Origin of the sequence: Chryseobacterium sp. PET-29, assembly GCF_025736815.1 — a bacterium.
In the GTDB taxonomy this organism is placed as follows: domain Bacteria; phylum Bacteroidota; class Bacteroidia; order Flavobacteriales; family Weeksellaceae; genus Chryseobacterium; species Chryseobacterium nepalense.
The window spans coordinates 1,672,472-1,730,142 of record NZ_CP107053.1 but is presented as its reverse complement, the minus strand read 5'-3'; the positions used below and the strand labels follow the sequence as shown (position 1 = coordinate 1,730,142).

Here is a 57,671-nt window from a genome sequence, read left to right as displayed (position 1 = left end):
TCCCAATCTTCTCTGAAATCTTGCATATACATCTGCAGGAATATACACACCTGCCAAATGTCCTATATGAACCGGGCCGTTTGCGTAAGGCAAGGCTGCCGTAATCATCTTTCTGTTCGACATTTATAGTAAGTTTTAGTCTGCAAAGATAACGAATATCTGCGGAATAGTATAAGGTGTCTTTTTTAAAGTGTTTTATAGTCTATTAATACGATCGGATATTACATTTAGTTAAACTCATGTTTAACTTTTTGTTAATTTTAATGTTGTGCTATGCGATGCATATTTTGTATTAATATATTGATAATTAGCGGATTAATATTAATTCATCGTTTAATTTACATAATTTTAACAAATTTTTTTAAAAATTTAAGATAATTATGTTTTTTTTTTAAATTGCAGCAGGCTCAGGCCGGTATGATGAAAAAAGTAACTATATAAAAAATAATATTGTGAGAAATTTTACAACGGTATTAAAAATTGCACCTGCATTTCTATTGGCAAGTGCAATGGTTCATGCACAAACCAGTGACACTGCAACTAAAGAAAAAAAAATTGAAGAAGTAGTGCTCATTGGTTATGGAAAGCAAAAGAAAACTGATCTTACGGGATCGATATCTTCTATTACTTCAAAAGATTTTAACGCAGGTGCTTCAACTGCAGATCAGTTGATTATCGGAAAAACACCGGGAGTACAAATTACCGGAAACAGTGGTGCTCCGGGAGCTGGTTCAACCATTAGAGTACGGGGAGGGTCATCATTTATAAATAATGATCCTTTAATTGTAATTGATGGTGTTCCTATTGATTTCAACAGTTTAAGTGGAGCAACAAATCCATTATCCTTAATTAACCCTAATGATATCGAAACTTTTGATATTCTTAAGGATGCATCTTCTGCAGCCATCTATGGAAACAGGGCTTCAAACGGGGTAATTTTAATTACTACTAAAAAAGGAACAACAGGAAAGTTTAAGGTGAATTTTAATACCAACTTTTCGGTTTCGACGAAAATGGGCAATGTTGATGTTCTGACTGCAGATCAATTCAGAAGTTTTGTAGACGCTTACGGAACTGCTGCACAAAAATCTTATTTAGGTAATGCAGATACAAACTGGCAGGATCAAATTTATCAGCAAGCTTGGGGAACGGATAATAATGTCGCTTTTTCAGGCGGTGTGAAAGGTTTACCATACAGAGTTTCGTTAGGATATAATGAACAAAACGGGATTGTAAAAACAAATGAATTTAGAAGAACATCTTTAGGATTAAATTTTTCACCTAAATTTTTTGATAATCATTTAACGATTAATGGTAATTTTAAAGGGACTTTCTCTGAAAACAGGTTTCCTGATGGTGGTGCTATCGGAGCTTCCATTTATTTTGATCCCACACAGCCTGTTTATTCAGGAAATTCTAACTATGGAGGGTATTATGAATGGCTAGATCCTGCTAACACAGCAACAGGACTGAATGTGAACGGAACCAAGAACCCACTTGGTTTATTGTATAGTAAAAGAGATCTTTCTTCGGTATTCAGAATTATTCCAAGTTTGCAGTTGGATTATAAATTCCACTTCTTACCTGATTTACGTTTGAATTTAAATGGATCTTATGATTATGCAAAAAGTGACGGTTCTGTAAATGTCTCTAAAGATTTTGCTCAGGGAATAGGAACGCTGGGATCTTACAGATCTTATTCTCAAGAGATTAAAAGTAAACTATTTGAATCATATTTGAATTATGTAAAAAAAATTCAGGCAATTAATACTACTGTAGATGTAATTGGTGGTTATTCTTATCAGGATACTAATACAATCACTCCGGAGGCGCCCACTTACTATGGAAACGGAAGGAAAACGGATTTCTCGACTCCTGGCGATACACGAAGAACATTAGTTTCTTTTTATGCAAGAGGTATCTTTACTATTGCAGATAGATACGTTATTAATGGTTCGGTAAGAAGAGACGGATCTTCAACATTCTGGAATGGAAACAGAGATAATGTATGGGGTAATTTCCCGGCTGTTTCGGTTGCCTGGAAAGTTAATGAAGAAAGCTTTTTGAGAGATATTTCAACAATTAATTCATTAAAGGTTAGAGCAGGTTGGGGTAAAACCGGGCAGCAGGAAACGGGAACTTTCTATCCCGCCTTTGGTTCTTATTCTTATAGTAACAGTAGTACTGCACAATATCAGTTTGGGAATAATTTTTATACACTATTACGACCTGATGTTTATAATCCCAATCTTGTCTGGGAAACCACAACTACAAAAAATTTAGGATTAGACTTTGCCATTTTCAATAACAGAATCAGCGGTTCTTTTGACTATTTTGATAAAAAATCAGAAAATCTTATTTCCAAAGTACCTACTTGGGCAGGCGATCTAAGTAATTTCAATGTTAAAAATGTCGGAATTATTGCAAACAAAGGTTTTGAAGTAAATTTAAATATAGTTCCTGTCAGGAAAGATAATATAACCTGGGGTGTTAATCTTAATGCAACCAGATTTAATCCAAAAGTGACAAGTTTATCTCAATATGTAGATGAATCATATAAAATTGTTGCGGGGAGTATTTCAGGAATTAATAACTATATTCAGGCTATAACAGTGGGCCAACCCTTAAATGCATTTTATGTGTATCAACAGGTTTATGACAATAATGGGAAACCGTTGGAAGGTATTTATGTAGACCGAAATGGCGATGGAAAATCTACTGAAGATGATAAATATTTTTATAAATCTCCGAATCCTGATGTAATATTAGGTTTTTCTACAAAAGTTAGTGTTAAAAAATGGGAATTTAGTACTGCTTTGAGAGCGGTTTTAGGAAATTATGTTTACAACAATTCGGCTTCTAACAGCTCCATTGCAAATATTCAGGCAAACAACTTTTTAAGTAATACGAATGTAAGCGTTCTAAATACTCAGTTTGCAACAACACAACTTTTCTCTGATATGTTTATTGAAGATGCTTCGTTTTTAAGAATGGATAATTTCTCAATTGCTTACAATGTAGGAGAATTTATGGGCAAAGGAACGAATTTAAGAGTAAATGCAATGGCACAAAACGTATTTGTCATTACGAAATATAAAGGAATAGATCCTGAAGTTTTCGGAGGTGTTGATAACGGATTTTATCAAAGACCTAAAGTGTATTCAGTTGGCTTTAACTTTCAATTTTAATTTATCATGAACAATAAATATTTATATAAAAAGATTATTTTAGGATCTATTACATTAGGAACTCTGTTTTTCACAGGTTCATGTACACAAGATCTTGAAAGAGAACCTACCTTAGGATTAACTTCTTCTGTGTTATACAAAGATTTTAGTAATTATAAACCAGCTTTGGCTAAAATTTATGCCGGTCTTGCAATCGGGGGACAGGGAGACCAGAATAATGGTGATGCAAATACCGATATTGGAGGTATTGATGGAGGGTTTTCAAACTATCTTCGTCAGATGTACAGTATGCAGGTTTTAACTACTGATGAAGCAGTTATAGCATGGGCAGACGCTGGTCTTCCGGAAATGCATAGCATGACTTGGAACGCTTCCAATCCTTTTGTGGCTGCAATTTATTATAGAATATTCAATGTAATTGCTGTGAGTAATGAATTTATTAAGAATACCACAGACGAAAAACTTTCTTCAAATGGTATTGCAGGTAATGATCTTACAGAAGCAAAATATATGCGTGCCGAAGCTCGTTTTTTAAGAGCACAATCATATTATCACGCATTGGATCTATTTGGAAATGTCCCTTATGTAACAGAAACTACCGATATTATTAATACACCGCCTCCAAGAATTGTGAGAGCAGAGTTATTCAAATATGTAGAATCAGAACTCTTAGCATGTGCTAATGAATTAAAAGATGCCAGAACAAATGAATATGGCAGGGCGGATAAAGCCGCAGCATGGGCATTATTAGCAAGATTATATCTTAATGCTCAGGTGTATACAGGTACTGCAAGATATACAGACTGTATTACTTATTGTAATAAAGTTATCAGTGCAGGATATGCATTAAAAACAAACTACGCATCACTATTTATGGCTGATAACAATGTAAGCAATCCTGAAGTTATTCTATCTGTAAATTATGATGGTACAAGTACCAGAACGTATGGAGGATCAACCTTCATGGTGCATGCTGCAGTTGGAGGGTCAATGCCTGCTTCGCAGTTTGGAATCAACGGAGGATGGGGTGGTTTAAGAACAACAAAAGCATTTGTTAATTTGTTTACTCCTAATGACCAAAGGGGTAATTTTTACACCAGCGGACAGAATTTAGAAATAAATAATGTAAGTACGTTTACAGATGGATACGCATTCATAAAGTATAAAAATATTAAATTCTCAAACGGAGCTCCTGGTTCAGATGCTTCCGGTGATTTTGTAGATGCAGATATTCCTTTATACCGTTTAGCAGATATATATTTAATGTATGGTGAGGCAGTTGCAAGAGGGGGCTCCGGTGGTAGTACAGCTACGGCCTTGGGTTATGTGAATGCTTTGAGAACAAGAGCAGGGGCAAATACAGTTGGATCTATTAACACAGATTTATTTTTGGATGAAAGAGCCAGAGAATTATCGTGGGAAGCAACTAGAAGAACAGATTTAATCCGTTACGGCAAGTTTACGTCTTCATCATATTTATGGCCATGGAAAGGAGGGGTGAAAGATGGAAAAGCAGTTGAGGATTATAGAAATCTATTTCCAATTCCTGCAAATGATATCGTGGCAAATCCTAATTTGATTCAAAATCCTGGATACTAATATTAAACACTTTAAAAATGAAAAATATATTTAAATTTTTAGTTTTTGGGCTGATTGCAGTTATGCTTTTTTCATGTGAGAAAGATGAGGATCAGGCTGTTTTGCAAAAACCTTCTGCATCTACCCTTAAAGCAGATAAAGCTACTTTAGTTTTAATAAAAGATAATGCATCTCAAACAGGTATTACATTCGATTGGACAAATCCTGATTATAGTGTTGCAGTAGCACAAAAAAATCAACTCCAGATTGCAGTTAAAGGAACAAACTTTGCAACCCCAAAAAATGTTGATTTGGTAGACGGAACAAAAAAAGTTTCTTATACAGTTGCTGAATTTAATAATGTATTATTGGACGCAGGATTAGCACCTGGTGTTGCCACTGATATAGAAGTGAGATTATCTTCAAAGCTGGGAAGTTTTGATGCTGTCAAGTCTAATGTTGTTGCTATTAAAGTGACACCTTATATTACGGAGTACCCATCTTTCTACATTGTTGGTGATGCTTCAGCTGTAGGATGGAATGCGGGAGGATCTCAAATGCTTTATAAGAAAGATAATTTGTCAACTATTTACACTTATCTGGAGAATGGTAAATACTTTAGATTTTTAGGACAGCAGGATTGGGGACCGTTAAATTATAGTATGGATGTTGCGGGAATGAATGCCGGAAACAGATACTTTAAAACATGGTCTACTAATTTATCGCCTTCAACCCCTGAAAATATGCAATTTACGGGTGCTTCCGGAATGTATAAAATCGTTATAGATGCAGACGCTACTGTAAAGTCAATTACTGTTTCAGCTTCGCCGATCAATAATTGGAATCCTGCTAATTTGTATCTTGTAGGAACAGTGAACGGATGGAATTCCGGAACAGCTATTCCAATGACAAATTTAGGAAACGGGAAATTTGAGCATACTATCGCTCTTCCGGCTGCTTCAGAATTTAAATTTTTAGGGCAGCAAAGCTGGGGAGATCTTGACTGGGGAAATATTTCTGCTGATGGAAATACCGGCTATTTGGGTCCGAAAGGAAGTAATGGAAATATTAAATTTGACGGAACAGGAGGTAGTTATAAGATTTCTGTAGATATAAAATTAGGAACTTATAAAATACAGCCTTTGTAGGGTGAAATTATATTAAATTTACATAGCAAAGTGTTGCTGAAAAGCAGCACTTTCTTTATTTTTAAAAGTTTATAAATAATCATTATGAAGAAAATTACAGTGGGAGCGTTATTGTTCTCAACAATGTTTGTTGGTATTAATGCCCAATCCTTACAATCTCCTGACGGAAAGTTTGAGATGAACTTTCAGTTGAAGCAGGGAATTCCGTATTACAATCTGAAATATAACGGAAATGTAGTAGTGGAGGATTCTAAATTGGGGCTGAGATTATTTAAAGATACCGCCATTAAATTTGCCTCGGAGATTGCAAAACCCGAAGATGCCAAATTTGACCTCAATAACGGCTTTACCAAAACAGAAGAAAAAAAGGATTCTAAAAACGAAACCTGGCAGCCTGTGTTGGGAGAGAAAAAAAATTATGTCAATCAATACAATGAATTGGCGGTAACCCTTCATCAGGACGCTACCGATAGAAATATTGTAGTTAAGTTCAGATTGTTCAATGACGGATTGGGTTTCAGGTATGAATTTCCACAGCAGAAAAACCTGAATTATTTTGTGATCCGTGAAGAAGACTCGGAAATTGATTTTCCAACGGATATGAAAGCATGGTGGATTGCAGCGGATTACGACTCCCAGGAATACCAGCCGCAGACAACAAAAATCTCTGAAATTCCGGCGAGATGGCCGAATTCATTCGACAGTAATGCGTCGCAGCAAATGGTGCCAAATGCCGTTCAGTCTCCTTTAATGCTGAAAAAAGAAGGTAAAAATCCTTTATATGTAAATGTTGGAGAGGCAGCGGTGTTAAATTATCCTGCTTCACATCTTGAAGTAGATCCGGTTAATTTTAAATTTAAAACACACTTAACTCCCGACAGACAGGGTGCAAAAGGATATATCCAAACCTCTTCCGTTTCCCCGTGGAGAACCATTATTGTTTCCCCGAAAGCTGAAGAAGTTTTAGCATCTAAAATGATGTTTAACCTGAATGAACCTACAAAATATACCGATACCTCGTACATTCATCCTACAAAATACATGGGTGTCTGGTGGGAAATGATCATCGGAAAATCACAGTGGGCATATTCCACAGCTGAAAACGTTCATATCGGAGTGACGGATTTTTCCAAATTAACACCTAACGGAAAACATGCCGCCAACAATACGAAAGTAAAAGAATACATCGATTTTGCGGCAGCCAACGGTTTTGGCGGATTACTTATCGAAGGATGGAATGCCGGCTGGGAAGATTGGTTTGGACACTCAAAAGAATTTGTTTTCGATTTCATCACACCTTATCCTGATTTTGATATCAAAATGCTGAATGAATATGCACATTCAAAAGGAATAAAGCTTATCATGCACCATGAAACTTCAGGTTCGGCCACGAACTATGAAAGATGGGCAGACAAAGCCTTCAAATTAATGAATGACTATGGTTATGATGCCGTGAAAACGGGTTATGTAGGAGACATCATACCAAGAGGTGAACACCACTATTCCCAGTGGACGATCAACCATTTCTACAGAATTGCAGAAAAAGCGAATGAATATAAAATCATGGTGAATTCTCACGAATCGGTAAGACCGGGAGGAGAGAGCAGAACGTACCCGAACTGGATTTCAGCAGAAGCAGCAAGAGGAACAGAATTTGAAGCCTTTGCAGGAAACAATCCGGATCACCAGACGATTCTACCATTCACGAGATGGATGGGAGGACCAATGGATTATACACCGGGAATTTTCCAGACGAAACTGGATTATTACTTCCCAGGAGACAATCGTTTTGTAAAAACAACACTGGTAAAACAACTCGCTTTGTATGTGGTGATGTACATGCCGCTTCAGATGGCTGCAGATTTACCGGAGAATTACCAGAAACATATGGATGCTTTCCAGTTTATTAAAGATGTCGCTGCAGACTGGGATGATACGAAGATTTTATCGGCAGAACCGGGAGATTATATTATCACGGCCAGAAAAGCAAAAGGCACAGAAAACTGGTTCGTAGGAGGAATCACCGACGAAAACAAACGTGAATACACGGTAGATTTTTCATTTTTAGATAAAGGAAAAAAATACGAAGCCACGATTTATGAAGATGGGAAAGATGCGGATTACATCAACAATCCACAGAGTTACAATATCTACAAAAAACAGATCACAAGTAAGTCTAAAATCAATTTTAAAATGGTGAGAAGTGGCGGTTTCGCAATCTCTATCAAGACTGTAAAATAATTTTAAATAATTAAAACCTTACAGATTATTCTGTAGGGTTTTTTTAACACAAACTCCTATGATAAAAAGAATTATAAATCCCATTCAAATGCCGTTTTGGTGGCAGGATTTTCTGTTTACTATTCCCAGAATAGTGTGTGGATATTTACTGACTAGCGACTTTGGAGCTGCAAAATTTGGCTTGCCATGGTCTCCGGAAGATAACAATTTGAAATTTTTTGAGGTAGCATTCTGGTTTCCAAATGATGTTTCTGAATACGGAGGAATTTTTGCAATGTTTCCCGCATTCTTTGCGTGGATGGGAGCATTCAGTGAAGGAGTAGGAGGGATCTTTTTGTTATTGGGACTGTTTACCAGACCTTTCGCAGTTCTTATTTTCATTACCATGTTCGTAGCTGCATTTTTTCAGCAGGCCAGTCAGGGTGTCTGGAATATGTTGCCGGCAATGGGAATTATGTGGTTGAGCTTATTTTATATCATTTTAGGCTCAGGAAGATTGGGATTAGATTATCTAATTGCTGAAAAAATGAGCAGATGAATAAAATAGTACTTCTTATAATCTCTTGTTTTATAATGAGTGGCTGCGTTCAGAAGGCATATAAGCAGACTGTAATTTACACCCTCAAAGTTCCCGCCCAGACAGAAGTTAAATCCATTGGGATAAGAGGAAACGATAAACCCTTGAGCTGGGAGCAGGACACCAGACTCGAAAAAATAAATGGCGATAATGTATATCAGGCGAAAGTAACCTATTTAACGGGTTATAAATTCACGGAAGTAAAATTTACATTGAATGGAGAATATGAACTTCAAAATATGCCGAATCGGAGGGTGGAATTTAAAAATTCGGGGATAACATATTACAATGCAGTTTTTAATCAGCCGGTAAAATAATATTTAAAATCACTCATGTAATTTTTAATAAATAATTATGTATCAGAAATTTATATATACAGCTTCACTTTTTGCTTCATCTTTATTTTTTTCACAAATTCAAAAAGTAGAACCTGCTTTTTGGTGGAAAGGGATGAAAAACCCTGAACTTCAGATTTTGGTTTATGGAAAAAACATTGCCAATGATCAGATTGAGCTTTCAGACGGAGTTCAGATTAAGGATATTCAAAAGGTTGAAAATCCGAACTATGTATTTGTAACAGTAAATACTGCTGAAATAAACGTTCCGAAATTCAATATTAATATTAAGAAAGGAAAAAAGAACATCAGTACCTACACTTATGAACTAAAACAAAGACAGTCTAATTCCGCAACAAGGGAATCCTTTACCTCGAAAGATGTAATGTACCTGATTATGCCCGACCGTTTTGCCAACGGTGATGAGAAAAACGATTCGAATCCTCAATTAACGGAAAAAGTAAACCGAAGTCTTCCCGGCGGACGTCACGGTGGAGATTTGCGCGGAATCATCAATAACCTCGACTATATTCAAAACCTGGGAGCAACGGCAGTATGGCTCACCCCTGTGAATGAAGATAACGAAAAAGTGTATTCTTACCATGGTTATGCACAAACCGATTTATATAAAATCGATGCAAGGTATGGCACCAATGAAGAATATCGAGAACTTTCACAAAAATTAAATAAAAGGAATATGAAACTGGTGATGGATTACGTCACTAATCATTGGGGAGTTTCGCATTGGATGATCAAAGATTTGCCGACAAAGGATTGGATTCACTGGTTTGAAGATGGTGAAAACGGATTTAAACGGTCCAATTACAAAACGACTACCCAGTTTGATACCAATGCTTCTGATATTGACAAAAAAATTGCTCTCGACGGCTGGTTTGATACCACAATGCCGGACATCAATCAAAAGAATCCGTTGGTTCTGAAGTATCTCACACAAAACGCAATTTGGTGGATAGAATACGCCGAACTGGGAGGTTTTCGTGTAGATACCTATCCTTACAATGATAAAGAAGCCATGGCCAAATGGGCAAAAGCCATTACCGATGAATATCCCAATTTTAATATCGTAGGAGAAACATGGCTAAGTACGGCTGGTCATATTTCAGCATGGCAAAAAAATTCTAAAACAGGTGAGGCCGCAAATTACAATTCATATCTCCCGTCTGTTATGGATTTTATGCTGTATGGAGATCTGCCGAAAGCACTTAAAGAAAAAGACGGCTGGGACAGCGGAATGAACAGGATTTACAATACGTTATCCAGCGATTTCCTGTATCCCGATATCAATAATGTGATGGTGTTCTTTGAAAATCATGATACCGAAAGATGGAACGAAATATTTAACGAGGATCCGAAAGCATATCAATTGGGATTAACCCTGCTTTCAACCGTTCGCGGAATTCCGCAGATTTATTACGGTTCGGAAGTAGGAATGAGGGGTGACAAAAACAAAGGCGGTGATGCAGATATTAGAAGAGACTTTCCCGGCGGCTGGAAGTCTGATAAGCAAAATGCATTTAATCCTTCGTCGCAGACGCCCGGGCAAAAAGAATTTTATCAGTTTACCCAAAAGCTCCTGAACTGGAGAAAAGGAAAAGAAGTCATCCATACTGGAAAAACCAAAAATTTCGTTCCGCAGAATAATGTTTTTGTATATTTTAGATATAATGAAAAAGAAAGTGTGATGGTTATTTTAAATAATAATGAAACAGAGCAGACATTGGATTTGAAGCATTTTGCTGAATCATTAAAAGGATTTTCAAAAGGAAAAGATATCATCTCCGACAAAGACTTTTCATTGCAAAACAACTTGGCCATACCCGCTAAAACATCTATGATTATTGAATTAAAGTAACTTAAAAATATATTCATTCACTTTGCTGAGTGAAACGCCTTTGCGAACGAAAATATTAAGTAAAATTACAAAAATGCTTAGCGCTCTTGCGTTAAAAACAAAAATTATATATGAAAAAAACAACAATATTCTTTACATTAATCATATGTATATTGAGCTTTACGACCATTTCGGCTCAAGCCAAATTTGAAAAAGAAAAAACAGAAATCGGGACAATGTTAGACGGATTCAACGTCGCTGCAGCAAAAGCTGATTTTAACACTTATTTCAATTATTTTGCTGAAGAATCAAAATTTATAGGAACCGATGCTACCGAAGTCTGGGATAAAAAAGCCTTTATGAATTGGGCCAAACCTTATTTTGATAAAAACAAAACCTGGAACTTCACTTCACTAAAAAGAAATATCTATTTTAGTAAAGACGGAAAAATCGCTTGGTTTGATGAACTTTTGGAAACTCAAATGAAGATCTGCCGGGGTTCAGGAGTTGTTGAAAAAATAAACGGACAGTGGAAAGTAAAACAGTATGTACTTTCCGTAACAGTTCCAAATGATGTTGTAGATAAAGTGGTGGAAATAAAAGCTCCGATAGAAGATATATTAATTCAAAAAATGAAGCAATAATGGCAGAAATGACAGGAAAATACAATAAGGGTGAATTTGGCAAAATGAAAAAGCCGAACTTATCAATGCTTCAGATCATCAATATGAGCATGGGATTCTTAGGAATCCAGATGGCATTTGGATTACAGAACGGAAATGCAAGCCGGATTTTGGCAAATTTTGGAGCAGATGTTCACGAGTTGTCATGGTTTTGGCTGGTGGCTCCTATAACGGGATTGATTGTACAGCCAATTATTGGTCACATGGGAGACAATACCTGGAGTCCGCTGGGAAGAAGAAAACCTTATTTTTTAATAGGAGCGGTTTTATGTGCAATCGGACTGGTAATGCTTCCTAATGCTGCTTCTGCAACGCAGATGATGGCGGCAAATGTCCTGCTGATGGCTGTAATTTTTCTTGCCATGATGGATGCGTCCATTAATGTGGCTATGGAACCTTTCCGTGCTTTAGTGGGAGATATGCTGCCGAAACATCAGGCAACCATTGGATTTTCAGTTCAGACAATTCTAATTGGAATCGGAGCGGTTATTGGGTCAGATCTGCCGGGATGGCTTACTAAATTGGGCGTTTCCAATGAGGCACCCAAAGGATTCGTAGCAGATAATGTGATTTATTCTTTCTACATTGGAGCAGTTGTTCTTTTGATATCAATTTTATACACCATTATTTCAACCAAAGAATACTCACCGGAGGAGTTTGCCTCTTTTGAAGGCGGAAAAGAAATTGTAGAAGAAAAATCTAAACTTTCGGATATCTTTAAAGATTTTGCTAATGTACCTTCCCAAATGAAAAAATTAGGAATTGTACAGTTCTTTTCATGGTTTGCTTTGTTTACCATGTGGGTTTTTACAACAAGTGCTTTGGCAACCCATCATTTCGGGCTTTCACCGGACGATACCCATTCTGCGGAATTTAACAAAGCCGGAGATTTAACGGGAAGCTTATTCGGAAGCTATAATTTCTATGCCATTTTCTTTGCTTTTGCTTTAACACCGATTGCAAAATTTATAGGTAAAAAACAGACTCATGCGTTAGCCCTGACTTGTGGAGGACTGGGACTGATTGCCATGTATTTTATTAAAGACATTCATTATCTGTGGATTTCAATGGTTGGACTGGGATTTGCCTGGGCAAGTATTTTAGCCATGCCTTACGCGATGCTGATCGATTCAATTCCACAAAAGAAAATGGGGGTTTATATGGGAATTTTCAACTTCTTTATCGTGATTCCTCAGATCATCAACGGGATTTTCGGGGGACCGATTGTAAGCGGTGTTTTCGGCAAAATGGCCATTGATTATATCGTAGTCGGTGGAATTTGTATGTTGCTAGGAGCTGTTTTAACTATGGTTTTTATTAAATCTGAACATGATTCGCCAAAGGAAATTGAAGAAGAAATTAAGCAGGTACATTTTTAAAGTTAATAACTTTTAATTTCAGTTTAATCAATTAAAAATCAAACAAAAAATAACGGAACGGGTTCATAAGAATCCGTTTTTTATCTATTAATATCTTTCTTACCTTACATCAACATTTCCGCACGTAAGACTTCCGACATTTGTACCATAAGTAATCACAATATGAAAACAGTATATCATAAAGCAGATACAAGAGGCCACGCGAATCATGGATGGCTTAATTCTTACCATACTTTCAGTTTTGCAAATTATCAAAACCATGAAAGAACGCATTTCGGAGTTCTCAGGGTGTTGAATGACGACACCGTTTCCCAGGGGATGGGATTCGGAACACATCCGCACAAAAACATGGAAATTATTTCAATCCCGCTGGAAGGTGATCTGGAACACAAGGATTCAATGGGGACAACAGCCGTTATCAGAAAAGGAGAAATTCAGGTGATGAGTGCCGGAACCGGTGTAATGCACAGCGAATACAACAAAAATAAGGATGAAGAAGTAAAATTTTTACAGATCTGGGTATTTCCAAGAGAGGTTGATGTTGAGCCGAGGTATGATCAGAAAAGTATCAAAGAAGGTGAGAAAATAAACGGATTTCAGCAGATTTTATCGCCGGATAAAAACGACGATGGGGTCTGGATTCATCAGGATGCCTGGTTTAATCTGGCAAACTTTACCAAAGGAAACGGTAAAAACTATATGCTTCATAAAAAAGGAAACGGGGTCTATGCATTTGTTTTAAAAGGAAACGCAAAAATCGGCGACAGAGTTTTAAACGAAAGAGACGGTCTGGGAATCTGGGATACCCAAAGTTTCAACATTGAAGCCATTGAAGATGCCGAAATTCTTCTAATGGAAGTTCCCATGGACTTGCCATCTTACCTTAAATAATATTAAATTTGTAAACTTAAATATAAACAATGAAAATTTTAGCCATAGCCGGAAGCAATTCCGAGACATCAATCAATAAACTTTTAGTTTCTTACGCAGCTTCACTTATTCAGAATGCAGAAGTGGAAGTGGTAGATATGAACGAATTTGAAATGCCAATCTACAAACACCAGCGCGAAGTGGAAAGCGGACTTCCGCAGGAAGCAAAAAATTTCGCTGCGAAAATTGATGCGGCAGATATACTTATCGTTTCTTTATCCGAACACAATGGAACGTATTCTTCAGCTTTCAAAAATGTATTCGACTGGACTTCAAGAATCAAGGACAGAGCAGTGTGGAATGAAAAACCAATGCTGTTAATGGCAACAGCTCCGGGAGCAAGAGGCGGATTAGGCGTTTTAGAAGCGGCAACCAAACGTTTCCCACTTCACGGCGGAAATATTGTGGATACCTTTACACTTCCTTTCTTCAATGACAATTTTGATAAATCGGCTCAGACAATTTCTAATGAAGAGAAAGACAGCGAATTGAAGGAAAAGATTGCAAAAATTTCGGCAGTAGAGATTATCCTTGAAAAATAGATTTGAATATTAATTTAAAATTAATATCTTTGCAAAAAGAAAAAAAGATGAATATTCAGACCACTTTTAAAGAATGTTTCTCCAAGAAAGGGAATATTGTGGGCTCTGAAATTCTGAGATAATACAACGGCCGATAATCTACTAAGATTGTCGGCTTTTTTATTTTAGAAATTGAAACTTAAACATAGAAATAAATTGTGCCAATTTAGCACATTAACAATTAAAATCATTGTTAAATTGTTAAACTGATACACTCTTACATTAATAATATGAGCAACACGTACAAATCCGCAGGAGTAGACAAAGAAGAAGGATACAAAACCGTTGACAAGATCAAGAAAGCGGTTGGCGAAACCCATAATTCCAACGTACTGAATCATTTGGGAAGTTTTGGTGCTTTTTATGAAATCGGAGGATACAAAAATCCTGTCTTGGTTTCGGGAACCGATGGGGTGGGAACAAAGCTTAAAGTAGCTTTAGATTCAAAAAAATATGACTCTATTGGGGTAGACTGCTTCGCAATGTGTGCCAATGATATCCTTTGTCATGGTGCAAAACCTTTGTTTTTCCTGGATTACTTGGCTTGCGGAAAACTTGATTCCGAAATTGCTGCGGAAATTGTTTTAGGAATGGTGGAAGCATGCAAAGATAACAACTGTGCACTGATTGGCGGAGAAACTGCCGAAATGCCGGGAATGTATCAGCCTGGAGATTACGATGTTGCCGGTTTTTGTGTAGGTATTGTTGAAAAAGACCAGATCATTGACGGATCCGATATAAAACCAGGAAACAAAATTATTGCTCTGCCAAGTTCGGGATTTCATTCAAATGGATTCTCCCTTGTTAGAAAAGTATTCCCTGATTTCAACGAAGAATTCGAAGGAAAACCTTTGTACGAAACACTTTTGGTGCCTACAAGATTGTATTATAAAGACATTCATAAAGTTCTTGAAGAAGTAAAAGTATGCGGAATTGCCCACATCACCGGAGGTGGATTATATGAAAACATTCCGAGAATTATTGGTGAAGGATTATGTGCTTCCATCGATGCTTCAAAAATCAAGATTCCAAGCATCATGCTGGAACTGGAAAAAAGAGGCGGTGTAGCCCGTGAAGAAATGTTCGGAACCTTCAATATGGGAGTAGGAATGATCGTTGTAGTAGATGCGGAACACGCAGAAAAAGTACTGCACCTTTTGGATGATGCTTACGAAATCGGAGAAATTACGGAAGGAAGCGAAAAGATTAATTTGAAAATTTGAAAATTGATCAATTAGATAATGTTTCTATTTCATTTTCAAATTAACTCATTTTCAAATTGACTTATTAATGAAAAATATTGTTATACTCGTTTCAGGGTCAGGAACCAATCTTCAGCGAATCATCGATACTATTGATAATGGAGAAATCCAAAATGCAAAAATATCTTTGGTTGTTGCCGACAGAGAATGTTACGGACTGGAAAGAGCGAAAAATCATAATATAGACAACGTTCTGATTCCGAGAGGAAAAAATTTCAGCGGTGAATTGGCTAAAATTATTCCTGAAAATACGGACTTAATCGTTTTAGCAGGGTTTTTATCCATTCTTAAACCTGAATTTTGTGAAGCCTGGAGGGGAAAAATAATCAATATTCATCCGGCACTGCTTCCTAAATTCGGAGGAAAAGGAATGTGGGGGCATCATGTTCATCATGCTGTGATTAAAGCTAAAGAAAAAGAAAGCGGCGCAACCGTACATTTTGTAACCTCGGGAATTGATGAAGGAGAAGCGATTCTTCAGAAGTCATTTGAAATCACTGAGAATGACACACCCGAAACCGTAGCGGAAAAAGTTCATCAGATTGAGTATGAAATCTTCCCGATAGCGATAAATAAAGTATTGAATAATAATTAAAAAGCAATTATTAGCAATACAAAAATTCCCCTCCTCTGGAGGGATGGTAAAAATTCAGAATGAATTTTTGACGGGGTGTTAATATAAAATATTAAAAAACATCCACCCTTTGCTGAGTGAAACGCCTTTGCGAACGAAAAATATTCAGCAAAAAATAAAAAAACTTAGCGTCCTTTGCGTTAAAAAAATAAACAAAACACATTTAGATTTTATTATTTCGAAAAACAAGAAAAATCTAAGTAAAAATAAATAAGATCGGAGGTGAAAGAACCGGTCGACAGTTTGAAATAACTGTAAAAAGTAAAATTGAAAGTAAAGTTCTTTAAGTGTTGGAGTCCTGAAAGGACGACCTACATCAGGATAGGATGAAGTCCTATCAGATTTACATAAGAATTATTACAAAGAAAAAATCGAAAGTAAAATGAGCAAAAAAAGAGTTTTAATCAGTGTTTCTGACAAAAGCGGGTTGATCGAATTTGCACAGTTTCTGGAAGCCCAAAATTATGAGCTGATCTCTACGGGAGGAACGTTCAAACATTTGAAAGATGCTGGTTTAAATCCGATTCAGATTGATGAAGTTACCAATTTTCCTGAGATGTTGGACGGAAGAGTGAAAACATTACACCCGAAAGTTCACGGAGGATTGTTGGCGGTTCGTTCCAACGAAGAACACATGAGTACTGTTCAGGAACATGGAATTGGTCTGATTGACATGGTAATTGTAAATCTTTATCCTTTTTTCGAAAATGTAAACAAAAACATTTCTCTTCACGAAAAGGTGGAATTCATCGATATCGGAGGACCTTCGATGCTTCGCTCTGCGGCTAAAAACTTTGATTCCGTTACGGTAATTACTGATGTTGAAGATTATGCTGCGGTAAAAATTGAGATGGAGCAAAACGGTGATACCTATATTGAAACCCGTAAGAAATTGGCAGGAAAAGTATTCAATCTTACTTCTGCTTACGATGCAGCGATTTCAAGAATGCTTTTAGAAGAAGATTATCCTACTTATTTAAATGCCTCTTACAAGAAAGTTTCTGATCTGAGATATGGTGAAAATCCTCATCAGACAGCAGCTTACTACGTTTCTACTTTCGAAAACGGCGCGATGAAAGATTTTGAACAGCTGGGAGGTAAAGAATTGTCTTTCAACAACCTTCGTGATATGGATCTTTGCTGGAAAGTAGTGACTGAATTTAAAGAAGAAATGGCTTGTTGTGCCGTAAAACACTCTACACCTTGTGGAGTAGCAATCGGAACTTCAGCCTTGGAAACCTACCAGAAAACTTTCGAATGTGATCCTGTTTCTATTTTTGGCGGAATTGTTGCTATGAACTACAAAATCGACGCGGCAACCGCGGAAGAATTAAATAAAACATTCCTTGAAATTGTAATGGCTCCTGAATTTGATGAGGAAGCGATTGAAATTTTGAGAAAGAAAAAAAATCTGAGAATTATTAAAATTGTAAATCCTGTATCCGACAAACAGACGTGGGTAAAGATCGACGGGGGTATTTTGGTTCAGGATAACGACAGCATCTTCTCGGATGACATCAAAGTCGTAACTGAAACTCAGCCTACGGAAGAGCAGAAAAAAGCGTTATTGTTCTCCCAGAGAGTAGTAAAATATGTAAAATCAAATGCAATTGTAGTTTCCAATGGAATCCAGGCTTTTGGAATCGGAGGCGGACAGGTAAACAGAATATGGGCAACTCAACAGGCAATTGAAAGAGCCAAAGAAAAATTCTCCGGGGAATTGGTATTGGCTTCAGATGCCTTTTTCCCTTTCCGTGACGTGGTAGATTTCTGCGCTCAGGAAGGTATCACAGCGATCATCCAGCCGGGTGGAAGTGTGAAAGATCAGGACAGTATTGATGCTGCCAATGAGCACAAAATACCGATGATGTTTACGGGAATAAGACATTTTTTACATTAATTAAAATTAGATTAAAATTACAGATGAAAATCTGTAATTTAGGATAGATTGCTTTCCGGTCTTTGCTGAGTGTTAGTTTATGCTGAGCTCGTCGAAGTACCTTTGCGAACTTAAAAAGCAGTCAGTTATTAAAGATATCTTAGCGGACTTTGCGTTAAAAATTTTTATTGAGATTAAATGCATACATCCGGAAATTATATTTTGAGATTGTATTTATAGCATCCAAAATTATATATTTGTAAATTATAGACTAGTTAATTAAATAAAGTATGAGAATATTAATCATAGGTGAAGGTGGAAGAGAATCTGCTTTGGCAGCCAAGCTTCAGAACGATTCAAGAATTACGAAGATGTTTTTCGCCAACGGAAATGCTACCACTGATGTAATAGGAAAAAATGTTCATTTATCAGAGATTAAAGAACTTAGAGATTTTGCAATCAAAGAAAAGGTAGACTTAACGATTGTTGGTCCGGAAGCGCCGCTTGTAGCTGGTTTGAAGGACGAATTCAAAAAGCACGATTTGAAAGTTTTTGGTCCGAATCAGAAAGTGGCAAGCTTGGAAGGAAGCAAGGCCTTCTCTAAAAAATTCATGCAGACCTATGATATCAAAACAGCAAAAGCAGTAGTATTTGATTCATACAATGAAGCTAAAGAATATGTTCAGACTCAGCAATATCCATTAGTGATCAAGGCAAGCGGACTTGCAGGAGGTAAAGGCGTTGTGATCTGCGATACCTTAGAAGAAGCTGAAGCAACAATTCATGATTTTATGATCAGAAGAATCTATGGAGATGCAGGGATTCGTTTGGTTATTGAGGAATATTTAGAAGGATTTGAAGCCTCCATCATTGCTTTTTCAAACGGTGAAAAATTATTCCCGTGTATTGCGGCGAAAGATTATAAGAAAGCAGGAAACGGAGATACAGGACCGAATACCGGCGGTATGGGAACGGTAGCTCCAAGCCCTGAATTTACCCAAGAACACTATGCTGACTTTGAAAAAAATATCCTTGAACCTACTTTAAAAGGTCTTAAAGCGGAAGGCTTCGGTTTCAAAGGAATTATTTTCTTTGGATTGATGGTTACCAAAAACGGAACGTATCTTCTGGAATACAATATGAGATTCGGAGACCCTGAAACTCAGGTATTGATGGCTTTAATGGAAAATAACCTTCTTGATGTGATCCAGGATTGTATGGACGGAAAAGACATTGAGCTTAAATTTAAAGACGAAAAAGCTATTTGCCTTGTGATGTGTTCAGGAGGCTACCCGAGAAACATCGAAACAGGTTTCGAAATCGTGGGCGAAGATAAACTGAAATACAGCAAGCTTTTATACGCAGGAGCCATCAGAAAAGGAGACAAAGTAGTTTCCAACGGTGGTAGAGTGCTTAACATTGTAGCTACCGGAGCAACGTATGAAGATGCCCGCAAAAAAGTGTACGAAGATGCAAGTCATGTACATTTCGATTACGGCTTCTACAGAGAAGACATCGGAAAGTTTTAAAATAATGCCCTGATTTTTCGGGGCTTTTTTTGTTAGAAGCTATTTCCCGCTTTCCGCTGTATCTTTTTTGTCATTGCGAACAAAGAGAAGCAATATTTAGAACTTTTCGGCAATCGCAATAACAAAAAAGGATGCCGATGCAATCGGGGCTATAATTTCAGACAATTTTACAAAATCATTTATCAATCATTATTCATCAATTATAAAAAATGAACAACGGTATTATCATATTAGATTTCGGATCACAGTACAACCAGCTTATCGGAAGAAGAATCCGTGAAATGGGTGTATATTCTGAAATCTTACCTTTCAATACACCATTAGAAACAATTTTAGAAAAACAGCCGAAAGGAATTATCCTTTCAGGAGGACCAAGTTCTGTAAATGCAGAAAATGCTCATCTGGTTGAAAAAGAATTGTATGAGCAGGGAATTCCTGTTTTGGGAATCTGTTACGGAATGCAGTTAACAGCCCATCTTTTAGGCGGAAAAGTACATAAAGGCGTAAAAGGAGAATACGGAAAAGCACACCTGGAAATTGTAAAAGAATCTTCCTTGCTAAAAGGTGTAACCAATAATTCTATCGTTTGGATGAGCCACTTTGATGAAGTAGGACAATTGCCTCCAGGCTTTGAATTAAATGCTGAATCAGGCGTAATTGCTTCCATGGCGAATGAGGATAAGAAAATCTATTGCGTACAGTTTCACCCTGAAGTTTCCCACACCGAAGAAGGCGGGAAAATGTTGGAGAATTTCGTGTTCGGAATCTGTAATGCAGAGAAAAACTGGAAACTGACTAATTATATTGATAAAACAGTTGCAGAAATCCGCGAAAGAGTAGGTGACCAAAAGGTTATCTTAGGACTTTCAGGAGGGGTAGATTCTTCTGTAGCGGCAGTGTTAATTCACCGTGCAATTGGTGACCAGTTGACATGTATCTTCGTAGATACAGGTTTACTGAGAAAAGACGAAGGCAAAAAAGTAATGGACAATTATGGAGAGCATTTCCATATGAACATTAAATTAGTGGATGCTTCCGAAAGATTTTTATCAAAATTAGCCGGAGTAGATGATCCTGAAGCCAAAAGAAAAATCATCGGAAACGAGTTTATTCACGTTTTTGATGAAGAATCTCATAAAATTGAAGGCGCTAAATTCTTAGCACAGGGAACAATTTATCCGGATGTAATTGAAAGTCAGTCGGTAAACGGTCCTTCAGCCGTGATCAAATCTCACCATAACGTTGGCGGACTTCCAGAAGAAATGGAGTTTGAATTGCTGGAACCTTTAAGGGAATTATTCAAAGATGAAGTAAGAAAAGTTGGGGAAGAATTAGGAATTCCTCATCATTTGGTACACAGACATCCTTTCCCTGGTCCGGGATTAGGAATCAGGATTTTGGGAGCTGTTGATGCTGAAAAAGTGAGAATCCTTCAGGAAGCGGATGATATTTTCATTGAAGAATTATATAAAAATGATTTATATGAAAAAGTTTCTCAGGCATTTGTTGTGCTTCTCCCGGTAAAATCGGTTGGAGTAATGGGCGATGAGAGAACGTACGAATATACAGCCGTTGTCCGTTCTGCCAACACCATCGACTTTATGACGGCAACCTGGAGCAGACTTCCTTACGAGTTTTTAGATACCGTTTCAAGCAGAATCATCAACGAAGTAAGAGGAATCAACAGAGTAGCGTACGATATTTCAAGCAAACCGCCTGCAACGATCGAGTGGGAATAATTTTTGACTTGAGTTAAGATATAAATCCTGCCTTTGGGCGGGATTTTTTCGTTTAATTATTAAAATTATTTGGAGCTTTTTCCAGCTTTGAGTTTATGCTGAGCCTGTCGAAGTACTATATCTTTTTGGTTATGGGCTCCTGAACTATGTTTGTAAGCTTCCGGTTTATGCTCCGGCCGCAACCAAAAAGGATGCTGCTTCAATCTGGGCTAGGGTTGCAGCCGCCCTTTCAGTTTATAAAATCATACAATTACAAGTCAGTTTGTACAGTTAAGAAATACACTTAATTCAAATTTAGATTTACATTGCTGGAATGTATGATGAAATTAACCTATTGTTAGCTTTTGTCTTCAAGGCTCAACTTAAATAAACAAAATCTTTTGTGTCTTTTGCGGTTAAAAAACTCACGCATTATAAATAAGTCTCAGTTTTTCCCTAAATTTAAGTAAAATTACATCAAATGCAAATTGAAACAAGAACGCTCACCGTTCAGGATTACTCAGAATTGGTAGAAACTATGAAACGGGCCTATCCTCAAATGTCTGAATATGTATGGTCTAAAAGAAGCATCGAAAAACTAACAAGAATATTTCCTCAGGGACAGATCTGTATTACGGTTGACGGAAAACTCGCCGCCGTAGCACTTTCAATCATTGTAAATTATGATGAATTCGGCGATGATCATACTTACAGCGATATTACGGGAAATTATACTTTCAATACCCATACTTCCACAGGGAATGTACTCTATGGAATCGAAGTTTTTGTTGATCCGGAATTTCGTGAACTTCGGCTGGGAAGAAGATTATATGATGCCAGGAAAGAACTTTGTGAACTGTTAAATCTAAGATCGATTGTTTTAGGAGGCAGAATTCCGAACTATCACAAACACAGCGAGCTATCACCGAGGGAATATATCAGGAGAGTTAGAGATAAAGAAATTTATGATCCGGTTTTATCATTTCAGCTTTCCAATAATTTTTTGCCTATCAGAGTTTTAAAGAAATATCTCCCCGAAGACGAATCCTCAAAAGAAAATGCTGTGCTCCTGCAATGGAATAATATCTATTACAGTAAAAAGCCCAATACCATGCAGGACAGCATTATCCGGCTGGGACTGGTGCAATGGCAGATGAGACATTTCAAAGATATTGATGCCTTCTACGAGCAGGTAGAGTTCTTTGTAGATGTGATGGGCGACTATAAAGCCGATTTCGTTCTTTTCCCGGAATTGTTCAATACTCCTTTGCTGGCTCCCTTCAACAAACTTTCCGAAAGAGACAGTATGATTGAACTTGCAAAATTAACGGAAGAAATCAAAATGAAAATTTCGGATCTGGCCATCAGCTATAACGTTAATATCATTTCCGGAAGCATGCCTGTTTTCGAAAATAATGATTTATATAATGTAAGTTATCTTCTTCACAGAGATGGAAGAATAGATGAATACAGGAAAATTCACATCACGCCGAATGAGAAAAAATATTACGGAATGAAAGGCGGAAACGAAATCCGTGTTTTTGATACGGACTGTGGTAAAATCGGACTGGTAATCTGCTACGATGTGGAGTTCCCGGAATTACCAAGAATTTTAGCCGATCAGGGGATGAAAATTCTTTTTGTGCCTTATCTTACGGATACGCAGAATGCCTATATGCGTGTTCGGCATTGTGCGGCCGCAAGAGCTATTGAAAATGAGTGTTATGTTGCGATTGCAGGTTGCGTAGGAAATCTTCCGGGTGTTAATAATATGGATATTCAGTTTGGGCAGGCAGCCGTATTTACTCCTTCCGATTTTGCTTTTCCATCGAATGCTGTGAAAGGAGAAGCAACACCCAATACGGAAATGACACTGATTGTAGATGTGGATTTAAATCTTCTGAAAGACCTTCATCACCATGGTTCCGTACAGGTGATGAAAGACCGTAGAAAAGATCTTTATGAAACATATTTAAAATAGTTTTCAGTATGATCTGTTTATAATAAAAATTTACACCTCTTTAGAAGAAAGGGGTGTTTTTTTTGTAACAATATATCGAAATGTCATCAAAAAATAAGTGTCAATAATTCTATACATATACAAAGATTTATACATGAAAAGCTGGATAAGAAATTTTTACAAATTGATGAGTATTACATAGTAATAATTATACTGAAATTACTGTAATACACAATAAAATAACAGGATAAGCGTTAGCAGATAAAGTTTAGTAAAAATTTACAAATAGGAATTAATATTTTTATATAAATTAATAAATAACTCTAATAATAATATTTAAATGTAAATGCTTTAAATATATTGTATTATTGTTTGGTTTTATCTAAATTTGTAAAAATAGTTTAGTTTAAATAAAGCTAATAATTGCCACTGAAAACTTTAACCTGACAAACCTGATTATAGAATATTCATGAAAAATTCGGACCTGGATAAATCTTTAAGTAATGACCAAAGATTTAATACCGTCTTAAAATTCCCTCCATTCTTAAAAATGCAAACTGTTGAAATTGATTTTGTTTTGCGAAGTATTAAAATAATTAATGCTTCTCATGAAAATTAGTGCAAACACATGAAAGTTATCTGATAATGAATAATACATTGCACATGGATTGTAAGCTTCGGTTTCTGGTAATTTCAATAGTTTTTTTTTCGTTTTCTATCCGGAGATAGAGAATTTTATTTACCCAAAAGTAATAACACCATTTTTATTTTTCACATATAATACTAAAAGGATGAAATTTGACTACAAAGAAATACACATAGGAAGTATCATAAAGACTCGCGTTGAAGATACAGAAACTGATCTTGAAAGAATTTGCAAATTCCTGAAAACCACAAAAGACCAGATTGAAGAGATGTATCGCTCCAAGAGCTTAGATAGTGATATTCTTATGAGATGGAGTAAACTTCTGGAATATGATTTCTTCAGAATATATTCTCAGCATCTTATCCTCTATGCACCTCCTTCCAAAGTAGATAAACAGGTAGAAAAAAAATCCATGCTCCCCAGTTTTCGCAAAAGTATCTACACCCGGGAAGTTATCGATTTTATTGTTGAACTGATAGAAACCGAGGAAAAAACAATGCCCCAGATTGTGAAGGAATACCGGATCCCGAAATCTACGCTTCATCGGTGGACTAAAAAATACGGTAATCTTAATAACGGATAACATGAAAAAAAATAAAACTTCACAGCCGGATTTTAAAAGAATATATACTGATATCCTGCAAAAGAAATTCCCGGAAAAAAAAGAACTTTGTGATAAAATTCTCAGCAAGAAGACTCTTTCCGAACTGGATGTTATTGCAATTAACAATATTATATTTACTCCTGTTTCAGAAGATATCATCAAATCCAATCAGCAGCACCGGTCGTACAGCAAGTCTACCATTATTAAAATCCTTGAGTTCCAGAAAGAGCACGGACTGAACAATACCAAACTCGCTCTGCATTATAAACTGAGCCGCAATACAGTTTCGAGATGGAAAAAACTTTTTATTGTATAAAATAATATAACAGCTTTATAAAATAATATAACAGCTTTGCCTTTATGGCAAAGTTTTTTTTGGATATTAGGAATACTTTTTGAATGCTTGTGGCTTGTTTTTATTACTTTTATGCATTATGTTTGATAAGCAACAAAGAAAACTGAAAAGGTCTGCAAAACTCATTTCCGTATTGAGCAAATATGGCTTTAAAGATCTTCTGGCAAGAATGAATGTCGGAAATAAACAGCCCGAAGTTTCTTCCGATCTCGAAGAAATTATTTCAAAAGGAACGGTTTATGAAAGGATAAGAATGGCCCTGGAAGAGCTGGGACCTACTTTTGTAAAACTCGGACAGACATTCAGCAATCGGGAAGATCTTCTTCCGCCCGAACTGATCCAGGAACTGCAGAAACTTCAGGACAAAGTAGATCAAATAGAAATGAATGTTGCTGAAATCCTCGAAAATGAATGCAATATTTCTGCTTCGGAGCACTTTTCAGAAATTCAAAGCGAACCTCTGGCTACAGCCTCCATTGCTCAGGTATATAAAGCTTTACTGACTGACGGAACGCAGGTTATTCTTAAAATTAAAAAGCCGGATGTTCAGAAAATCATAGAAGATGATCTTCTGTTGATCAAAGATCTTGAGAAACTGATTTCGTCCTATTCTGAAATCGGAGAAAAACTTAATCTTAAACAGGCAATTTCAACTTTCGAAAAATCTTTATTGGAGGAAGTCTCTCTGATTAATGAAAAAGAAAATATTCTTCAATTTAGAAGAAATTTTAAAAACAGTAAAGAAACATATATTCCCAAGGTTTACGAAGAGTTTTCTAATAACAATATTCTCTGCATGGAATTTATCGACGGTATTAAAGTTACGGATAAAGCAGCGTTATTGGCCAATTCAATCAATCCTGTTCATATTTCGGAAGCCGGATTACGGCTTTTTGTCTCTCAGATTTTAGATTATGGCTTCTTTCATGCAGATCCTCATGCGGGAAATATCCTGGTAAAAAAGGACGGAAAAGTTGTATTCATCGATTTTGGTGCAGTAGGTAAAATCCCGCCGAATGACAAGGAAATCCTGGAAGATCTTATCGTAAGTTTCGTTGCAAAAAATCCGCATAAGATTGTGCGTTACCTTAAAAAGATGGCGGTCAGTTATCAGATTCCTGATGAAAGAAGATTTGAAGGAGATGTGGAGGATATCCTGGATTTCGTCCACAGTACCTCACTTAAAGAAATTGATCCGCATGCGGTGATGAACAAAATGAAAGATGTATTGAAAGATAACCGACTGTACATGCCGGATTATTTTTATCTTTTATTCAAAGGAATTGGATTGATCGAAGGAGTGGGGCGCACCATTAATCCCGATCTGGATGTAGTGAAAAGCCTCCATCCGTACACAAAAAAAATATTCGCTAAAAAGATAAGTCCGCAGAATATTTTAAAAACAGGGATGGAAAAAATGATGACTTTTACAGATAATGTAGATGAAATCCCTAAAGAATTGCGTTCCGTCCTACAGAAACTCGATGAAAATAAGTTCACCGTTACCAGCGAAATTAAAAATATTGAGAAAACCAATCAGCTGATCAAGTCAAGTGTTGTTAATCTGATTCTAACCATGATTCTCGGTGCGAATATCATTGCTACAGCAATTGTATTTGTCTCGGAATCCGGACCTAAAGTTGGGGAAATGTCCTTAATTGCTGTTCTGGGATTTATATTTTCAGTCTTATTAACGATTATCATTTTATTAAGGATTACCAGGAAATAAGCGGATAATACTTAGAATGGCGCTTTAAATAGTCAACGGATCGGTCATATTCTTTCAAAAATTAATTGCCTATCTTTGCAAAATGGAAAAACTCACTTTTGCAGATTTTGACCTTCCGGTTAAAATTCTTGATGTTTTGGCAGATCTGGATTTATTTGAGCCTACTCCCATCCAGGAGAAGAGCCTTAGGCCGATACTTTCAGGACGCGATGTAATGGGAATTGCACAGACCGGTACGGGGAAAACCCTGGCTTATCTTTTACCCGTTCTTAAAACCTGGAAGTACAATAAAAACGGAAATCCTACGGTTCTTATTCTTGTACCTACAAGAGAGCTGGTAGTACAGGTTACGGAAATTCTTGAAAAGCTTACAGAAAATATCACGGCAAGAGTGATCGGTATTTATGGAGGTAAAAATATTAACACACAGAAACTTTTATTCGACGGAGGATGTGATATTTTGGTGGGAACTCCGGGACGGGTGATGGATTTGGCGATCGACAATGCTATATCACTGAAAGAAGTTCAGAAGCTGATCATCGATGAGTTTGATGAAATGTTGAATCTCGGTTTCAGACCGCAGCTGACGCATATTTTCGAAATGATGAAGGAAAAGAGACAGAACATTCTTTTTTCTGCAACCATGACGGAAGCAGTAGATGGTATGCTGGATGAGTATTTTGCAAGTCCGGTAGAGATTTCTCTTGCAAAATCCGGTACTCCGCTTGAAAAAATTGAACAGACTGCTTACAAAGTTGAGAATTTTAATACCAAAATCAACCTGTTGGAATATCTGTTAAAGCGGGATGAGGAGATGTCTAAAGTGTTGATTTTTAACAATAATAAGAAAAACGCAGATCTTCTTTTTACTAAAATTAATGAGCTCTTCCCGGAACAGTTTGATGTGATTCATTCCAATAAATCACAGAATTACAGGCTGAAAGCCATGAAAAGTTTTGAAAATGAAGAGATAAGAGGCCTTATAACCACAGACGTCATGGCAAGAGGTCTTGATATTTCGGATATTACCCATGTTATCAATTTTGAAACGCCGGATATTCCGGAACAGTATATTCACAGGATCGGTAGAACGGGTAGGGCAGATAAAGATGGAAAAGCGGTAACATTTGTTACTAAAAAAGAGGAACCGCTGATCCTTGACATCGAATTACTGATGGATAAGGAGCTTAAATTTATCAACTTCCCTGAAGAGGTAAAAATAAATCCTAAGAAAATTGCCTCTGAAGAAGAGCAGATTTCTATGAAAAATCCTGCCCAGGTAAAACTGAATGAAGGCGGAGGCGCATTTCACGAGAAGAAAGCCAAGAATACAAAAGAAAACTGGGGTGGACCATCCAAAAGAAAGGCCCCGAAAAAATTTGGTGCCAACAGATCTCAGCAAAAAGCTATTTCAAAATCCAAGAAAAAGAAATAACAAAAAACTCCCGAATTTCGGGAGTTTTTTGTTTGAGTCAATTAAAATTCATCGTCTTCATCTTCGTCAAGAAAATCGAGTTCGTCATCACTCTGAATATAGTCATGAGATATTCCAGGAGGATTAAATAATCCCCAATCATCTACAATAAAATGTTTCGGATCAAATCCGGCTACCCATTCCACAAACAAAATGCGTAATTCTTCTATAAGGCTTCTGATCAGTTTGTAATATTTTGAATCTGTAAACCCGAACATTTCAAGGTTATTTCCGCTTACCATAATATCTCTCGCTGCTTTACGGATAATTGCAGCGTTCTCCATCTTGATGTCATAAAGTCTTACGGCTTCAGCACCAGATATTTTAGCCTGAATAATCATACTGTCTTCAAGAAGATTTATCTTTAGATGTTGCAGATAGTCATTATCTTCGGGGAAAAGATCAGTAATGATCTTTAACGTTTCGTAGATTTCCTCGGCTTTTTGATAAAGTGGTAAATTTCTAACCGATTCTCTCATTTATTTCATATAAGGATTCATTACCGATGTCCACAATTTGTAGCCTTCCGGTGTCATATGAAGCATATCTTCTACAAAAAGGTCTTTTCGTACATTTCCGTTGGCATCTTCCATTACTTTGGTGATATCAATAAACTCTGCATTCGGCTGTTTTTTCATGAAAGCGGCAATTTTTTTATTGGCTTCTTTCATTTGGGGCCAAAGCTTTTCGCGGCTTGGAGAATATTTGATTGAGATATAATCTACTTCAATGGTAGGAAATTTAGCACGTATTTTTTTGTAAAAAGTTTTGAATCGCTCTACTACCACATCTGCCTTCAGTTTATCATCATCGGCAAAATCATTTTCACCGCAATAGATGATAATCTGTTTGGGTTGATAGTGTAATAGATCATTGGCAAAATAATTAAGATCTGTTAATCTGGACCCTCCAAAACCTCTGTTGATAATAGTTTTATCCGGGAAATAATTGGCAACATCCGTCCATTTTGTAAATGATGAGCTTCCAATCAGGAGGATAGCGTCTTTGGGGGGCGGTGTTTCCTGATCCTGTTTTTTGAAATTCTGTATGTCTTGCCAGAACATCGGTTTTTTTTCCTGCGAAAAGAAAAGGGCAAAAGTCAGCAGTAAAAATGCTGATAACATCTTCTTCATTGTATAATCATTTTAAAAATTCCGTTTCATAAAAAAACTCCCGGAATCTCGGGAGTTTCATTTTATCTTTTTAAAGAAATGTAGGTGTAATCGATCACCTGATCTCCATTCTGGTCTATGTTTCCGAACATCTGTTTAAGCCTCATCTCAGAACTTGTAAGAATAACTACCTGATATGGTCTTGAGCTGTCATTCGTATATTTTATGGTGAGATTCTTAGTCTCCGTATCATAATCATACGTTCCTTCCGATTTGTAAGCGATCTGACAGTCTGTTCCTGTTCCGGTATATGCTGTAAAAGAGGTGTAAAAATCCGTTCTGTATTCCATCGTATTGTTGGTTTCACATCCGGTCGGCACATAAGTACTAAGTGCTGTCTTATCGTCTTTTCCTGAAATTACTTCTGTTTTACTGATTTTCCATTCACCTTTCATCATATCCATTTCATACGCTTGGATATCATCATCTTCACATGAACTAAGCACGAATGCTGAAAAGGCAAATAAAAGTAATTGTTTTTTCATTTTTACAAATTTAAGAATATGCTAAAATATAAATAAATTTGAAATATCTCTAATGAAATTAAGGTTTTTTAAACGAATGTTTGTAAACAAAATAATTTGACCGGAAGTTTGAAGATGGTAATGGCAGGTTCATAATTAATTTCTGAATTTTATAACCTCCATCTTCCATCTTCACGCTTCCTGTTTTTTTAATAGCTCATTTCTACGATCTTCTTTGCATCCTGAGGCGTAAGTTTTTTATATTCACCAAGACCTGTCCATTTTCTTTCGGTGAATGCTTTTTCCACTCGTTCTGCTGTTCCCTGGAAATCTTCGGTGTATTCCGAAAGCTTAGTCTGGATGTGCAGGCTGTGGAAAAAATCTTCCAGCTTTCTGATTCCTGCTTCTGCTCGTTCTTCAAGAGTTCCCTCTTTAATTCCCCACACTCTTTCTGCATACTGAGCGAGCTTTCCTTTTTTAACTTCAAAATTATAGCGGTAATGGGAAGGAGCAATGATGGCCAGTGTTCTTGCATGATCAATTCCGAAATATGCGGTCAGTTCATGGCCCATTGCGTGAACTGCCCAGTCGGTAATCACACCTTTCTGAATAAGCCCGTTTAAGGCCATTGTGCAGCACCACATGAAATTTCCGGCTGCTTCATAGTCGAAATCATCTGCAAGAACTTTCGGAGCAGTTTCCTGAAGGCTGATCAGGATGCTTTCTGCAATTCTCTCCTGCAAATCTGCCGGGGAAGGTGCTGTCATATATTGTTCCAAAACATGTGTATAAGCATCTGTTAAACCATTTACAATTTGTCTTGCTGGTATTGATCTTACGACTTCAGGATCCAGGACTGAAAATTGCGGGAAAAGGCCCGGACCTCCGGAAGACAATTTTTCATTGGTCTCTCTTCTTGAAATCACATAGCCGGAATTCATTTCAGATCCGGTTGCGGGCAACGTAAGAACCGTTCCGAAAGGCAATCCTTCTCCTTCGAAAGTTCTTACGGATTTGGTAAGGATTTCCCACGGCTCACCATCATAATTTGCTGCTGCAGAGAGAAATTTTGTTCCGTCAATCACCGAACCTCCGCCAACGGCCAGAAGGAAATCGATATCTTTTTCTTTGATAAATTGGAGTGCATTGACCAGAACTTCATATTCGGGATTGGCAGGAACACCGCCGAACTCATAGATTTCATGATCTTTCAACGCCTCTTTTACCTGGTCGTAAACACCATTGTTTTTAATGCTTCCGCCGCCATAAATCATTAAAACTTTAGCATTGGCCAGAACTTCTTTAGATATTTTGGCAATTTCCCCTTTACCGAAAAGTATTTTAGTTGGATTTTTAAACTCGAAATTAAGCATAGTCCTTAAATTTATTTAAATTCAAATGTACGCAATGCTTGATGAAATCCGGGTTAATAAAGTTTTAAAATTTTAATGATTCAGTTTTATTAAAACTATCGGGTTTATTATAATAGACGTTTCGTCAGTTCGAGTAAAAATTCTGAAAAGAATTTTATATCGAGAACATATTAACTAAGAGTTCTCGATACAATTTTTCTCCATTTCATTACGGAAAATCACTCGAACTGACGATTAATTGAAAGACGTATATTAAAGAAGATTTATATTTTTCATCACGTCAGTTCGAGTGAAAATTCTGAAAAGAATTTTATATCGAGAACATATTAACTAAGAGTTCTCGATACAATTTTCCTCCATTTCATTACGGAAAATCACTCGAACTGACGATTAATTGAAAGACGTATATTAAAGAAGATTTATATTTTTATCACGTCAGTTCGAGTAAAATTCTGAAAGAATTTTGTATCGAGAACAGATCTCTTAATTATAAAAAGTTCTTGATATGCTTTTATTGATTGTATTGCGAAAAACCTGCCTGAACTGACGGATTAAAGTATTTTTGTATGTAAAGTGAAATTCAGCCATTCAGTTGAGGCCATCAACTACTTTGATGAGATCGTCAAGTACTTCGAATGGCGGATCAATCAGTTCGATAAAGGAATCAAGTGTTTCGAATAAGCGATCAACTGCTCTGAAGAGGGAAGCAACCAGTCCGAAGTAGCTATCAAGCATTCCGAAGAGGCAATCAACCAGTCCGAAGAGGCAATCAAGTACAATTTGTTATTTTTCAATGCTTTATAGCTTCGTTGAAAAGATCGAATCAATGAAAAAGTACGCTGTATCAATAGAATTCAGAGCTTTTTAAACGTAAAAAGTAATTTTGTGTATGAAATAAATAGCGGATATTATAGAAATCGAACAGACATATTTATATTAAAAAGTTCCATTGCTTTTTACCTCATGTTTTCCCGTTTTCCTGTTGATCTTAATGAAAAAAGACTCTTTGTTTTCGGTATTGTTTGTAAGTTTGGTGAGATATAGAAAAATATTTTTATCATCCATTTTATAAGAGCTGCTTAGTGCATTGCCTGTGTCAACAGTATAACCGTATGTGTTGGCTATTAAAATAGCTTCCGGAAGATTATCGACAGTTCCGATAAAATCTCTCAGTTGCTGTTCAGTTGAAAAGTATTTCGTTTTACCTTTTTCACAGGCCAGAAGGTAAGAAAAACAATCTTCTCCGAGGCATTTCTGAAAAAATCCTTTCTCAGGAGTAGGATCATTTAAAGTCATGAAATCCGGTGCCTGGCTTTCATAGATAACCGCTTTGTCGGGATCCGGATTGTTTCTGAGAACGCTCCAGTAATCGTATTTTTTGTCCGGAACGATAAAAGGGTAGAGTAGTTCCGGATTGTCAAGAATTTCAGGGATTTTTTGGTAATCTGCCGGAACAGTTTTCTGGCTGAAAACCAAACCTGAACACAGCAATACAACCGGAAATAATACTTTCATTCTGTCATTGTTTTAATTTAGCAAAAAAGCTGTTAAACTATTTTAAAGTTAACCACAAAAGAGGCAAGGCTATTTTAAAGTTGTTACTGGAGAAACAAAGTTCTCAAAAGAATAAAAATCAAAGATTTTAAAAACTATTGTGTTCTTTATTCTTCATGTTGATGAACTTTAATTGAAAGTATTTAAATCTTTTGTAGTTAATAGAAATTTTCAACAAGTAAAAGGAAATTTACTGGAATATAATTTTGTAATATCCGTTTTCATCTTTCACATCAAATCCCACGCCGGTAAAAGTCAGTTTTTTGATCTGATAGCCTTCGCAGCCGCTATTGAATTCTGCGGATTCTATTGAGAAATCAAAAAGTTTGACATTAGAATAAAATTTATAATTTTTTGTACCGTTGTACGCTCCTACATTTTCCAGAAGTACCCTGTTCTCTGAAGTTTTGGTGAGCTGAATGCCCACATTATTTTCATCCTGTACAGAATAGGTAGTAAGCGTTCCGTTGGCAATAAGGTTTTCACCGGCAACATTCACAAATTCAAAAACAATAGGCTGTGGCGGATTATAGCAGTCTTCACCGCAGGCAGTGAAAAGGAGAAGCGGGAGGAGGAATAAGATGAGCTTTTTCATGGCATATTAATTATTGCGAATACAGTAAAAGTAGTAATTTAAAATTATAATTGATTTGAATTGTATCGGGCTCTGAAAATTTTCAGAACCTGCGAAAGCTGATGATCCGTAATGTCAAAATCTTCAATATTAATTTCTATTTTCTCATCGTTATGAAAGAAGTAAAGATAATTAATTTCCGGTTTATAATCATGTTTTGATTCACGACTTACCAAACGTTTTACAATAATCTTTTCAAGCTGAATATATTTCCAAAGATATCGTGGATTATCTTTTATCTGAATTCCTTTTCCGTCGATTGAAATAACAATTTCGGATATCTTCTTGATTTCCTTGAAAATTTTTACAATAAAATAAGCTGTAAAAGCTATTACTAAAACCAAAATAATAATGCTTTGAGAATCAGATTTTACAATGATGGAGTAAAGAAAAAACAGTCCTAAAATCATAAAAATACTGTAAATCGAAATTGCAATAATCCTTCCGGAACGTGAATGTTTAACAACAACTTCATCCGGAAGTGTGTTTTCATCATAGACAATTTTATCACTTTTATGAATGCTGTATTCTTTATGAATAAATATACCGTTGATAAACGTGCCAATGAAAAAAATGGTAGAGACGGGAAAAGAATAGTGCAGCAAATAAATGCCTGTCAGTAAAGCTGCAGTTCCTAAAACAGCATAGAAAATAATTCCGAATTTCATGCGTGGTTAAAAATTTTCACGAAGATACGGTTTCATCTCAGTTGTAGAACGGTTCTTTTTAATTGATTATGTTGCATTCTTCAAAAATATTTGTGAAATTTAGCTGTTTTTTAAAGCAAAAACAGGATTAAATCAAATCAAAATCTCCTACATTTGTTATTATGATACACGACCAACGCGCAGAAAAATTCAGGCAGATTGTGGAAAATAAGTTCCAGATCTACAATTCATTGTTTATGAGCCTGCCTTATGATAAAATGACGAACATCGGGATGCTGCTCCCGTTTCTTTGTGAAGAAAGCAAAACTGGCTATCAAGCCGGGAAAACTCCCGAAGAAATCGTTGAAGAATTCTTTAAAAGCCATACCGATTTACAGACCGAAGAACAGAAACTCGAACTGCTTTTTAAAATTATACAATATATTGAAAGACAGGTTGTTTTGTTCGATAGTATCGAAGATGCAGCGTTTCCCAATCTTCATTCCGACAGCGATAAAGGAACGGTAACCAACCTTTACGAGCATTCCCTCCAGGACCATAAACTGGAACAGGTTCGTGAGAAACTCAAAGATTTTGCGATCAAAATTGTCTTTACCGCACACCCAACCCAGTTTTATCCGAACTCTGTGCAAAGGATTCTTCATGACCTCAGAAATGCAATTACCCACGACTCGATCACCAATATCGATATGCTTCTGCAGCAATTGGGAAAAACGCCATTTGTAAATAAAGAAAAACCGACCCCGATTGATGAAGCCATGAGCATCATTTATTATCTGAGATATGTGTATTACGATACGATTGGGGAACTTTTCACGAAAATAAAAGAAACGTTCGGAAGTGAGCATTTCCATATTCATGAAGACCTCATCCAGCTTGGTTTCTGGCCGGGAGGCGACCGCGACGGAAATCCTTTTGTAACAGCCGATGTTACCAAGAGGGTAGCAGAAGAACTTCACTCAGCCATTCTCAAAGCATATTATAATAATCTGAAGTCAGTAAGAAGAAGATTGAGTTTCAGGGGAGTTTCGGAAGTGTTGACAAAACTCAGCAACGAACTGTATTCGGCTATATTCAGAAATGAAAGAATTACAGCAGATGATATCATCAGACGACTGGATGAAGCGGAAACAATTGTCAGAGAGCAGCATAATTCGCTGTTTATTGATCTGCTGACGGATTTCAGGGACAGGGTGAAAATTTTCGGAACCCACTTTGCGACATTGGACGTTCGACAGGACAGCAGGATTCATCAGAAAGTAATTGATGAAGTTTTTGCCAAAGTTGTTGGCAACCCAGACGCTGATTCAGAAGAGAAATTCAACCGTCTGATTCAGGTTTCGGAAAAAATAAATCCGAATGATTTTGAAGATATCGTTAAAGATACTTTGCTTACAGTTGCTCAGATTACAGACATTCAAATGCTTAACGGCTTGAGAGGAATGAACCGCTACATTATTTCCAATTCCGATGCGGTAAAGGATGTGATGAATGTGTATGCATTTTTCAAAATCTGCGGTTATCAGGATGAAGAAATCAAGATGGATATTGTTCCGTTGTTCGAAACCATGGAAGGTCTTGCCAATGCGGAAAAAGTAATGGCTGAACTGTATCAGAATCCGGTGTATCAAAAGCATCTGGAAAGAAGAGGAAATCAGCAGACCATCATGCTTGGCTTTTCTGATGGTACAAAAGACGGCGGCTATCTCAAAGCCAATTGGGAGATTTACAAGGCCAAGGAAGTTTTAACGAAACTTTCCGAACAAAACGGAATTAAAGTGGTCTTCTTCGACGGAAGAGGCGGTCCGCCTGCAAGAGGTGGTGGAAAAACCCACGATTTCTATGCTTCCCAGGGAAGAACGATTGCCAATAATAAGATTGAATTAACGATTCAGGGACAGACGATTACCAGTATTTTCGGGAATAAGGAGCAGGCAAAATACAATTTTGAACAGCTCTTAACAGCCGGTGTGGAGAATGATGTGTTTAAAAATTCCAAAAAAGACCTTACGGAAAAAGAAAGATCGCTGATTGCCGAACTGGCTGATATCAGCTATAAAAAATATTCGGATCTGAAAGCACATCCTATGTTTGTTCCCTATCTCCAGGAAATGAGTACGCTGGAATATTACGGGAAAACCAATATCGGAAGCCGCCCGTCGAAAAGAGGTGCCGGAAATGAGCTTAAATTTGAAGATTTAAGAGCCATTCCTTTTGTAGGTTCATGGTCACAGCTGAAGCAGAATGTTCCCGGGTTTTTCGGACTCGGTTTTGCTATGCAGCAGATGAAAGAACAGGGACGGTTTGACGAAGTAACAGCACTGTACAGGGGTTCCGACTTCTTCAAAACATTGGTTTTAAACTCCATGATGAGTTTAAATAAAACTTATTTTCCGCTGACTTATTACATTAAAAATAATCCTAAATTCGGGGCATTCTGGAATATTTTGTTTGATGAATATAACCTTTCTAAAAATATTATGTTGGAGCTTACCGGCTTCACCATGCTCCAACAGGAAGATCCGCTTTCCAGAAAATCCGTAAAGATCCGCGAAAGAATTGTTCTTCCTTTATTGAGTATTCAACAATATGCCCTGATTAAAATTCAGAAAGGGGAAGGAAATAAAGAAGCGTATGAAAAGCTTGTGACACGGTCTTTATTTGGAAATATCAACGCCAGCAGAAATTCAGCTTAAAAATAGTATGAAAAATATAGTCTTTTCAGTTTCGGTTTTTACAGCCCTTTTTTTGTTTGAAGGTTGTAAAAAATCCAATGAAAGCCAGTTGCCGCCAGCTGCTAAAAATGAAGCATTATCGGTAGAAAAAGTTTTGGAAGATCATGTAAAAACTGCTGATAAGAAAAAACCTGCTGATTTTATACCCACTGGATTTGTGCTTTTTGATGAAGTAGAAGGAGATCTGAATAACGACGGACGTAAAGATCATGTGCTGATCATTAAAGGAACTGAAAAAGATAAAATAGTCACCGATGAGTATCGTGGAAAACTGGATCGAAACCGCCGGGGAATTATTATCTTGTTTAAAACAGAAGATAACAGCTATAAAAAGATTGTAGAAAACAACAACTGCTTTTCATCCGAAAACGAAGATGGCGGCGTATATTATGCTCCGGAAATGGAAGTTTCCATAGACAAAAATAATCTCTATGTTAATTATATGCACGGCAGATATGGATATTGGACCTATACTTTTAAATACAGAAGCAATGATTGCCAGCTCATTGGTTATGATGCAAGCTATAACCGCGGCCCGATTGTTCAAAATGAGACAAGCATTAATTTTTTAACCGGTAAAAAGCAGATTAAAGATAATATTAATAAAGATGAGGAAGACAAGGATGAGCTTTTCAAGGAAACATGGTCTAAAGTTGATATTCAAAAGCCTGTTCTTTTATCTGAAATTAAAGATTTTGATGAACTCAGCTTCTGACATAAATTCAATAAAAAACCTCTCGGACTGAGAGGTTTTTGCTTTATTCTTTTATAAATTTTTCATAATAGATTGCATCTTTTGTTTTGATCTTCAGGTAATAAACTCCTTTGCTGAAATCTTCAACTTTTATGGATTTTTGATTATTAACTGTGGTGATCAGTCTTCCTAAATTATCATATACTTCCAGTGATGTAATTTCTTTTTCGGAAGCAATATTGAGAATATTTTTTACCGGATTCGGGAAAATGACAATATTGTTTTTCTTTACCAATTCAGATGTATTTAAAACATTGTTGTACAAGCTTCCGAAATTAAGGATTCCAAAACCCATCTGATCGGTATGATTCGGATAAAGCGATGCGGTCTGTCTTAGCTTATCTCTCATCAGATCTCTGTTCATCGTAGAAAAAGCCTGGATGAGACATGCGACGCCTCCTGCTGCAATGGGCGTGGCGATAGAGGTTCCGCTTACCGGAAGTGTGGAATTGTTATTGCTCACCGTAATCGCTGCTGTTCCTCTTGCACTTGCATCAGGTTTAATAACTCCCGCAGAATTGGGTCCGTAAGATGAAAAATCCGACGATGCTCCTGCAGCGTCTACAGAACCGATACTAAAAACTTTCGCGTTATCCGCCGGCGTTAAAATATAATGCCATGGCTGAACTCCAGAATTTCCTGCGGCAAATAATACAAATATTCCTTTGTTTACTGCGATTTCAGCACCACGCGCAATAAAGGAAGTCGTTCCGTTCAGATTGGCGTAGGAATAATTGTACTTCGGGTCATCAAAAGTGGAATACCCTAAAGATGTGGTAATCATATCAACTCCTTTCCGGTCTGCTTCTTCAGCAGCTTCAATCCAGTAAAGTTCTTCTTCGGGAATTTCGACATTGGCATTTTCACTTCGGTACAAATAAAAATCGGCATCAGGAGCAGAGCCTACAAAAGTATCCTGTACAAATCCGCCAATGGCTCCGAGAACCACCGTTCCATGTATATTGAGGGAAGGATTATAAATGTCTGTGGTCTTCGTTACAAAATCATATCCGCCTTTGATGTGTCCGTTATTCCAAAGCCTCGTAAATGCGGAACCTGTATTTACATTCGGAAAACCGGTGTCGATGACAGCGATGGTAACTCCTGTTCCGGTATATCCTGCAAGATGCAGCGGACGAATGTTAATCTGGTCAATCTGCTGTGCTCCGGAACCGTAATCAAAGACAGTGAGGTTTTTTCCTGTATTGACGTCCGGATTTATCCATTTATTGATATTTTCCATCTTTGGTACACCGGATGCATTCTTTGCGAAACTTTCTACGGAATTCACATAAGTCTGTGACTGAAGAAGAGTAATCTGAGCCGGAGTAGCATTGACGGCAACACCATTAAGCCATTTTGAATAATCCGTAACGGTGAAGCCCAAATTCTGAATACTGGTAATGTAGGATGGCTCAATAGGTGCATCCTGATCATTCAACGGAACGCCAAGGGCAGTACGTCTGTCGAGAGACTTTTGGGAAAGTTCAGACAAGGGATTGGCATAAAATGCGGCCTTGTTCGGCTTATCTTTAAAGAACACGAAAACAAGCGACGTTTGTGCAAAACTCACTGAATAACATGCTAAAAGACAAAAGAGTAGAATTTTTTTCATGTAGATATTTTATATAAAGATAAAACAAAATCAATAAAATTTTTGATAGGATTTTAAATTCCTTATTTTTACAGAAATATTTATTTATGAAAAAGATTCAAATGGTTGACTTACAAAGTCAGTATTACAAGATAAAGAATGAAGTAGATAATGCAGTTTCAAATGTAATGGATTCAGCGGCTTTCATCAACGGCCCTGAGGTAAAGTCTTTCCAGAATGAATTAGAGTCTTATTTAGACGTAAAACATGTAATCCCGTGTGCCAACGGTACGGATGCTCTTCAGATTGCTTTGATGGCTCTTGATCTTAAAGAAGGGGATGAAATCATCACTGCAGATTTTACTTTCGCAGCAACGGTTGAGGTTATTCATTTGCTTAAACTTAAATCGGTACTGGTAGATGTTGATTATGATACGTTTACGATTTCTACAGAAGCGATTAAAAAAGCGATTACCCCAAAAACAAAGGCCATTATTCCGGTTCATCTTTTCGGGCAGTGCGCCAATATGGAAGAAATTCTGAAAATTGCAGAACAGCATAATTTATATGTTATTGAAGATAATGCACAGGCGATCGGTGCAGAATTTACATTTTCCGACGGAAGTGTAAAAAAAGCAGGAACCATGTCTACGGTAGGAACCACTTCTTTTTTCCCTTCTAAAAATCTCGGATGCTATGGCGACGGAGGAGCTATTTTCACAAATAATGATGAATTAGCGCATCGTTTAAGAGGAATCGTGAATCATGGCATGTACGAAAGATATTATCATGATGAGGTTGGTGTAAATTCAAGATTGGACAGTATTCAGGCTGCTATTCTGCGAAAGAAACTTCCGCATTTAGACAATTATAATGAAGCAAGAAACAAAGCAGCTGATTATTACGATGAGGCTTTTGCAGGGCATGAGCACATTTTAACGCCGAAAAGAGCGGATAATTCTACTCATGTTTTCCATCAGTACACGTTGAGAATTTTAAACGGTCAACGCAATGACCTTCAGAAATTTTTAACGGAAAAAGAAATTCCGGCCATGATCTATTATCCCGTAGCCCTAAGAAAGCAAAAAGCTTATTATCAGGAAAGCAATGATGCCGATTTCGTGAATACTGATAAGCTGCTGGATGAGGTTATTTCTCTTCCGATGCATACGGAACTGGATGAAGAGCAGCTGAAGTATATTGCAGATGCGGTGCTGGAGTTTATGAAGTAATGGGAAGGAAGGTTTTTAGATATAAAATTATTGGGATATTAATTTTTTTAATTGAACTCTTTATATTTGCCCTATTCAGTTATGGGAGTTATGATAGTTTTATCGAAGTAGATTTTAATAATATCTTTTTGATACAAAACTTCATTTTTATTTTTGCAGTACTGGTAGCTTCTACAGCATTATCAAATTTAATATTTATTTTAATTAGTGCTAGAAAAAGTATATTATTTTTAAATATCCATTTTTCAATAATATTCTTGTTTTTTACTTATGGCTTTGTAAAAATGCTTCTTGAAAATGGTTATTATGAAGAAGATAATATTAAATTTATTATTGCATTTTCATTAATTTTCATTCTACTATTTGTTGTTAACTTTTTTAAATACAGAAAGGTAGAGTTTTCGGAAATTGAAGAAATAGGAAAATACAATAATTAACAACACTTTGTCAAAGTTGAAAATCTTTTACAAAGTTTAAAATAGATTATGCTTCACGAGGAAAGGATATTAAAGAATAAGTTTGCATATTTTTTTGCAATTGTTTTTCTTCTTGGCTGGATTATTTATTATGGTGTATTTGCTGTCAATGTTTTACTACGAGGATATAGATTAGCAGAAAAATATGTAAAATTTAGAATTCCTGTATATTTTCTAAATTTAATTGTATTTGCATTATTAATTATAACCTTTATACATATTTTTAAAGAGTCAAAAAAAATGTTCATATACTTAAATGTAACAAGTTTTTTGATTATAGTTTTAGGCGTAATAAGCTTTTATATGAATTATGAAGGACTTTGGAAAGCATATATTAAATCTTTTTTAATTGCATTTGCTGTTTTATTGATAGGTCCGGTATTATTAATAAATTATTTAAGGCATAATCCGGCAAAAAACGAAATAGATAACATAGGAACACACGATGATTAAAAAAACAATCTTTGTCAAAGATTTTAACTTTGACAAAGTCCAAAAAAATACAATATGGCAATACTCGTAACAGGAGGTTTAGGATATATTGGTTCACACACTGTGGTGGAACTTTTGAATAACAATTTTGAAGTTGTTATTGTAGACGATTTATCCAATTCGGAGAAATTTATATTAAAAAATATTGAGGAAATTACCGGAAGGAAACCTGTCTTTTATCCTTTTGATTTAAAAAGAAGAGAACTTTTAACCCAGGTTTTTGATGCGCACCCTATTGACGGCTGTATTAATTTTGCCGCTTCAAAAGCGGTGGGAGAGAGCCAGATAAAACCGGTTGATTATTATGAAAACAATCTGTTCTCTCTGATCAATATCTTGCAGGAATTTAAAGAAAGAGGACTTTCCAATTTTATTTTCAGTTCTTCCTGTACAGTTTACGGCCAGGCAGATACGATGCCGATTGATGAAAATACACCGCTAAAAATGCCTGAAAGCGTTTATGGGAAAACCAAGCAAATGGGCGAAGAAATTTTAGCTGATTTTGCGAAAGCTTATCAGAGAAAAATTTCTCTATTGAGATATTTTAACCCAATCGGAGCGCATCCGTCCTCAAAAATTGGCGAATTACCTATAGGAATTCCAAATAATCTTGTACCTTATGTTATGCAGACTGCAGCAGGTATCCGCGAAAAGCTGAATGTCTGGGGAAATGATTACCCAACACCAGACGGAACGGCAATCCGTGATTATATTTATGTAGTTGATCTTGCAAAAGCTCATGTGGCTGCTCTGCAAAAATTGATGCAAAGCACATCAGACGAAGCTGTAATTGATATTTACAATCTCGGAACAGGAAAAGGATCTTCTGTTCTTGAAGTGATCAAGGCCTTTGAAGTGGCAAATAATGTTGAAGTTCCCTATCAGATCTGTGATAGAAGAGAAGGAGATATTACCATAGCTTATGCCAATGTAGATAAAGCAGAACGAGAACTTGGATGGAAATCTGAAACTTCTTTGGAAGAATCGTTAAGAACGGTATGGGAATGGCAGGAGTATCTTCAGTCAAGGAATATTTAAAATTAATTAAAAAAAGAAATTTATTATGAAAACACAAAGAATAGGCATTACGTTTTCGTCTTTTGACTTACTTCATGCCGGACACATTAAAATGCTTGAAGAAGCAAAAACGGTTTGTGATTACCTTATCGTTGGCCTGCAGATTGATCCTTCTCATGATCGCCCGAATAAAAATAAACCTACGCAGACTATCGTAGAAAGATATATTCAGCTGAAAGCCGTCAACGCGGTGGATGAGATTATTCCTTATTATACCGAGCAGGATCTGGAGGATATTTTAAAATCATTTGTAATTGACGTTAGAATCATTGGAGATGATTATAGAGAAAAAGATTTCACAGGAAAAAAATACTGCGAAGAAAATGGCGTTGAGATCTTTTATAACAAAAGAGACCACAGGTTTTCATCTAGTGACCTCAGAAAAAGAATTTATGAAGCTGAAATGGAGAAAAATTCAAAGGCTGAAGCTGTAAAATAAAAAAATCCCGAAAATATTTTCGGGATTTTTTATATATGAAGGATATTACATTGGTCCTCCCTGCTCATCTCCGCCAGTATCATTGGCATTAATGTCTTTTTTACGTTTCGGCTGTTCCACTTTCTCTCCCTGCTTAAATCTGTAAGTAAACGATAGAGCGAACTGTCTTGGCTGCCACTGCATGTAAGAATCTCTCACGCTGTTTGCTGTATAAGTGGTAGATCTCATTGCTCTTGTGTTGAAAATGTCCTGGATATTGAAAGAAATGGTTGCATTTCCGTTCCAGATCGTTTTTGAAGCTCCGAAATTAATGGCATACATATCTTTTCTATCCTGATAGGCTGTTTTCTGACCACCTCTATAGAATCCCTGTACCTGTAAACTGAACGTTTTATCAACCTTTACAGTAGAAGTAAGTCTTGCTCTTGTTGAGAATCCTTTTCCTTCAAAATTAGCAATAGCCTGTGTAGGGTTTCCATCCAGATCAAAAGTATCATACGCAATGCTTCCTTTTGTATTATATCCGAATAAATCAACATTTCCGAGGAATTTCAGCCAGCTTGTTGCATCAAAGTTGAAGTTTAAATCCAATCCGTATCGGTCATCGGTACCAAGATTGATAGGTTTTGTATGAGATTCGATCACCTTTGGCGTAAGAATATTTCCAGCTTCATCTGTTGCTAATTTGTTATATACTAACATTTTAGTATCATCAGTCTGATGTCTGTAGTATAATGTAGGATTAATCGTGAATTTTTTCTTGGAAATGCTGTATCCGAATTCATATGAATCAACATAAGAAGGGTTCAGGTCGATATTACCATCGAAAATATTCTGGTTGTCATTATAATTAGGATTCGGAATCAGGAAGAAAGATCTCGGACGGTCAATTCTTCGGGTATAATTTAATAATAACTGATTGTCTTTTGAAAATTCATAGCTTAAATACACACTTGGAAACAGGTTGTTATAGTTTTTTGTAGTATTTAAAGCCGGGCTCGTCGGAACTAAATTTTTATAAGCAATATCAATGCTTGAAATTTCATCTCTAAGTCCTAACTGGTATCCTAAATTTCCGATTTTGCTTTTAAACTGCACATAGAAAGCATTAAACATTTCTTTGTAATTGGCATCGTAAGTATAGGGTCTTAAAAATGACAATGCAGGAGTGGTTACAGTGCTTTGCTGTACATCATTGCTGTAATCGTTATTGTTGATATCCAATCGGTAACCTGCCTCAAGTTTAGAGTTTTCTCCAATCGGAAGTTCATAATCCGCTTTAGCAATTACGGTTCTGTTTATTGTATTCTGGTTAACAATATTCCTTAATTCAAATAAACCATCACGGGTCTGATCAATATCGGTATCGTTATAAGAACGGTTTCTTTGTAAACTTAATGATAAGGATAAATTTTGTCCTTTATCGTCAAATTTATGGTCTAATCCGAAATCTCCCTGAAATGCCAGGTTGTTATTGGTTCCTAATGTAATCCTTTGCGAACGACTGTTTGGAATTGCTAAAAAATCGTAGAAATAATCAATATTTCCTACACTTTCATTATCAAACGTTCTTACGGTTCCGGATGCGTTTACGGAAGTTTTATCCGATATGTCATAAACGATTCCGGCAGAAGCATTATAGTTGTTATTCTTGCTGTTGTTCTCAGAATTCGTATTTCTCTGGATCTGATCATCGGCATTCACAGCATTGCTGAAATAATCATCATTTCTGTTGGTGTTTTTAGACTCTCTGTATCCGCCGCCGCCGTTCAGGAACCATGTAAAGCTTCCTTTTCTCCAGCTTAAATTGGTATTCAGGTTGGTTTGGGGAAGGTACCCTAAAGTTCCCGTAACACTTCCATTGAAACCTGTTTTTTTGTTTTTCTTTAAAATGATATTTAAAATACCTGCTGTTCCGCTCGCCTCAAATTTAGAAGAAGGGTTTGTAATTACTTCAATTCTTTCGATCTGGTCTGCCGGAATACTCTGTAAAGCATTAGCCCCGTCGTCAATTCCTAAAAGTGCAGACGGTTTACCATTAATTAAAAAACGTACATTAGAGCTTCCTCTCATGGAAACCGTACCATCGGTATCAACAGACACAGAAGGAACATTAGAAAGGACATCCTGAAGATTTCCTCCTTTACTTACAATATCCTGAGAAGGGTCGTAGGTTCTTTTATCAAGTTCAACTTTATAAGGTTTTGTAGAAGCTGCAGTGATAGTAACGCCCTGGATTTCTCCGGTTTTCATATTGGTTGCGCTTGCTTCAGGATCAATAGAAAGTGCACCGATATTGCCCGCTGCTGTAATCTGTTTGGTAATAGTACTTTTTTTGTAATCGATTGCCTCAACAGAAATGTCGTATTGTCCGGGTGTAAGATCAAGCTTATATTGTCCCTTTTCATCGGTGAGTGTTGCATCACTCAACTGTTTGTTTGCCTTGTTAGTGAACGTAACTGAGGCATAAGGAACGGGCTGATTGCTCTTGCTGACAACCGACCCTGAAATACCCACCTTCTCCTGTGCAAAAGCCAACGCTGCGGCCGAAAGTACAAAAGTAAGCCCTAGGGTTTTCTTTGTAAAAATGTTAATGATTTCCGTCTGATTCATAAGGTATTTTTTTGTGTAAAATCGTGAAAGATTTTTCTTAATATTATGAAATTATCAATTGTGTTTAACTTCAAATATTAAGCCTAATTTATTATTTGTAAATATATATGTCGCTTTAATTAGCGAAATGTTAATTATAAAATTGTTAAAAAAAGTTAATTATAATTATTATTTTATATTATTTGAATTCAGCCAGTCCTGATATGCTTTTGCATTAATTGCATGCTGTTCGGCACTTGCAGTGAATTTGTGGTATCCTAATCTTGCAGGATCGGCACACATAAAAATATAATTGTTTTTTTCAGCATTTAAAACTGCGTCAACAGAATTTTTATCTACCACACAAATTGGTCCCGGAGGAATACCTTTATTGGCATAGGTATTATAAGGAGATGGCGTAGATAAATGTTTATAGAAAACTCTTTTAATAGGCTGCTGGAAATTAGTCTGTTTATTAATGGCATAAATAACTGTGGGGTCCGATTGTAATTTCATTCCCTTTCTGTAGCGGTTCAGATAAAGGCCGGCAATGGTTTTCATCTCGTCCTTTTTACCGCCGGATTCTTTATAAACAATGGAAGCGAGTGCATAAATCTGTTCTCTCGTAAGACCTGATTGCTGCTCTTTGGCTTTTCTTTCAGCATTCCAGAATTCATTATACTGATCATTGAACCTGTTGAAAAATTCTTTTGGTGTTACCGTCCAGAAAAAATTATAGGTATCAATAAAAAAATATTTTTTAAGATCTTCTGCGTTATTATAGCCTTTTTCGGCTGCGATGGTGTTGAGTCCTTTCACAAATTCCAAAGAATCCAGTTCTGTTTTTTTGGTTACTTTACCCAACATTTGGTACACATCCCCGAAATCTCCGATTCTAAAGCTGTTCTCACTCTGGTTTCCTGCTTTGATCATGTTTACAAGATGAGCATTTCCCAATCCTTTCTGAAAATGATAGCGTCCTGCTTTGTAAAATTTTTCAAGGTCTTTTTCTTTAGCTACCGCTTCAAATGTTTCCCGGTTGTCTACATATTTTGCCGCCGAATCTAAAATCTGTTTAAAACCTGCATTATGAGGAATGAGAACATAACCGTCATTTTTGATATTGTTTCCGTAATATTTGGAATAAAATTTAAAACCAAAAAATCCACCTATTACAAAAATAAGCAGGACAATAATGAGGATAGCTTTTTTCATGTATCGTTTAACTAGATTTATTTACAAAACATCTATTCTTCCTTTAAAAACCTGTTTCGCAGGGCCTTCCAGCCAAATGCTTCTGAAAGAATTTCCGTCTTTTTCAGCATATACTTTAAGATTTCCTCCCAAAGTCTTCACATTTACGGAAATTAGATTGTTATTTTGAAGAAAGGTTAAAGCAGAAGCTGTAACTCCTGTACCACAGCTGTATGTTTCATCTTCAACGCCTCGTTCATAGGTTCTTACAAATATTTCATCTTCATTAATTTTTTCCACAAAGTTTACATTGATCCCCTTTTCTTTGTAGTTTTCCGAATTTCGGATACCGCTTCCTTCTGCAAAAACATTATAATTCACAAGATCTTCAACATATTTTACATAATGTGGAGAACCTGTATTCATTACGGTATCATTTCCGTCAACAGCAATGGTTTCCACATCATTCATTTTCAGTTTTACGATTCCGTTGTGGATTTCCGCTTCGTGAGCTCCGTCAATGGCTGTAAACCGGCATTTACCTTCAAAGATATCAAGGAAGAAAGCAAACGCAACCGAACACCGGGCCCCGTTTCCGCAAAAGCTTTTGGAGCCGTCGGAATTATAATAATCAACTTCAAAATCAAAACCTTCTGCCTTATTTATTTTGATCAGTCCGTCCGCGCCGATACCGAATCGTCGGTCACAGAGCTTCTGAATACTGGCTATTGAAAGGTCATCCCATTCTCCGGAACGATTGTCTATCATTACGAAGTCATTTCCGGTTCCCTGATATTTGTAAAATTCCATATGGTAGCTGATATTTGTCTCAGATTGAGCATGCAAAATTAGTACAATTAAAACAAAAAACGAACAGTGTTAGCTGTCCGTTTCGTTATTTATAATCGTTTTATCTAAAACCTCCTCCGTTGGTATTCCTATTGTTGTTCTGCTGGGCAGGAGCCTGCTGATTTCCTGATCCTGAATTATTCCTGAATCCTCCGTTATTCGAATTGTTGGAATTATTGGAATTGTTTCTAAACCCTCCGTTGTTTTGAGGCTGCTGTGTATTCTGCTGCTGATTTCTGAAACCATTATTGGACCTTTGATTATTATTTTGTCTGTTGCTGTTTCTAAAACTGCCGTTATTGGAAGTGCCATCGTTTACATTTCCTCTGAAACCGTTATTTGGTCTTGCAGAAGTTGCTTCACCACTTGATCTTCTCTCCAGGTATACTTTTCTTCTAGAGTTATTGTAGTTCTGGTAATAATACGGCATACCGTTATCATAATAATAATTCATATTATTTCGATAGTAGTATCCATCATTTCCCCAATATCCGCCACCGCCGTAATACCCTTGTGGTGCATAATAATATCCGTTATCATAATATGGATCTCCATAAGCATTTGCATAAGGATCCGCGTACGCTGTACATGATACTAAACCTGCTATCGTTACAACGCTGAATGCTATTTTTAATAAATTTTTCATGACTTTCTAACTTTTTCTTAAACTTTTTTTCCAGGTAATATAGCCCTGGATTGCCATTATAGTAAATACCAAATATTGAACCGAAGTGATACCGAGACCTTTATAAATCATCATAGGTATACAGATAAAATCTCCGATGATCCAGAAAACCCAGTTTTCAATGCGTCTTTTTGCCATAAACCACATTCCTACTAAAAATACGGACGTGGTGATTACATCCAGCCAATTGCCCCAATCCAGGTGATACAGTCCTAAACTGATGTTTTCCATTGAAAAACTGTTGTCGATATACGGCTTATAATAATATACTACAGTTACTAAGATTAAACTTAAGGCAAAAAGTAAAATCCCATACAGCCATTCTTTTTTTGTAGCCCATGAAACTTCAACGTGAACATGGTCGTCCGAATTTTTTGCCCATAAAACCCATCCGTAAATACTCATTACCGTATAATAGACATTAATCATACAGTCGCCCAATAGCCCGAAATTGAAAAGAATATAGACATAAATAAGCGTGGAAATAATTCCTGTAGGATAGACCCAGATATTCTTTTTAATGGAAAAATAAACACTTAAAATTCCGAATACGGTTGCAAAGGCTTCCAGGAAAATCTGAAGGTTTGTGTAGGTTTCGTAGGGTTTTACAAAAAGATTGTATAGGTTCATGAGATCAAAAATAAATAAAAAAAGGTACATTTTAAAATGATTTAAATATTATGAAAATCAGTTTTTTATCTGCCTTTATTTAAAAAAAATAATGAAATTGTATTAATAAACGTTAAGGTTTCTAAAATTTTTATATTTTCGTAAATCTTTAATAAATAATAAAATATGTCTAAAATTTGGACCAAAAAACCGATGAGTGCTTTCGAAAATGATATGAAAAGCAGTCAGCTCAAAAGAGTACTCGGTAAATGGAGTCTTACAGCTATCGGGATCGGTGCTATCATTGGAGGGGGAATTTTCGTACTTACAGGTACCGGAGCTTACTACCATGCAGGACCCGCATTAGCCATCTCTTTTATCATTGCAGGAATCGCTTGTATTTTCGCTGCATTATGTTATTCTGAATTTGCTTCCATACTTCCTGTGGAAGGATCTGCGTATGCGTATGCGTATGGAACGGTGGGAGAGATTTTTGCCTGGATCATCGGATGGGGGCTTATCCTCGAGTATGCAATGGGATCTATGACGGTGGCTGTATCATGGTCCGGCTATTTTAATAAACTTTTAAAAATGTTCGGTATTCATCTTCCCGAATATCTTACTTCTGACCCAGCCAGTTATACGGGGGAAGGTTTTTCTATGAATTTACCAGCTTTCCTTATCGTTTTATTTGTGATCGGGATTCTGATCAAAGGAACAAAAGAGGCTGCTAAGACCAATAACCTTATTGTAATCATGAAAGTTTCGGCAGTATTGTTCGTGATTATTGCAGGTGTATTTTTTATTAATACCTCTAATTGGGATCCTTTTATTCCTGCACAGAAAATGGTAATGGAAGGCGATAAAATGAAAGAAGCATACGGAATCCAGGGAATTGTTTCCGGAGCTGCTGCCATATTTTTTGCTTATATCGGTTTTGATGCTGTTTCCACTCAGGCAGGTGAAGCAATTAATCCTAAAAAAGATGTGCCTTTCGCCATCATTGTTTCATTGTTGGTTTGTACAGGTCTTTATATTCTGGTGTCTCTTGTTTTAACAGGGATGATGCATTATTCGGATTTTGATCCTCAGGGAAAATATCCGGACGCTATTAAAGCACCGGTTGCTTATGCTTTTGAAATTGCAGGACAAGGCTGGGCAGGATATATCATTACAATAGCAGCAACAATTGGTTTGATTTCTGTATTAATGGTAATGATCATGGGACAATCAAGAATTTTCCTTGGAATGTCTAAAGACGGGCTTATTCCGAAAATGTTCAGCGATGTTCATCCTGTAAGAAAAACACCGGCCAAAAGCTTAATGCTTTTAGGAATCGTAATTGCTACGATAGCCGCTTTAACGCCAATCAGCAAACTCGCGGATATGACAAGTTTCGGTACTCTTTTCGCTTTCACAATGGTGTGTGTAGCGGTTTGGATTCTCAGAAAAAAAGAACCGAATCTGCCAAGATCATTTAAAGTGCCGGCACTACCTGTTATTGCAACATTAGGAATCTGTATCAACGTTTATTTGATCTGGAACCTGAGTCATGAAGCAAAATACCTTTCTATGGGCTGGCTTGCACTGGGAGTTTTAATTTACTTCACCTACAGTCTTAGAAACAGTAAACTTCATAAGGTTGGTTACGGCGAAACTTTCAAAGCAGAGCAGGAGCCGCTGGAAAAACCGGATCTTGATCTTTAAAAAAATAATATATTTGAAAAAATCCACAGAACAAACTGTGGATTTTTTATTTTTGTTACCTATGAAAAAAATAATACCATTTTCACTATTATTCTTGGGAGTACTTACATTTTCTCAGCAGATAGAGCATTTTAAAACCATTCTGAATGATAAAATAAGCATCCGTGCTTTGCAGCTTTATGGCAATAAAGTATGGTACAGCGGTACAGATTCCAAATTCGGGTACGTTGACTTAAATAACCCAGAAAATCAGAAACAAATTGTATTGTCAGATCAAAAGCTGCAGTTCCGGACATTGGCTCAGGATAAAAAATATTTTTATGCTATTAATATTGAGAGTCCCGCTTATTTTTTTAAGATTGATAAAAAAAGTTTAAAATATCAGATCATTCATACCGATACGGCAAAAACAGCGTTTTATGATGCTCTTTCTTTTTCAGGAAAAAATGGTATTGCACTAGGTGATCCTTACGGGAAATGCATGAATATCGTAATCACCAGAAACAGTGGTAAAAGCTGGGAAACTCTGCCTTGCGGAAAGTCATTTGAAATAGGAGAAGGAGAAGCTGCTTTTGCCGCAAGCAATACCAATATCTTTATTCATGATGAAGAGTTCTGGTTTGTGACGGGCGGAAAAAAATCAAGACAGTTTTATTCTTATAAAATGGGAGAAAAGCTGTATGGAAAAGAAGTGAATTTTGTAAACGGAAGTTCTTCAACAGGGATTTACTCTTTGGATATCGATCCGTCATCGAGATTCGGAATTGCTGTTGGTGGAGATTATACACAGCAGGAAGCCAATATTAATAACATCGCTACAACGAACAATGGCGGTGAAAGCTGGCAGATTCAGGCTTCGGGAAAAAATGCAGGATATACCACCTGTGTTAAAATCAAACCGGGCTCGAAAGGAAAGGAGATTATTGCTGTAGGAGATCAGCATATCAGCTATTCATCAGATTTTGGGAAAACGTGGAAAAAGATTTCTGATGAAAAAGGTTTCTATGTCTGTGAATGGATTGATTCAAATACCGTTGTTTTTGCAGGAAAAAACAGAATTTCATTATTGAAGCTTACCTTCTGATTATAAAAGTATTTAGAGTAATTATAAATTTCAAAAAATAGATGCTAATATATTTCATGGTTAAAAATTCATCAGATATGCGTAATTTTGTAAGATGAAACTTGCTGAAAGTTCATTAAAATTTTAAATCGAAAATGAATTCTTTAATAGATAAATATAATATTCCCGGCCCAAGATACACTTCCTATCCTACTGTTCCGTATTGGGACGAAACCAGTTTCTCTCCGGAATTGTGGAAGCAGAGTGTCATCAGGACTTTTAAGGAATCGAATGCGGAAGAAGGGATTTCTATCTATGTCCATTTACCATTCTGTGAAGCATTGTGTACGTTCTGTGCCTGCCACAAGCGTATTACCAAACAGCACAGTGTTGAGATTCCATATCTGGAAAGTGTATTGAAAGAATGGCAGCTGTATCTTAACCTTTTTAATGAAAAGCCTAAGCTGAAAGAACTTCATTTGGGTGGTGGAACACCGACTTTCTTTTCTCCGCAGAACCTGAAAACTTTACTGGAAGGCATTTTTGAAACCGTGGAAATTGCAGAAGACCAGGAATTTTCTTTTGAAGGTCACCCGAATAACACTACAAGAGAGCATCTTCAGACTTTATATGATCTTGGCTTCAGAAGAGTGAGCTTCGGTGTACAGGATTACGATCTGAAAGTTCAGAAAGCAATCAACAGAATTCAGCCTTTTGAAAATGTACAAAGAGTAACGGAATGGGCAAGGGAAATCGGGTATAGAGGGATCAGTCACGACCTTGTTTTCGGACTTCCGCATCAGTCCTGGGAGGCGATGGAATACACCATTCGTAAAACAATGGAATTGAAGCCGGATCGTCTTGCTTTTTATTCTTACGCACACGTTCCGTGGGTGAAAGGAGTGGGGCAGAGAGGATTTGATGAAAACGATCTTCCAAGCGGTGAAGAAAAACGCCGTTTATATGAAGACGGTAAAAAATTATTGGAAGAATTAGGCTATATTGAAGTCGGGATGGATCATTTTTCGCTTGAACATGATGATCTGTATCAATCTTTGATTCAGAAAAAACTTCACAGGAATTTTATGGGATATACTTCCAGCAAGACCCAGCTGATGGTTGGGTTGGGAATGTCTGCTATTTCGGATTCTTGGTATGCTTTTGCCCAAAATGTAAAAACGGTGGAAGAATATCAGAAAATAGTGGAAGAAGGACAGATCCCTGTTGTAAAAGGACATATCCTGAACGATGAAGATCTTACCGTAAGAAGGCATATTCTGAATTTAATGTGTCAGCTGGAAACAACTTTCGATATCAACAACTCTTTTCCTGAACTTGAAAATGCTTTTGATATGCTGAAAGAAATGGAAAATGATGAATTGGTGGAAATCAATGGGCATCATATCCAGATTACGGAGAAAGGAAGAGCCTTTACAAGAAATGTAGCCATGGTTTTCGATCTCAGAATGATGCGCAACAAACCGGAAACGAGAATTTTCTCGATGACGATCTGATAGTATGTACAGGAAATTTCTTCTGATATTTCTTTATCTGTACGCACTGGTTTTCAGTGTTTCAAAAACCATAAGAATACCGAACCAATGGGCGCAGTCTCACTGGCTGGTAGATTACAGGTTCGGATTTATCAAAAGAGGTTTGGCTGGAGAATTATTAGGCTTTTTATGTGAAAAAAATACATTTTCAGTCACTGCTCTTTCTGTATTGGTGTTAGCGATATTGTATTTTTTCATCGTCAGCATCGCAGTAAAAATAACCTGGAATAATACAAGAAGTTATTACAGGATCCTGTTTTTTGTCATTTTTCTTCTTTCCCAGTATATTGTATTTTCTGCTCATTTGATAGGGTATTTGGATCATGTTGTTTTCCTGATGACGATTTTTACAGTGTACCTTATTACCCGAAACAAATTGTTTCCGGCATCAATCATTGCGGTTTTCAGTATTTTTATTCATGAAATTTCAATTGTGTTAATGCTTCCTGTCTGCTGTTTTGCCATTATTGTCAATCAGGTGCCGGAAAGGAAATTTTCTATTAAAAATGTATTTTCTCCAAATGTTATAAATAAGCTTGCTTTATTTTTAACATTGCCGTTTTTAAGTGCTGTTTTTATTTCAGGCTATCAGGAAGTCAACGGTGGAAATTACTATACACAACTATTTTCCTATTTAAAACAATCATCAATATCTGAAAAAGTTGCCGACTCGGTCTGTTCAGCCTATACTAAAAGTTTTACGTATTATTTTAGTGAACAATATGAATATTTTTTTCAACGAATTTTTATTTCAAAAGCAACAATATTTTATGGAATTCCCATTGTTTTCTGTTTATGGATGATTTTTAAAGAATTTAAGCTCAATATTCAATTGTTTATTTTGCTTATTGTTATTTCAGCAATTCCGTTAATTCTTCATTCCATTGCATATGATACCTACAGAATCTGGACCTTCCCTTATATGATTTTGTTCTTAGGATTCTGGATTTTAAGCTTAAAATATAAAAGAGACAGTGGGCAAACAAAGCCCAAAAAATTTTCATGGTGGGAATATGTATTTTTCATTACAGCCTTCCTTTTTGTTTCCTTAATTCCTGCTATTTTGTTTGATGGCGAAACGGAAAGATTTTCAGTTGCAGTAAAGTTAATATTGATCCTGCCCATATTGGGAATATTATATTTTATAAAAAAAGCTCCAGTCAAAACTGACTGAAGCTCTATTAAATTCTGAAAATTATTTTATAATTAATTTTTTACTGTACGATTTCTGATTTTCCGTATTAATATGAAGGAAATAAACGCCTGTAGGTATTCCTGAAATATTTAAGCTATGATCACTTTCAATTTTTGCACCTTCCAATACTTTTCTTCCTTCAGTATTGGTAATGTCAACGGTTGCATTTTTTTCCTCAATTCCCTCAATGAAAACCTTTTCAGAGGCAGGATTGGGATAGATTTTTATCTGTGCCGAAAGTTCATTTTCCCTGATATTCAAAGTTGAAGTCGTTACCCTGAATATCTTTCCGTTGTTTACTGCTGCTACGAAAAGTTCGTTCTGATTATTAATTCCGAATGTTGAAAAATTATTTCCTGAAAATGCCGCCGACCACGTGATGGAATCATCATTATTCAGAATTCCGATCTGCGTAGAACAGTAATCGGCAAAAATATATTTTCCCTGGAGAGCCGGATATAATGAGCCTCTGTAAACATATCCTCCCGTTATGGAACATCTTCCGCCGGAATGGTTATAGGCAGCAACGGGAAAAGTCATGGTTGATTGTGCTGCGCAGCCGGATGTATTATAAGCATTATTGCCTTCATAGCATCTCCAGCCGTAATTGATTCCTGCCTGTGTAATGGGCATTCTGTTGATTTCTTCGATATTACCCTGTCCAACATCTGCAATCATAACATTGCCGGAAGCCGTATCAAAATTGAATTTCCATGCGTTTCTCAGCCCGTATGCCCACACTTCATCAGCGCCGTCGGTGCCAACAAAAGGGTTATCCGGTGGAATATTGTACGGGCCTGTGGAATTGATGTCCAGCCGCAATAATTTGCCTAAAAGAGAATTTTTATTTTGCCCGTTGTTATTGGGGTCGCCACCACTTCCTCCATCACCCGTCACAATCCACAGATAGCCGTCCGGTGCAAAATGAATGCTTCCCCCGTTGTGATTGTCAAATGGTTTTGGCTGATTCAGAACAATTTTTTCAGTAGTGGGATCCGCAACATCCGGATTGGAACTTCTGGTGTATCTTGCTACCGTAATATTTCCGCTGGTATCATTGTAATACACAAAAAAATACCCATTGGTAGAGTATTGCGGATGAAAAGCAAGTCCTAAAAGTCCTCTTTCTCCTCCATAGGTAATTTTAGAACTGATGTCTAAGAAGTTGGATGAATTTATGCTTCCGTTCGGCTGTACGATTTTAATGATGCCGTTTTGCTGTACTACGAACATTCTGGTATCGTTGGCGTGAGTGATTTCTACCGGAGCGGTAAAACCTGTTGCAAATTCTTCAAGGTTAATACTTTGCGCATTAAAAATGCTAAAAGAAAACAAACCTGCATAAAAAAGTAAATTTTTCATAATATTTTGATATTTAGTGTATTATATCAGAATGAAAATTTCATACCATAAAAACATTATAAAATTCATTAAAATAGCAGGAAAAAATTATTAAATCTTAAATAAAAATAAGAATACCGATATATCTGAAAATAAATGATTTCTGTTGTTAAAAATTCATAAAATTCAAGAAAATGATTATATTTGCCGACTTAATTTAACGTAGTTATAACAAAATGCAAGGAAAAGGACTTATTACAATTGTTGCTATTGTACTAGGGTTGATTTGCTTAAACGAGCTATTACCAACATGGTACACCAGCAAAATTGAAAAGCAGGCGACTGCTATTGCAGGAGACAATCCGGAGAAGTATCAGAAAGAAATCACAAGACTTTCTAAGGATACACTGAATCTTGGATTCACAAAACTTTATTACACCAAAGCCAGAGACAAGGAAATGAAACTTGGTCTTGACCTTAAAGGAGGGATCAACGTTCTTTTGGAAATCAACCAGAGAGATCTGGTGAATGATTTAACCAATTATTCCACAAATCCTGTTCTTATTGAGGCTTTGAACAAAACAGATGAAGTTCAGAAGAATTCTACAAGATCGTACATCGACAATTTCTTTGAGCAGTTCGATGCAGTTAACAAAGCAAAAGGTACCAACCTTAAACTGGCAGATCCGGAACTTTTCGGAAATACCACGCTTACTGAGGTAAAGTACAATACGCCTGACGAGCAGGTAAAAGCGATTGTTAAGAAAAAGATTGATGCATCTGTAGGAACGGCTTTCGAGGTGATCAGAACCAGAATTGATAAACTGGGAGCGATCCAGCCAAACGTTCAGAGAGTTCCGGGTACTGCCAGAATTTCTGTTGAAATGCCGGGAATGAAGGACATTGATAAAGTGAAAAAAATGCTTCAGACTTCTGCAAAACTTCAGTTCTGGGAAGTACAGCAATCTCCTGAAGTATATCCTTATTTCCAGACATTAACTACAATGATCGCTGCAAAAGGCGATTCTATGGGCGTTGCCAAAAATGTAAACCTTCTGAATATTTTGCAGAAAGGTAAATCCATGAGCCAAAGTGCAGTAGGAAGTGTAAAATTGTCTGATACGGCTGTTGTAAATAAAATTTTAAACAGCAAAGTTGCACAATCTTTACGTCCTGCAAACATTAAATATACTCAATTCATGTGGGGATACAAGCCTGAGGCTTCAGATGCTGAAAGCTTAGTATTGTATGCCATCAGAGGAAATATCAACCAAAAAGCTCCTGTAGACGGTGCTGTTGAAACCGCAAATATCGGCTACGATGAATTGAGCAGAGTGGTGGTAGATATGCAGATGGATTCGAAAGGAGCAAAAGAATGGAAAACATTAACGGAGAAAAACGTTGGGAAACCAGTTGCCGTAACGCTTGATAACAGAGTATACACAGCACCGAACGTTGTAAATGCAATTCCTAACGGTAGAACACAAATTTCCGGTAATTTCTCTCAGGAAGAAGCCAAAGAGCTGGTAGATGTTTTGGGAGCGGGTAAATTGCCTGCTGGTGCAAAAGTAGTTCAGGCTACGGTTGTAGGTCCTTCTTTAGGTCAGGAATCTATTGATGCCGGTTTGATGTCATTCATGATCGCATTTGCTATCATTATTGTTTATATCATCTTCTATTACGGTGGAGCGGGTGTTTATGCAGTAATTGCAATGATCATCAACCTTTTCTATATTTTCGGTATTATGGATTCGGGAGATTTCACGCTTACGCTTCCTGGTATCGCGGGTATCGTTTTAACGATGGCTGTTGCGGTTGATACAAACGTTATCATTTATGAAAGAACAAAAGAAGAATTATTTGCAGGGAAAAGTATCCTTGAAGCTTATAAAGACGGATTTAAACATGCGTTGAATGCGATTATTGATGGTCATACC

Annotated in this window: 48 protein-coding genes (2 of these 48 running past the window's edge); 33 read left to right on the top strand and 15 right to left on the bottom strand. The window is 36.6% G+C overall.

Annotated features, from left to right (window positions below):
* Positions 1–123, bottom strand: partial view of a methionine--tRNA ligase gene (gene metG, locus ODE14_RS07530; protein WP_263603582.1) — the 5' portion only. Its footprint begins 1,914 nt before the window's first position; 123 of the gene's 2,037 nt are visible here — the first part of the coding sequence; the start codon lies at positions 121–123; the stop codon falls past the left edge of the window.
* A gap of 329 nt (positions 124–452) precedes the next feature.
* Here metG and ODE14_RS07525 point away from each other — a divergent pair, with 329 nt between their 5' ends.
* The 21 genes from ODE14_RS07525 (at position 453) to ODE14_RS07425 (ending at position 28,243) form a co-directional block, all read left to right on the top strand.
* Positions 453–3,188, top strand: a complete 2,736-nt coding sequence (locus ODE14_RS07525; protein ID WP_263603581.1) for a SusC/RagA family TonB-linked outer membrane protein — start codon at positions 453–455, stop codon at positions 3,186–3,188.
* 6 nt (positions 3,189–3,194) lie between these two features.
* Positions 3,195–4,787, top strand: a complete 1,593-nt coding sequence (locus ODE14_RS07520; RefSeq protein ID WP_263603580.1) for a RagB/SusD family nutrient uptake outer membrane protein — start codon at positions 3,195–3,197, stop codon at positions 4,785–4,787.
* 17 nt (positions 4,788–4,804) lie between these two features.
* The gene (locus ODE14_RS07515; protein WP_263603579.1) at positions 4,805–5,914 is read left to right on the top strand and encodes a SusE domain-containing protein; all 1,110 of its coding nucleotides are present in this window, start codon (positions 4,805–4,807) and stop codon (positions 5,912–5,914) included.
* An 84-nt stretch (positions 5,915–5,998) separates the two neighbouring features.
* The gene (locus ODE14_RS07510) at positions 5,999–8,155 is read left to right on the top strand and encodes a glycoside hydrolase family 97 protein (protein WP_263603578.1); all 2,157 of its coding nucleotides are present in this window, start codon (positions 5,999–6,001) and stop codon (positions 8,153–8,155) included.
* 58 nt (positions 8,156–8,213) lie between these two features.
* Entirely contained in the window at positions 8,214–8,693 is a 480-nt protein-coding gene (locus tag ODE14_RS07505; protein ID WP_263603577.1) for a DoxX family protein, read from the top strand.
* The gene (locus tag ODE14_RS07500) at positions 8,690–9,049 is read left to right on the top strand and encodes a hypothetical protein (protein ID WP_263603576.1); all 360 of its coding nucleotides are present in this window, start codon (positions 8,690–8,692) and stop codon (positions 9,047–9,049) included. The genes ODE14_RS07505 and ODE14_RS07500 overlap by 4 nt, the downstream gene beginning before the upstream one ends.
* A 37-nt stretch (positions 9,050–9,086) precedes the next feature.
* Entirely contained in the window at positions 9,087–10,940 is a 1,854-nt protein-coding gene (locus ODE14_RS07495) for a glycoside hydrolase family 13 protein (RefSeq protein ID WP_263603575.1), read from the top strand.
* Positions 10,941–11,050: 110 nt separating this feature from the next.
* Positions 11,051–11,563, top strand: coding sequence for a nuclear transport factor 2 family protein (locus ODE14_RS07490; RefSeq protein ID WP_263603574.1), 513 nt, complete (start codon positions 11,051–11,053; stop codon positions 11,561–11,563).
* Positions 11,563–12,981, top strand: a complete 1,419-nt coding sequence (locus ODE14_RS07485) for an MFS transporter (protein WP_263603573.1) — start codon at positions 11,563–11,565, stop codon at positions 12,979–12,981. Before ODE14_RS07490 ends, ODE14_RS07485 begins: the two co-directional genes overlap by 1 nt.
* 162 nt (positions 12,982–13,143) lie before the next feature.
* A complete protein-coding gene (locus ODE14_RS07480) occupies positions 13,144–13,872 on the top strand; it encodes a pirin family protein (protein ID WP_263603572.1) in 729 nt (242 codons plus the stop codon).
* Positions 13,873–13,901: 29 nt separating this feature from the next.
* Entirely contained in the window at positions 13,902–14,453 is a 552-nt protein-coding gene (locus ODE14_RS07475; protein WP_263603571.1) for an NADPH-dependent FMN reductase, read from the top strand.
* A 269-nt stretch (positions 14,454–14,722) separates the two neighbouring features.
* Entirely contained in the window at positions 14,723–15,715 is a 993-nt protein-coding gene (gene purM, locus ODE14_RS07470) for a phosphoribosylformylglycinamidine cyclo-ligase (RefSeq protein ID WP_263603570.1), read from the top strand.
* Between the two features lie 67 nt (positions 15,716–15,782).
* The gene (gene purN, locus ODE14_RS07465) at positions 15,783–16,349 is read left to right on the top strand and encodes a phosphoribosylglycinamide formyltransferase (RefSeq protein WP_263603569.1); all 567 of its coding nucleotides are present in this window, start codon (positions 15,783–15,785) and stop codon (positions 16,347–16,349) included.
* 421 nt (positions 16,350–16,770) lie between these two features.
* Positions 16,771–18,288 carry a bifunctional phosphoribosylaminoimidazolecarboxamide formyltransferase/IMP cyclohydrolase gene (gene purH / locus ODE14_RS07460; protein WP_248392481.1) on the top strand — a complete coding sequence of 506 codons (1,518 nt, stop codon included), beginning with the start codon at positions 16,771–16,773 and terminating at the stop codon, positions 18,286–18,288.
* Between the two features lie 269 nt (positions 18,289–18,557).
* On the top strand, positions 18,558–19,796 hold the full coding sequence (gene purD, locus ODE14_RS07455; RefSeq protein WP_248392482.1) for a phosphoribosylamine--glycine ligase: 1,239 nt from the start codon (positions 18,558–18,560) through the stop codon (positions 19,794–19,796).
* 209 nt (positions 19,797–20,005) lie between these two features.
* Positions 20,006–21,535 carry a glutamine-hydrolyzing GMP synthase gene (gene guaA, locus ODE14_RS07450; protein ID WP_248392484.1) on the top strand — a complete coding sequence of 510 codons (1,530 nt, stop codon included), beginning with the start codon at positions 20,006–20,008 and terminating at the stop codon, positions 21,533–21,535.
* Positions 21,536–21,995: 460 nt separating this feature from the next.
* Complete coding sequence (locus ODE14_RS07445; protein ID WP_263603568.1) at positions 21,996–23,495, top strand: carbon-nitrogen hydrolase family protein; 1,500 nt, start codon at positions 21,996–21,998, stop codon at positions 23,493–23,495.
* A 770-nt stretch (positions 23,496–24,265) separates the two neighbouring features.
* Positions 24,266–24,703 (top strand): transposase, encoded by a 438-nt coding sequence (locus tag ODE14_RS07440; RefSeq protein WP_248392488.1) that lies wholly within the window; start codon positions 24,266–24,268, stop codon positions 24,701–24,703.
* 1 nt (position 24,704) lies between these two features.
* On the top strand, positions 24,705–25,040 hold the full coding sequence (locus ODE14_RS07435) for a transposase (RefSeq protein WP_066436637.1): 336 nt from the start codon (positions 24,705–24,707) through the stop codon (positions 25,038–25,040).
* A gap of 118 nt (positions 25,041–25,158) precedes the next feature.
* On the top strand, positions 25,159–26,808 hold the full coding sequence (locus tag ODE14_RS07430) for an ABC1 kinase family protein (protein WP_248392490.1): 1,650 nt from the start codon (positions 25,159–25,161) through the stop codon (positions 26,806–26,808).
* A gap of 82 nt (positions 26,809–26,890) precedes the next feature.
* Positions 26,891–28,243 (top strand): DEAD/DEAH box helicase, encoded by a 1,353-nt coding sequence (locus ODE14_RS07425; RefSeq protein ID WP_263603567.1) that lies wholly within the window; start codon positions 26,891–26,893, stop codon positions 28,241–28,243.
* 41 nt (positions 28,244–28,284) lie between these two features.
* Here the strand turns inward: ODE14_RS07425 and ODE14_RS07420 are convergent, their stop codons facing one another.
* The 7 genes from ODE14_RS07420 to ODE14_RS07390 all read right to left on the bottom strand — a co-directional run bounded on the left by ODE14_RS07420 (position 28,285) and on the right by ODE14_RS07390 (position 34,147).
* A complete protein-coding gene (locus ODE14_RS07420; RefSeq protein WP_263603566.1) occupies positions 28,285–28,761 on the bottom strand; it encodes a hypothetical protein in 477 nt (158 codons plus the stop codon).
* Entirely contained in the window at positions 28,762–29,415 is a 654-nt protein-coding gene (locus ODE14_RS07415) for a GDSL-type esterase/lipase family protein (RefSeq protein WP_248392496.1), read from the bottom strand.
* A gap of 62 nt (positions 29,416–29,477) precedes the next feature.
* The gene (locus tag ODE14_RS07410; protein ID WP_248392498.1) at positions 29,478–29,939 is read right to left on the bottom strand and encodes a lipocalin family protein; all 462 of its coding nucleotides are present in this window, start codon (positions 29,937–29,939) and stop codon (positions 29,478–29,480) included.
* Positions 29,940–30,127: 188 nt separating this feature from the next.
* A complete protein-coding gene (locus ODE14_RS07405; RefSeq protein WP_263603565.1) occupies positions 30,128–31,291 on the bottom strand; it encodes an iron-containing alcohol dehydrogenase in 1,164 nt (387 codons plus the stop codon).
* A 936-nt stretch (positions 31,292–32,227) separates the two neighbouring features.
* Complete coding sequence (locus ODE14_RS07400; RefSeq protein WP_263603564.1) at positions 32,228–32,806, bottom strand: hypothetical protein; 579 nt, start codon at positions 32,804–32,806, stop codon at positions 32,228–32,230.
* Between the two features lie 229 nt (positions 32,807–33,035).
* Positions 33,036–33,440 (bottom strand): hypothetical protein, encoded by a 405-nt coding sequence (locus tag ODE14_RS07395; protein WP_263603563.1) that lies wholly within the window; start codon positions 33,438–33,440, stop codon positions 33,036–33,038.
* A gap of 44 nt (positions 33,441–33,484) precedes the next feature.
* Positions 33,485–34,147, bottom strand: a complete 663-nt coding sequence (locus ODE14_RS07390) for a hypothetical protein (RefSeq protein ID WP_263603562.1) — start codon at positions 34,145–34,147, stop codon at positions 33,485–33,487.
* Positions 34,148–34,308: 161 nt separating this feature from the next.
* On the opposite strand from ODE14_RS07390, the gene ODE14_RS07385 reads away from it, so the two are divergent.
* Together ODE14_RS07385 and ODE14_RS07380 are read left to right on the top strand one after the other, a co-directional pair.
* A complete protein-coding gene (locus ODE14_RS07385; protein WP_263603561.1) occupies positions 34,309–36,843 on the top strand; it encodes a phosphoenolpyruvate carboxylase in 2,535 nt (844 codons plus the stop codon).
* Between the two features lie 7 nt (positions 36,844–36,850).
* Entirely contained in the window at positions 36,851–37,597 is a 747-nt protein-coding gene (locus ODE14_RS07380) for a hypothetical protein (RefSeq protein ID WP_263603560.1), read from the top strand.
* 43 nt (positions 37,598–37,640) lie between these two features.
* Here ODE14_RS07380 and ODE14_RS07375 read toward each other — a convergent pair whose 3' ends face one another.
* Positions 37,641–39,251: a S8/S53 family peptidase gene (locus tag ODE14_RS07375; protein WP_263603559.1), complete on the bottom strand. Its 1,611-nt coding sequence runs from the start codon at positions 39,249–39,251 to the stop codon at positions 37,641–37,643.
* Positions 39,252–39,337: 86 nt separating this feature from the next.
* Here ODE14_RS07375 and ODE14_RS07370 point away from each other — a divergent pair, with 86 nt between their 5' ends.
* From ODE14_RS07370 to ODE14_RS07350, 5 genes are read left to right on the top strand one after another with little or no spacing between them, the layout of a single operon-like run.
* Positions 39,338–40,462 carry a DegT/DnrJ/EryC1/StrS family aminotransferase gene (locus tag ODE14_RS07370; RefSeq protein WP_248392513.1) on the top strand — a complete coding sequence of 375 codons (1,125 nt, stop codon included), beginning with the start codon at positions 39,338–39,340 and terminating at the stop codon, positions 40,460–40,462.
* On the top strand, positions 40,462–40,899 hold the full coding sequence (locus ODE14_RS07365; protein WP_263603558.1) for a hypothetical protein: 438 nt from the start codon (positions 40,462–40,464) through the stop codon (positions 40,897–40,899). The genes ODE14_RS07370 and ODE14_RS07365 overlap by 1 nt, the downstream gene beginning before the upstream one ends.
* A 48-nt stretch (positions 40,900–40,947) precedes the next feature.
* Positions 40,948–41,391 carry a hypothetical protein gene (locus ODE14_RS07360; protein ID WP_263603557.1) on the top strand — a complete coding sequence of 148 codons (444 nt, stop codon included), beginning with the start codon at positions 40,948–40,950 and terminating at the stop codon, positions 41,389–41,391.
* A gap of 54 nt (positions 41,392–41,445) precedes the next feature.
* Positions 41,446–42,468 (top strand): UDP-glucose 4-epimerase GalE, encoded by a 1,023-nt coding sequence (gene galE, locus ODE14_RS07355; protein ID WP_248392515.1) that lies wholly within the window; start codon positions 41,446–41,448, stop codon positions 42,466–42,468.
* A gap of 25 nt (positions 42,469–42,493) precedes the next feature.
* On the top strand, positions 42,494–42,946 hold the full coding sequence (locus ODE14_RS07350; RefSeq protein ID WP_248392517.1) for an adenylyltransferase/cytidyltransferase family protein: 453 nt from the start codon (positions 42,494–42,496) through the stop codon (positions 42,944–42,946).
* Between the two features lie 45 nt (positions 42,947–42,991).
* Here ODE14_RS07350 and ODE14_RS07345 read toward each other — a convergent pair whose 3' ends face one another.
* From ODE14_RS07345 to pnuC, 5 genes are all read right to left on the bottom strand, one after another.
* On the bottom strand, positions 42,992–45,559 hold the full coding sequence (locus ODE14_RS07345; RefSeq protein ID WP_263603556.1) for a TonB-dependent receptor domain-containing protein: 2,568 nt from the start codon (positions 45,557–45,559) through the stop codon (positions 42,992–42,994).
* Positions 45,560–45,727: 168 nt separating this feature from the next.
* Positions 45,728–46,753, bottom strand: coding sequence for an endolytic transglycosylase MltG (gene mltG / locus ODE14_RS07340; RefSeq protein WP_263603555.1), 1,026 nt, complete (start codon positions 46,751–46,753; stop codon positions 45,728–45,730).
* Positions 46,754–46,774: 21 nt separating this feature from the next.
* Complete coding sequence (gene dapF / locus ODE14_RS07335) at positions 46,775–47,542, bottom strand: diaminopimelate epimerase (protein WP_263603554.1); 768 nt, start codon at positions 47,540–47,542, stop codon at positions 46,775–46,777.
* A 100-nt stretch (positions 47,543–47,642) separates the two neighbouring features.
* Positions 47,643–48,227, bottom strand: a complete 585-nt coding sequence (locus ODE14_RS07330; RefSeq protein ID WP_263603553.1) for a hypothetical protein — start codon at positions 48,225–48,227, stop codon at positions 47,643–47,645.
* Positions 48,228–48,233: 6 nt separating this feature from the next.
* Positions 48,234–48,896 carry a nicotinamide riboside transporter PnuC gene (gene pnuC, locus ODE14_RS07325; protein WP_248392527.1) on the bottom strand — a complete coding sequence of 221 codons (663 nt, stop codon included), beginning with the start codon at positions 48,894–48,896 and terminating at the stop codon, positions 48,234–48,236.
* A 165-nt stretch (positions 48,897–49,061) separates the two neighbouring features.
* Here pnuC and ODE14_RS07320 point away from each other — a divergent pair, with 165 nt between their 5' ends.
* From ODE14_RS07320 to ODE14_RS07305, 4 genes are all read left to right on the top strand, one after another.
* Positions 49,062–50,582 carry an APC family permease gene (locus ODE14_RS07320; RefSeq protein ID WP_248392529.1) on the top strand — a complete coding sequence of 507 codons (1,521 nt, stop codon included), beginning with the start codon at positions 49,062–49,064 and terminating at the stop codon, positions 50,580–50,582.
* Positions 50,583–50,643: 61 nt separating this feature from the next.
* Positions 50,644–51,666 carry a glycosyl hydrolase gene (locus ODE14_RS07315; RefSeq protein WP_263603552.1) on the top strand — a complete coding sequence of 341 codons (1,023 nt, stop codon included), beginning with the start codon at positions 50,644–50,646 and terminating at the stop codon, positions 51,664–51,666.
* 134 nt (positions 51,667–51,800) lie between these two features.
* The gene (gene hemN / locus ODE14_RS07310; protein ID WP_263603551.1) at positions 51,801–53,159 is read left to right on the top strand and encodes an oxygen-independent coproporphyrinogen III oxidase; all 1,359 of its coding nucleotides are present in this window, start codon (positions 51,801–51,803) and stop codon (positions 53,157–53,159) included.
* 4 nt (positions 53,160–53,163) lie between these two features.
* Positions 53,164–54,372, top strand: a complete 1,209-nt coding sequence (locus ODE14_RS07305; protein ID WP_263603550.1) for a hypothetical protein — start codon at positions 53,164–53,166, stop codon at positions 54,370–54,372.
* Between the two features lie 21 nt (positions 54,373–54,393).
* Here the strand turns inward: ODE14_RS07305 and ODE14_RS07300 are convergent, their stop codons facing one another.
* Positions 54,394–55,755: a PQQ-dependent sugar dehydrogenase gene (locus tag ODE14_RS07300; protein ID WP_263603549.1), complete on the bottom strand. Its 1,362-nt coding sequence runs from the start codon at positions 55,753–55,755 to the stop codon at positions 54,394–54,396.
* A 215-nt stretch (positions 55,756–55,970) separates the two neighbouring features.
* Between ODE14_RS07300 and secD the strand changes: the two genes are divergently transcribed.
* A protein-coding gene (secD, locus tag ODE14_RS07295) for a protein translocase subunit SecD (RefSeq protein ID WP_263603548.1) crosses the window boundary here: on the top strand, positions 55,971–57,671 show its 5' portion. 1,212 nt of this gene lie beyond the right edge of the window; only the first 1,701 of its 2,913 coding nucleotides appear in the window; it begins with the start codon at positions 55,971–55,973; the stop codon falls past the right edge of the window.

What these genes read in the sequence shown, in the direction of transcription:
- ODE14_RS07300 (WP_263603549.1), bottom strand. Translation starts at nt 55,755, where the DNA reads ATGAAAAATTTACTTTTTTATGCAGGTTTGTTTTCTTTTAGCATTTTT.
- ODE14_RS07395 (WP_263603563.1), bottom strand. Translation starts at nt 33,440, where the DNA reads ATGAAAAAGCTCATCTTATTCCTCCTCCCGCTTCTCCTTTTCACTGCC.
- pnuC (WP_248392527.1), bottom strand. Translation starts at nt 48,896, where the DNA reads ATGAACCTATACAATCTTTTTGTAAAACCCTACGAAACCTACACAAAC.
- purH (WP_248392481.1), top strand. Translation starts at nt 16,771, where the DNA reads ATGAGCAAAAAAAGAGTTTTAATCAGTGTTTCTGACAAAAGCGGGTTG.
- ODE14_RS07475 (WP_263603571.1), top strand. Translation starts at nt 13,902, where the DNA reads ATGAAAATTTTAGCCATAGCCGGAAGCAATTCCGAGACATCAATCAAT.
- ODE14_RS07485 (WP_263603573.1), top strand. Translation starts at nt 11,563, where the DNA reads ATGGCAGAAATGACAGGAAAATACAATAAGGGTGAATTTGGCAAAATG.
- hemN (WP_263603551.1), top strand. Translation starts at nt 51,801, where the DNA reads ATGAATTCTTTAATAGATAAATATAATATTCCCGGCCCAAGATACACT.
- ODE14_RS07520 (WP_263603580.1), top strand. Translation starts at nt 3,195, where the DNA reads ATGAACAATAAATATTTATATAAAAAGATTATTTTAGGATCTATTACA.
- ODE14_RS07345 (WP_263603556.1), bottom strand. Translation starts at nt 45,559, where the DNA reads ATGAATCAGACGGAAATCATTAACATTTTTACAAAGAAAACCCTAGGG.
- ODE14_RS07365 (WP_263603558.1), top strand. Translation starts at nt 40,462, where the DNA reads ATGGGAAGGAAGGTTTTTAGATATAAAATTATTGGGATATTAATTTTT.
- purN (WP_263603569.1), top strand. Translation starts at nt 15,783, where the DNA reads ATGAAAAATATTGTTATACTCGTTTCAGGGTCAGGAACCAATCTTCAG.
- ODE14_RS07320 (WP_248392529.1), top strand. Translation starts at nt 49,062, where the DNA reads ATGTCTAAAATTTGGACCAAAAAACCGATGAGTGCTTTCGAAAATGAT.
- ODE14_RS07490 (WP_263603574.1), top strand. Translation starts at nt 11,051, where the DNA reads ATGAAAAAAACAACAATATTCTTTACATTAATCATATGTATATTGAGC.
- ODE14_RS07410 (WP_248392498.1), bottom strand. Translation starts at nt 29,939, where the DNA reads ATGAAAAAACAATTACTTTTATTTGCCTTTTCAGCATTCGTGCTTAGT.
- ODE14_RS07430 (WP_248392490.1), top strand. Translation starts at nt 25,159, where the DNA reads ATGTTTGATAAGCAACAAAGAAAACTGAAAAGGTCTGCAAAACTCATT.
- ODE14_RS07370 (WP_248392513.1), top strand. Translation starts at nt 39,338, where the DNA reads ATGAAAAAGATTCAAATGGTTGACTTACAAAGTCAGTATTACAAGATA.
- ODE14_RS07420 (WP_263603566.1), bottom strand. Translation starts at nt 28,761, where the DNA reads ATGAGAGAATCGGTTAGAAATTTACCACTTTATCAAAAAGCCGAGGAA.
- purD (WP_248392482.1), top strand. Translation starts at nt 18,558, where the DNA reads ATGAGAATATTAATCATAGGTGAAGGTGGAAGAGAATCTGCTTTGGCA.
- ODE14_RS07505 (WP_263603577.1), top strand. Translation starts at nt 8,214, where the DNA reads ATGATAAAAAGAATTATAAATCCCATTCAAATGCCGTTTTGGTGGCAG.
- ODE14_RS07380 (WP_263603560.1), top strand. Translation starts at nt 36,851, where the DNA reads ATGAAAAATATAGTCTTTTCAGTTTCGGTTTTTACAGCCCTTTTTTTG.
- guaA (WP_248392484.1), top strand. Translation starts at nt 20,006, where the DNA reads ATGAACAACGGTATTATCATATTAGATTTCGGATCACAGTACAACCAG.
- ODE14_RS07415 (WP_248392496.1), bottom strand. Translation starts at nt 29,415, where the DNA reads ATGAAGAAGATGTTATCAGCATTTTTACTGCTGACTTTTGCCCTTTTC.
- ODE14_RS07440 (WP_248392488.1), top strand. Translation starts at nt 24,266, where the DNA reads ATGAAATTTGACTACAAAGAAATACACATAGGAAGTATCATAAAGACT.
- ODE14_RS07510 (WP_263603578.1), top strand. Translation starts at nt 5,999, where the DNA reads ATGAAGAAAATTACAGTGGGAGCGTTATTGTTCTCAACAATGTTTGTT.
- ODE14_RS07515 (WP_263603579.1), top strand. Translation starts at nt 4,805, where the DNA reads ATGAAAAATATATTTAAATTTTTAGTTTTTGGGCTGATTGCAGTTATG.
- ODE14_RS07425 (WP_263603567.1), top strand. Translation starts at nt 26,891, where the DNA reads ATGGAAAAACTCACTTTTGCAGATTTTGACCTTCCGGTTAAAATTCTT.
- purM (WP_263603570.1), top strand. Translation starts at nt 14,723, where the DNA reads ATGAGCAACACGTACAAATCCGCAGGAGTAGACAAAGAAGAAGGATAC.
- ODE14_RS07390 (WP_263603562.1), bottom strand. Translation starts at nt 34,147, where the DNA reads ATGAAATTCGGAATTATTTTCTATGCTGTTTTAGGAACTGCAGCTTTA.
- ODE14_RS07400 (WP_263603564.1), bottom strand. Translation starts at nt 32,806, where the DNA reads ATGAAAGTATTATTTCCGGTTGTATTGCTGTGTTCAGGTTTGGTTTTC.
- ODE14_RS07350 (WP_248392517.1), top strand. Translation starts at nt 42,494, where the DNA reads ATGAAAACACAAAGAATAGGCATTACGTTTTCGTCTTTTGACTTACTT.
- ODE14_RS07500 (WP_263603576.1), top strand. Translation starts at nt 8,690, where the DNA reads ATGAATAAAATAGTACTTCTTATAATCTCTTGTTTTATAATGAGTGGC.
- dapF (WP_263603554.1), bottom strand. Translation starts at nt 47,542, where the DNA reads ATGGAATTTTACAAATATCAGGGAACCGGAAATGACTTCGTAATGATA.
- ODE14_RS07375 (WP_263603559.1), bottom strand. Translation starts at nt 39,251, where the DNA reads ATGAAAAAAATTCTACTCTTTTGTCTTTTAGCATGTTATTCAGTGAGT.
- ODE14_RS07435 (WP_066436637.1), top strand. Translation starts at nt 24,705, where the DNA reads ATGAAAAAAAATAAAACTTCACAGCCGGATTTTAAAAGAATATATACT.
- ODE14_RS07330 (WP_263603553.1), bottom strand. Translation starts at nt 48,227, where the DNA reads ATGAAAAATTTATTAAAAATAGCATTCAGCGTTGTAACGATAGCAGGT.
- ODE14_RS07305 (WP_263603550.1), top strand. Translation starts at nt 53,164, where the DNA reads ATGTACAGGAAATTTCTTCTGATATTTCTTTATCTGTACGCACTGGTT.
- ODE14_RS07315 (WP_263603552.1), top strand. Translation starts at nt 50,644, where the DNA reads ATGAAAAAAATAATACCATTTTCACTATTATTCTTGGGAGTACTTACA.
- ODE14_RS07480 (WP_263603572.1), top strand. Translation starts at nt 13,144, where the DNA reads ATGAAAACAGTATATCATAAAGCAGATACAAGAGGCCACGCGAATCAT.
- mltG (WP_263603555.1), bottom strand. Translation starts at nt 46,753, where the DNA reads ATGAAAAAAGCTATCCTCATTATTGTCCTGCTTATTTTTGTAATAGGT.
- ODE14_RS07445 (WP_263603568.1), top strand. Translation starts at nt 21,996, where the DNA reads ATGCAAATTGAAACAAGAACGCTCACCGTTCAGGATTACTCAGAATTG.
- ODE14_RS07360 (WP_263603557.1), top strand. Translation starts at nt 40,948, where the DNA reads ATGCTTCACGAGGAAAGGATATTAAAGAATAAGTTTGCATATTTTTTT.
- ODE14_RS07405 (WP_263603565.1), bottom strand. Translation starts at nt 31,291, where the DNA reads ATGCTTAATTTCGAGTTTAAAAATCCAACTAAAATACTTTTCGGTAAA.
- ODE14_RS07495 (WP_263603575.1), top strand. Translation starts at nt 9,087, where the DNA reads ATGTATCAGAAATTTATATATACAGCTTCACTTTTTGCTTCATCTTTA.
- galE (WP_248392515.1), top strand. Translation starts at nt 41,446, where the DNA reads ATGGCAATACTCGTAACAGGAGGTTTAGGATATATTGGTTCACACACT.
- ODE14_RS07385 (WP_263603561.1), top strand. Translation starts at nt 34,309, where the DNA reads ATGATACACGACCAACGCGCAGAAAAATTCAGGCAGATTGTGGAAAAT.